The sequence below is a fragment of the Aquiflexum lacus genome, from assembly GCF_015476655.1.
In the GTDB taxonomy this organism is placed as follows: domain Bacteria; phylum Bacteroidota; class Bacteroidia; order Cytophagales; family Cyclobacteriaceae; genus Aquiflexum; species Aquiflexum lacus.
In genome coordinates, this window is the sequence record NZ_JABFHF010000020.1 from 57672 (window position 1) to 102783 (window position 45112).

The window sequence follows — 45112 nt, forward strand, 5'->3', positions numbered from 1 at the left end:
CAAAGACCGTCTGGAAAGAATTGGTCCTATCAATCCGATGGCAATGGAAGCTTATGATGAAATCAAACTTCGCCATACTTTCATCACTGAACAAAAAGAGGATTTGGTAAAAGCTAAAAACTCCTTGGTGGAAACCATCAAAGAAATCGATCAGGTAGCCAAGGAAACTTTTCTCGATGCTTTTGGGAAAATCAAGGAAAACTTTATCAAGGTATTCCGTTCCCTGTTTACCGATGAAGACCAATGTGACCTGACTTTGGTCGATCCGGATAATCCTTTGGAAAGTCCAATAGAAATTATGGCCAAACCAAAAGGCAAACGACCCTTGACCATCAATCAACTTTCAGGTGGTGAAAAAACCTTGACAGCGACCTCACTGCTTTTTGCAATTTACCTGCTGAAGCCTGCACCTTTCTGTATTTTTGATGAAGTGGATGCCCCATTGGATGATGCCAACATTGACAAGTTCAACAACATCATTCAGACTTTTTCGAAGGAGTCCCAATTTATCATCGTCACACATAATAAGCGCACCATGGCAAGCACGGACATCATTTATGGCATTACCATGATTGAAGCAGGAGTCTCCAGGGTGGTTCCTGTTGATTTGAGGGAGTTGGCTTAGGGTGATTCGTGCCATGACTTTGAGTTATGGCATGAATAGGCTTTTAACTTGAAGTTATGGTATAAACAAAAATTTTGTCCATACTTAGGTTATGATTTAGCTTTTTGAGAACGTGATTCAGCTTGGAGACGTGGGGCATCTCGGAGCGATTACCTGTCCGCCATTGCTAAAGTTAGTTCGGGGAACCATCCTTTCCGTCACCACTGACCGCCCCATGTTTTCTTAGGTGCTATTATATGCGGTTTTCCTCCTTTCGGGCAAGTAACACCTTAAATTTTTATATTTAGTTCAAGTTTTCCGCCGAAACCAAGTTCTATGATTTTTTGGAGTGTTGAAATTCGTGCTTCCTTAATGTTGTTCTCGATTTTTGAAATGTAGGATTTTGTAGTTCCAACTTTTTCTGCAAGCTGTTCTTGTGTCATTCCCATTTCAATCCGAGTATCGTGAATTAAAGCCCCGATTTTGAAGGCTTCATAACCTGCTTCCAGTTCGTCACGCTCTTTTGTCCCTCGTTTGCCGTAGTTCTTTTCTTTAAACTCTTCAAGAGTCATTAAATTTTTATTTTTCGCTTTCATATTCTACTTTTATTTTAAGTGCCTTTTCTATTTCTCTCTTGGGGGTCTTTCGTGTTTTCTTTTGAAACCCGTTTGCTAATACAACCAATTGCCCTTGGTCAAAAAAACAGAAAATTCTAAAAATGTCGCTTCCTAGTTGAACTCGAATTTCATAAAGACCATCGGTATTCTCTATGTGTTTGAGATATGTTTCCGGAATTCTTTGTAACTCCTCAATTAAATCAAAAGTCCAAACAATTTTTGCCTTTACTTTTTTAGTTTGTCTGGAAAAGAAGTCTTGAAAGTAGTTCTTGTAAAACGTTATCTTCCTATGCTTCTGATTTTTATCCACATTACAAAATTACAAAGGTTTCCCTATAGTGAAACAAAAAAGTTGATTTATTTTTTACAAAATGTCTTCTTGTTGGGGTTCTGGTAATCGCATATATCGATTTGCCTTCCGCCACATATGGCGCTAATGATTCCTATAGGTAACGTTGGCGCCATAAATGGCGGATATATTTGAATTATCTAAACTTAAAACTAATATTCTAAATATCCAATCTGCCCAAGGGGCTATTTATTTGATAAAAGCCTTTGGTTGTGATATTTGCATATGGCAGAAAGGCTTCAAATATTTTTTCAAAAAATTTTCTTTGTATTATTTCAGCTAAACGTTTAATACTTTATCTTTAGGTCTATTAGTTTAGATTACATGATTTCTTCCCATTCACCAATATTTTTAACGAACCACATAAAGCCATGAAAAAACAAACCTTGTTATCCCTCATTATCCTCATAGCCTTCTTTTCCTGTTCGGAAAAAGAAAAAGACATCAACACAACCATCACGATTGCAGGTAAACTGGAAAACCATACGGGTCCGGTAATAAAAGTATCCCTCGAAGATGAATTGTCTGTAGATTCCCTTCAAAGCGACGGTTCATTTTTGTTAAAATTTGATTACGAGGAAACTGAATTGTTTTTGGTCCAAAATGCTGACCTCAGGTTTAGTCTATATTTAAGCCCGGGCGACAGTATTTATCTGACTGGAGATGCGGAGGAATTTGGTGCCACTTTTCTGGCAAGCGGAGATAAGGCTGGTGAAAATTCATACCTCCGCAAGAAAATGAAATCCATGAATGAAAGTGGGCTGAACAACATCATGGAATTGATGGCCTTGAAACAGGATGAATATTTTATGAAGAAAGACAGCATGTTGAATGTTGTCAAAACCAATTACAACGAATTGAATAATACTGAAGGAATTGACCCTGAATTTTTGGAATTGGAAAATTCGTTTTTCACCTATCAAAGTCTATTTATGGATCAGATATACCCTATGTATCATGGGTATATCACCAAAACGAATCAGGACTCAGTAGATTTCCCACGTGAAAGAATTCAGGCAGAAATAGAAAATGTACCATTAGACCGAAAGGAATTATTGGCCGTAGCCCCTTACAAGAATATCGTTGATTCAAGAATCCAGAAATTATCTTCGGCCTTGATGAAAGAAGATTCCACTTTAACTTCCTACGAAGACGCTTCCAACTTGGCAATAGATTCATTGCTTAAGGATGCTGAGATGAGGGATTATTTTAAATATGAAAACATAAAAATGAACATGGAATACAGGGGACCTGTCCATGTGGAGGAGCAGTACAAAAAATTCCTGGCGGAAAACTCAACTCCAAAATTTGTTGAAAAACTCGAAAAAATCAAGGCAAAATGGGAACCTATCAGTCCCGGAAAAGAAGTCCCTGATTTCTCATTTGTAGATATTGATGGCAATGCTGTAAAAATGAGCGACCTGAAAGGTAAACTTGTATACATCGATATTTGGGCAACTTGGTGCGGGCCATGCATTGCAGAACATCCTCATTGGGATAAAATGAAAGAGGAATACAAAGACAAACCTGTTGCTTTCCTCACAGTTTCAATTGACGATACCAAAGAACCTTGGGAGAAAATGGTCAAAAACAAAAAAATGGATGGTCTTCAATGGTTTGCTGAAAACGCTTGGCAATCAGAACTCACTCAGTTTTTCATGGTCAATGCTATCCCAAGGTTCTTACTTTTGGATACCGAAGGCAAAATTTTAGATCCTTCAGCTGACAGGCCTTCAGGTGATATTAGGGAAACATTGGACAAACACTTGGAAGGGTTGGTTTGAAACTGATAGTGATTTTTAATTGAGGAGGATTCAGTCATAAATATCTTATACATGGGCATTAGGCAGGATTCTGACTTTAAATCACTTTGGCTGATTCATGCCATGACTTGGAGTCATGGCATGAATCAAGATTTCATCAAAGCTTGATCACATGCAAGGTATGTCTCCTATTCCCATCCATCACTCTCAGTATATATTTGCCGGGAGGATACATGGATAAGTCGATAATCTTTGTAAACTGTCGTTCTGAAGTATTGCCCTCAAACAACATTCCCACACTTGATCCTTTGACATCTATCAAGTCAATCCTGACTTTCCCGGACCATACATCAAGTTTTATCGTGGCAAAATCCTGAACAGGGTTCGGGAATAATTTCAATGTACTAGGTTCCTCTCTTTCTATCGAAGTCACTAATGCATTTTTGACAACAGGAATTTGTTCAAAACTTCCTCTAGTTGCAGATTGAATACTACTATTTCCGGCATCAAACCATTGACTCAGCAAAGAAGTATACACTTGTCTGAAATCAGTCTGAAAAGGAATATTGTCCCTATATACCTCATTTCCTGTAATGATCGGAGCTGTACCCTGCGAACCGCCATGTGACATGTTTCCAAAAATAAATAATGGTGCAGCCGAGCCGTGGTCTGTACCCATACTGGCATTAGAAACAATTTTCCTTCCAAATTCCGAAAAAGTCATTCCCATCACCCTTTCCGCACAGCCCTGAAATTCAAGGTCATTCATAAATGCCATGACAGCATCACTAAGGTTTTGAAGCAGGTTTGCATGTTTGCCTATACTATGGTCTCCCCCTTCCACTTGGTTGTCATGGGTATCAAATCCACCCATTCTTACCAAATACAATGGTGTTTTCAACCCACCTGAAATCAATCGGGATACTATTCTCAATTGATTTCCAAGTCTCGTGTCAGGGTAGATTTTCTGTTGGGTAACTTTCTCAGCTGCACGCTTGACGATCATGCCATATTTTTGGGATTGTTGGGCTATCAAGCGGATGTATTTCAATTTGTCCCCTGCAATGGTATCCGGAGTATCTTCTATGGCATTATTCAAAATCTGATAAAATGAATTGGGGTTATTGATTACCATACTGAAATTGGCCCTTTCCCCTTGAAACAACATGGAAGAACCATTTCCGATTTCCACTGCCATTGGATCGGGATGATCAGGGTTGGGATAAGCATCCGGAAATTGGGGATGATTGGATTCCAAGTAACGGCCTGTCCACCCTGAGGGGACCAACTCATCGGACCGGGAACCACTCATCCAGATATCATGGGATTTGAAGTGAGAATGGCTTTGTTGAGGATAACCAACTGAATGAACCACCTGAAGCCTTCCTTCTTCATAAAGAGACTTAAAACCTGAAAGTGAAGGGTGGAGTGCAAAATCCGTGGAATCAATGGGCAATAATTTGTTTTCAGGCAAAATGACATGTGGCCTTACTTTATTGAGTTCACTCAAATGAGATAATGGGATCACTGTATTTAACCCATCATTACCTCCTTCAAGATAGATTAAAACCAAAACCCTGTCTGTTTCATTGGCCAAATTCAGTAACCGATCAATGGTTTGCCCGAAACTTTGGTTGTTCATAGCGCCCAAAAAACTTGGAATTGCCAGGCTGTGCGCTGCATGTTTGATGAAAGACCGTCTTTTCATATAATTACATCAATTGCGATTCACCCATCTGTAACAACAGTTGAAAAGCTGGTTTAAGTCTATTTAAAACAACTGTGGCATTGGACTCATCGTTTGGATTTGCCATATATGTCAGCCAGGCTCCTGTCCAATAGTAATCCTGTTCCTGCCCATTCAGTAAAATGTTTTTTGCCATTTCAATTTGTTGTGGACTCAAAGCTGGCCCAAGATTCAAAAGAACAAATTCAGATATGAGGGAATTGGGATCCTCAGGATTTTCAAATCCTTTGACATATTCCAGCAAGTCTGCGGCAACATTTACCGAATTTGATATCCAATAGCCCCAAAATATCATGGAATCCGAGGCGAGGGCTCTTTTGGTGATAGAGTCAGTATTGATCCATATTTTATCATAATTAGGAGCCTGATAGTAGGGTGGCCAACCGGCTACATTTGGTGGATCGCCAACTTCCTGACCGATACCTCCCATGTTCCAAAGAATAGCAGCATAAAAATCTTTTTCGCCTAGTGGATTTTGGGCCGCAGGCATATCGAAATTTCTCCAAAGACCCAAAATAAAATCCATCGGACTTTTGATCATGGAACCCATGATTTCGGCATGAAAGAAATGGGCAGAACTCAATAGCGCTTTCAGGGCAGGCCGGATATTGTAATTATTTCCTTTGATGATGGCAGCCAATGGCGTAATCACATTTGTTTCCGCGAGATCGGATATCTCAGCCGCTACAAAAAAGGTGTAGAGTTTTCTGGCGATAAATTTGGATGATTCATTCGTAGCAAAGATCATTTCCAATAACTCGTCCAACTCCCCTGCTCCAGCTTCTCCTTCTTTTCCTTCAATGACTTTATTACCATAGAAAGCTGAAAACGTCTTATTCCCTGTATGATGCATTTCAGGGTTAAAATATGAAATTGGAGGTCCCTCTGAATGAATACTTTCCCAATTGACCGTCCATCCTGTCAATACTCTGGCTGCAGCACGAACATCCTCCTCCTGATATCCTGCATCTTTTCCTTTTCCGATGCAAAACAATTCCTGTATTTCCCTAGCATAATTTTCATCAGGGTTTTCTTTGTTGTTGAATGCACCACTTAAAAAAACCAACATTGCCGGATCCATGGTCAGGTCCTTGATCAGTTCCTTAAAATTGCCGAAGACATGTCGATTGAGCATTTGTATATAACCATAGCAGGATTTGGCTATAAAAACATCCCACAATTTGATGGGTAAAAAATTCCACCAAAATAACAGCATCTTTTCCTGTATACCTGAGTTAGGACTAATTATCCTACCGATTAGCCAAGTTTTCAACGCAATAATCCGATCTCCTTCAAAATCCTCATCGAATGCGGCATTAACAAATGAAGCTCCTAGGGGTACATTTAGGTCAATTTTACCTTCACTTGGCTTATTATAGTTGTTGATAGGCTCAGGGTAATCCAATGAAACCACCAGGATTTCATCCAAAATAGCTGACAAGGATTTGTTTCTGAAAGTTTTGATTTCTTTCATGGTAGTCCCAAACCTTGTCCTTTTCAAAAGGTGAGCAAGATGTTGGTCAGTCAACGTACCCGAAAAAGGTTCAATGCCCTCCCCTATTTCATGGATTCTGGCATTAACTGCGAAATTTTGGCTTTTACCGAATTCTTGGCTTTTTGCAAAGTCAGGAGGAAAAACTTCCCTGTAAAGGGGCTCTAGGTGCCTATACTGCCCAGGTCTGATTGGAAACATGTATCGATAATTTAAAAAGAAATTTTGTTAAACAGTTTCAATTCAAATTCAATAGATTAATCTACTCGAATTTGATAACGCTCTGTACTTCAATATATTCCTCTATCATTTTTTTTGATAGAAGGAACATGCAATAGGTGAATTCTGCTTTTGTTAGATTTTGGGTGATATAACAAATGTTCGGAAAAGATAAAAATTTATCCCAACAGTACAAAAATATTTTTTAAAGTAATTTTTTGTTAAAAGTTATATGTTTTTGATGTTAAAAATTTTGTTTTTCACATCAAAAAATTAACATACGAATCGATCCCACATACCAAAAGATTGGAAAAGATGTTTGATCAAGGATTTTTGTCATTCCAACACTGCTTCTTATATTTCAAGGAAAATTCATCCCAAAAAATGCAAGAAGCACTCGATACCAGTAAACTTAATTTCAATCAAGATTCACTTTTATTGCTGAATCTATCTTTGGCGATCATTATGTTTGGGGTGGCTCTAGACCTTAAATCAACGGACTTCAGGTACATTTTTCAAAACCCCAAATCCTTTGGATTAGGAATACTTTCCCAATTCTTTTTTCTCCCCTTATTGACACTGATCTTGGTCAATATTATTAATCCACCTCCATCTGTAGCTTTGGGCATGTTTTTGGTAGCTGCTTGCCCCGGGGGAAATGTATCAAATTTCATGACCCATTTGGCAAAGGGGAACACAGCTTTATCAGTGTCACTTACCGCCTTTTCAACAGCCTTCTCCATATTTTTGACACCTTTCAATTTCGCGCTATGGGCGGGGTTTTATGGTCCTTCGGCTAATTTGCTTAAAGAAATTTCCCTTTCCTATTTTGAAGTTTTCCAGACCGTTGCCTTGATTTTGGGATTACCCTTGATGATCGGGATGTATATTAACAGCAGGTATCCCATTTGGGCATCAAAAGCCACTAGCATATTGAAACCGCTCAGTATTTTAATTTTTGCAGGATTTGTAATTATAGCATTCATAGGGAATTATGACTTATTCCTGAAATTTATTGGACTCATATTCCTATGGGTCTTGGCCCACAACTTTGTAGCATTGTTCTCTGGTTTTTCATTGGCCAAAATCGGAGGTTTAAATCTAGCTGATACCAAAACCTTGACCATTGAAACAGGCATCCAAAACTCAGGGCTGGCTTTGGTTCTTATATTTACCTATTTTGAAGGATTGGGCGGAATGGCCATCATTGCTGCGTGGTGGGGCATTTGGCATATTATCTCGGGTATGACCATTTCCTCCATCTGGATGCGTTTTTCCAGTTCTGAAATACCATCTTTTAGCGAAAAATAGACACTCAATGCAAGATCTTTTCAATTATTTCCTTAGACTAAAAGTCAAAATTGCGCTTCATTTCTATTTCTTTAAAATCAATGTTACAGGGAAGGATTATATTCCAAAAGGAAAGGCAGTTCTTGTCGTTTCTAATCATCAGAATGCTTTGATTGATCCAATACTGATTGCGACCCATACGCGGCTTAATCCATACTTTTTAACAAGGGCCTCTGTTTTTAAGAAATCCATAATTGCCAAAATGCTGGATTTTATCCGTATGATTCCGATCTATCGAGTAAGAGATGGAATAAACAACATGGAGAAAAATAAGGAGACCTTTGATAAAAGCACTCATGTACTATTGAACAAAGGTGCCATGGTGATTTTTGGAGAAGGTAATCATAGTATCCATAGAAACCTCAGACCATTGAGAAAAGGCTTCGCAAGGATTGCCTATCAAGCCCTCGAAAAAGACCCTGATCTTGAATTGGTTATATTACCAGTAGGAATCAATTACAGCAATCATCAAAAATCAGGCAGTAAAGTCCATATCATTTTTGGGCCAACAATTGACCCAAAAAACCATTATCCAAATTTTGATAGCCTTATCAAGGATACTCAACAAAGTTTGAAGCCGTTGGTAAGTCACATTCCCGAAGAAGGCTATCATGAAAAGTTAGAAGAGTTGGTGGAAAATCGGATTGACCTCACTGCTCCTGAAAAAGTTGCCAACTTTTTTAACAACAGCGAGAATAAAAAGTCAAAGAAATTCAGTTCCCCGCCCTATTTTACCAATAAAGTCATGAAGTTATTCCACTTTCCGGTTTTTTTGAATTGGTTGTTTGTAGCCCCTAAAGTCAAAGATCCTGCATTTACGGCAACATTTAAATTTGTGATCGGGTTGGTAACTGTGCCTTTATGGTACATCTTCTTGTTGTTGGGGCAGCCGATACATGGACAGGCCTCATGGGCTTTATCTTTTACATTTTTAGGATTTATATTTCTTTTGGCCAACCGAAGCGGACAAGCCTAAATTTGAATTTGGGAAATAACTGCGAAAAATGGCGTTAAGGTAATTGGCACTCCGCGAACCCTGCAGAAGATCGAAAAAACCGGCACTGAGTGCAATTATTAGTATATTTGGAACTGAAAGAATTAAACCCAAAAATAATTTTACTATGGAACAGGATTTTCTTCCTATAAACGGGACGGATTATATTGAATTGTACGTTGGCAATGCCAAACAATCCGCTTTATTTTATCAATATGCCTTTGGTTATGAACTCATCGCCTATGCAGGTCCAGAAACAGGAATCCGAGATAAAGCATCTTATGTGCTAAAACAAGACAAAATCAGATTGGTGCTGACTACGCCATTATTGGAAGACCATCCGATTGCTGATCATATCAAAAAACATGGTGATGGAGTGAAAGTCTTGGCCCTTTGGGTAGATGATGCAGCACAGTCTTTTATTGAAACAGTCACCCGGGGTGCTGTCCCCTACGAGGAACCAAAAGTATCCTCCGATGAATTTGGAGAAGTGGTCACTGCATCCATCAGAACTTATGGTGAAACGGTCCATACTTTTGTAGAAAGAAAAAATTATAAAGGTATTTTCCTTCCGGGATATAAACCTAGGAAAAGCGAGTATAGACCTGTTCCTATAGGTTTGAAATATATTGACCATTGTGTGGGAAATGTAGGTTGGGGAGAAATGAATAAATGGGTGGACTTTTATGAAAATGTGATGGGATTCAAACTTTTGATCACATTTGACGACAAAGACATATCGACCGAATATTCCGCATTGATGTCCAAAGTGGTTTCAAATGGAAATGGTTATATCAAGTTTCCAATCAATGAACCTGCAGAAGGGAAAAAGAAATCACAGATAGAAGAATACCTTGATTTTTACAAGGGTCCCGGTGTTCAGCATATGGCCATTGCGACTGATGACATCGTGCATACCGTATCAGAATTAAGGAAAAGAGGTGTTGAATTTTTGGAAGTTCCTTCCTCCTACTATGATGACCTCTTGGACCGTGTGGGTAAGATAGATGAAGACTTACAGCCACTCAAAGATATGAATATCCTAGTGGACAGAGATGACGAAGGTTATCTTTTACAGATTTTCACAAAACCGGTTCAGGACCGCCCTACTCTTTTTTATGAAATCATTCAGAGAAAAGGTGCCCGTTCCTTTGGAAAAGGGAATTTTAAAGCGCTGTTTGAAGCAATCGAAAGGGAACAGGAGTTGAGAGGAAATCTATAATCAAATTTTATTAATCTTATTGGCCTCTTATTATGGCTATTTTTGTTGAATTATCTATCTTAGAAAATCATTAAAACTTTTTCCAAAATGACAACAATAGAACCATTAATTGCCGCCAAAGCTGAAAGCTGGCTGAACAGTAATATTGATGAACAGAGTAAAGCAGAGATACGTGCTCTCTTGGATTCGCCGGACAAAACTGAATTAATAGATTCCTTTTACAGGGATTTGGAATTCGGGACAGGAGGATTAAGGGGAATCATGGGTGTTGGCTCTAACAGGTTGAATGTGTATACCGTCGCAATGGCTACCCAAGGCCTTGCCAATTATCTCCTGAAGTGCTTTCCCAATGAAGAAATCAAGGTAGCCATCACACATGATTGCCGGATCAATAATACTTTATTTGCAGGTACCACTGCCAATGTCTTTACAGCAAACGGCATTAAAGTAAAATACTTCAGAGAACTTCGACCCACTCCAATGCTATCCTTTGCCATCAGGCATTTTGGATGCAAAAGTGGCGTGATGGTAACTGCCTCACACAACCCCAAAGAGTACAACGGGTATAAAGCATATTGGGATGATGGTGGTCAGGTAGTCGCACCACATGATAAAAACATCATTGAAGAAGTGCAAAAAATCAATTCCATCGACGATGTCAATTGGAACAAGAATGACAATTTGATTGAATATATAGAAGAGGATTTTGATTTGATTTATCTAAATCTTGTCAAAAAACTAAGTCTATCTCCGAATGAAATAATGCTTCAAAGGGCAATGCCAATCGTGTTTTCCCCTATCCACGGTGCTTCCGGGAAGATGGTTCCCGCTTCTTTAAAAGTATTTGGATTTGAAAATATTCATGTAGTCAAAGAACAGGCAGAGCCCGATGGAACATTCCCAACGGTCATATATCCTAACCCTGAGGAGGCTGAGGCATTGAACATGTCTATTGAACTGGGCAAAAAGATCGGAGCTGAACTTGTTTTGGCCTGTGATCCGGATGGAGATCGTTATGCAGCTTGTATCCCTGACGGAAAAGGGGATTTTGAATTACTGAACGGTAATCAAACGGGGGCATTGCTAACCTATTACCTCCTAAGTAAATGGAGGGAACATGGGAAACTGACCGGAGATCAGTTTATGGTAAATACCATCGTTACTACAGAATTGATTGATGAAATCTGTAAGGGCTTTGAAGTAACCTGCTATTCAGTACTTACAGGATTTAAAAACATCGCTGAAATAATCAGGAATCTTGAAGGAAAGAAAGAGTTTATAGGCGGTGGAGAAGAGAGTTATGGGTATTTGGTCGGGGATTTTGTGAGAGACAAAGACGGAAACTCTGCCTGTGCCATGGTTGCTGAAATTGTTGCTTACTACAAGACAAAAGGTAAATCCATTCAGGATGTACTTGCTGAAATCTATATGCAGTTTGGGTTTTACAAAGAATCTCTCATTTCTGTGACCAAAAAAGGAAAAGACGGAGCAGAACAAATCCAAAACCTCATGTCTGGTTTCAGAACCAACAAACCCACAGAAATGAACGGCATCAAAGTCGTAAAAATTGTCGATGTAAAGGAAAGTAAGATTTATGACCTGATCAATGGTACAGAATCCGAATTGAAAATGGATAAATCAAATGTGATCCAATTTTATTTAGAAGATGGCAGTAAAATTTCAGCCAGGCCATCAGGTACTGAACCAAAGATTAAGTATTATTTCTCTGTAAATGAAAAACTTCCGAACCGGGAGGCCTATCAAGCTGTGCAGGAATCTCTTGATGAGAAAATAGAAGGGTTAAAAAAATATTTTGCTTAATGAATAGATGATTCCGATAAAAAGCCCTCTCAGATATTTGAGAGGGCTTTTTATCTGAATCTTAAAATAATCTGATTTTTAACCTATTTTTGTGAGTCGGATTGTAACCCCTACAATCCATAAAACCGTTAAAAAATCAAAACCAACTCATTATAAAATGAAAATTCCTAAAATCCTTCTCCTGTGCCTTTTTGTTGTCTTCGCATTTTCTTCCTGCGATAAAGAAGACCCAAGACCCAACTATAATTATAAATTCAAAGTCAACGGTGTGGAAAAAGAATTTAGTGGCAGCAATGATGCCAACATAGTATTTATCGAAGATCCCAATTCAAGTAACCGATTTACGATTTTCACTTTTGTAACAGGAAATGACCCCAATAAAAATGCAATTATCATTTCATTGAGAACAAATGTCACTCCCGAATTTGGTGTCAATTATGAAATGCAAAATCCGATTTTGGTGAATGATCAACCTGCACCGTCGCTTACCCTCATTTATTTAGATGAAAACGGTAAAGAATATGGAGCAGTATTGTTGCAAAGCCTAAATCCAGGTGCTATGGACAATGCTTCTTTGATGCTTACCGAACTTACTACAGAAGGTTCCTATGGAACTTTCGAGGCAGTTGCTTTTGATTTAAATCAAACAGGAGAACTAAGCCAAAGAACTCCGCTCAATATCACCGATGGTGAATTTTTTATGCCGAATGTGGTCTCCTTGAGATAAACCAAAAGTTCAGATAAAAGCCGGGAATCCCCGGCTTTTTTATTTCAAATAATTCTATTTTATGCATTTGATCAGACCTGTCAATTCAAGTCTGCTGTAACTGAAATCAAATAATGTAAATTTGGGATCCTGTTTGATATTTTTTTTTAAACTCTTCCAACATGAACGATTGCATCCCCTGCGTTGACAACAGGATTGTTGTTCAATCCTACAACATGACCGTTATTGGTAGCTTTCACAGGTACTTTTACCTGACCATAAGGGTCGGTGATTTTTGCAATGATCTGTCCTTTTTTGACTTCATCTCCCAATTTTACATTTGAAGAAAAAATTCCGGAAACCTTAGCCCTTACCCAAGAGCTTTCCTTGATCATAATCGTAGGTTTTGAGAGCACTTCACCGGGCAGCATATCCAAATAATTCAACATCCTTTTGGTACCCAAAATCGCTTCCTCTACTGCATAATCGTCCAATCTCATAGATTCACCTCCTTCATAGACCAGTATATGCTTTCTTCTTTTATAAGCCTCTTTCCTAAATGATTTATCTATATGAGGTGAATTGAGAATAAAATGCGTTCCGAAAGCATTAGCCAACTCTAGTCCTCTTTTGTCTTTATAATCTACCCGGACCTGTGGAAAATTGGAAAGCATTCTCCCGCCTGTATGAAAATCTATCCCGTAATCAATTATCGGAATGATTTCATTTGAAAGAATAAAGGCAATCTGCGAAGCTAGTGAACCTTTTTTGCTTCCGGGGAAACTCCTATTGAGATCTCTTCCATCAGGAAATGTTCTCGAGCTACTCAAAAACCCATAGACATTCACCAAAGGCATAAATATAATAGTCCCTTTGGTTGGCACTATTATTTCTTCCTCAAGCATTTTTCTTACAGCCACTATTCCATTGATTTCATCTCCATGAATTCCTCCGGAAATCAAAACCACAGGTCCGTCCTCCTTGGCCCTTTTGATGAAAACAGGTAAATCAATCAATGTATGTGTGGGAAGTCTTGCGATCGCAATATCTATATTCAATGATTGACCGGGTCTGATCCGGATACCATTTATGACCATTTCTTTCATAATAATCTTACTTTGTAAATATGGGTATTAAGATGTTAAGCTTTCAATTTGGCCAAATTCTTCCTTAATTCGCAAGTACAATTTCGCAGCATGAATATACAAGAAAACATCTCTCTTCAGCCATTCAATACATTTGGAATAGATAAAAAGGCAAATTTTTTTGTAAAAGTTAAAACAGAGGATGATGTCAAAAAAGCGCTTGTTTTTGCGAAAGAATCCAAACTTCCGGTTTTCATTTTAGGTGGTGGGAGTAACATCTTACTGACAAAGGATCTCGATGCTTTGGTAATAAAAATTGAAATATCTGGCATAAAAGTTCTTGAAGAAAGTGAAGATGAGGTCATTGTAGAAGTTGGAGCAGGAGAAAATTGGCATACATTTGTGCTGCATTGTATAGAAAATGATTGGGCGGGAGCTGAAAACCTATCTCTCATTCCAGGAACCGTGGGAGCCTCACCCATGCAGAACATTGGCGCCTATGGTATAGAAATCAAAGAAATCTTCAAATCACTCCATGCTATTCACAGGGATACTTTGCATGAAAAGACTTTTGATGCTCAAGATTGTAGGTTTGGATACAGGGAGAGTGTTTTCAAAAGTGACCTGAAAGACCAATATATAATCACCAAAGTGGTTTTTATTTTAAAAAAGAAACCAACATTTCATATTGAATATGGTGCCATCAAACAGACTTTGGAGGAAATGGGGATAGAGGAACCAAGCTTAAGATCCATCAGTCAGGCTGTCATCCAAATAAGGCTGAGTAAGCTACCTGACCCAAAAGAAATCGGTAATGCAGGTAGTTTTTTTAAGAACCCAACAGTTCCCCTTGAGTTTTTTGAATCATTAAAAAAAACCTATCCGGAAATGCCTTCATTTCCAAATGAACAGGGCGTAAAAATCCCTGCGGCTTGGTTGATTGAAAAAACAGGTTGGAAAGGAAAAACCTTCGGTAGTATCGGAGTGCATAAAAATCAGCCATTGGTTCTGGTAAATTATGGCGGAGGTGATGGCAATGAAATCAAGTTGCTCAGTGAGAATATTCAGCAATCGGTTTTTCGAAAATTTGGTATCATGCTGCATCCTGAAGTGAACTTCCTTTAAATCAAAGGATCTTCAAAAGCTATTTCCTTAGAATACTTCATCACCTCTACTCCAAACTTGGACAGGAAGTCTATCCCTTCATCCGATGGCAATCCCTTATACTCGGCATAAGAATACATGTAAACCAATTTAACAATTCCCATCGAAAAAATAATTCTGGCACAGGCCAAGCAGGGCGCAAGCGTCACATACAAGGTAGAACCTTCCACTGAGGTATTATTTTTGACTGCATACAAAATGGCATTCTGCTCTGCATGAAGTGCCAAAGTACAGCTACCTTTGCTATCTCGTGCGCAGCCATGTTCGGGAAACTCCTCATCACAGTTATGGGTTCCTGAAGGTGGCCCATTGTAGCCTATCGAAATTATTCTTGTTTCTTTGGTCAGAACGGCACCCACATGTTTTTTAATACAATGGGATCTTTTGGCAAGATTCACAGCCAATTCCATAAAAATGTCATCAAAATTCGGTCTACTCATCATCTCATTTCAAAACTTAAGTGACTATTTTCTATAGGGTTCTATTGGGAAAAGATAAATAGTCAGGCCCAAAAGTAATCAAAGTCAAAAATTTATAACACCACCACAACCAAATTTCATCAATTTGTGTAAATCGTTACAAAGAGAAAGATGTTTTTTACCGATATTTGAACCAAATTCAAATACAATGGCTGAAGAAAATTTTACAGAAAACGAACTTATTGTAAGAGATTACCTGGCAAGGCAACGTACGCACCTTGCAAATGACCGCACGCTTTTATCCTATATCAGAACAGCTTTATACTTCTTGGTCAGTGGAACTGCCCTTATGGAAGTCAATGCATTGTCGCATATCAGGCAATTGGGCTACTTGGGATTTGCATTGAGTTTGGGCATGTTATTGTTGGGATTCTATAATTTTTTTAGAATAAAGAAAAAACTCCGAAAGCACTATTATCAAAAAATGTAGAAACAATATCCGGTAGCAATTTGAATTGCTAAGTAATTCGATTTCGCAACAATTTCTTACAGAAGCAAAGTCTAATTGATAAAAGCGGATTAAAGTTATTTTTGGTTCAAAAAGCCTTGAATATCACGGCTTTTTGAACCAAAATTTAAACCAGTTTCACGGTCAATACATCCTCAGATTTGACATCAAAAAATTCCTTGTGAACGTTAAATTCTTCTTCATCCACTTGGGGGATTTTTAATACGTAGGTTCCATCTTCCAGCATTCTATAGGCATTGACATTATCCTTCAGGTTAAAGGATAAGATATTCATCAATTGTTTTTCAAGCAATGGATCTTCGACCCTAAATAGAGATTCAAGCCTTTTATCAAAACTTCTAACCATCATATCTGCACTTCCAGCATATGTTCTAGTCACTCCGTTATTGTGAAAATGATAAATTCTTGAATGTTCCAGAAAATCCCCTACCAAGGATAAAACTTCAATGTTTTCACTTAGTCCAGCCCTGCCAGGTCTCAGACAGCAAATACCTCTGATGATCAGCTTTACGGTCACACCCGATTGAGAAGCTCTATATAATGCATAAATAATCTCAGAATCCTCTAAAGAATTGACTTTGATAAATATCCCGGAGGGTAATCCATTGCGAGCGTTTTCTGCTTCTTGTTCAATAAACGCTATTAATTGATTTCGCATATCCCGGGGTGCTGTGATCAAATTCTGATATGTCATGGGCATAGAATGGCCTGTGATGACATTAAAGAATTCTGATACATCATTTGCCAAGATTTCATTGGTAGTCAAAAGGCCAATATCTGTATACAACCTTGAGGTATCCTCATTGTAATTCCCTGTCCCTAAATGCACATACCGTGTTACATAATTTTCATCCTTTTTGACAATCAGCAATAACTTTGTATGTGTTTTCACATTGCTGATTCCATATATTACAAAGCAACCTGCTTTCTGAAGTTTTTTGGCTTCTCTGATATTGTTTTCTTCATCAAATCTCGCTTTTACCTCAAACAATACCGAAACGTGTTTGCCATTTTCCGCAGCCCTTAGTAATGCTTTGGTAATCCTGGAATCCTTTGCCAATCTGTAGATTGTCATTTTGATGGCCATCACATTTGAATCTTCGACAGCTTTTTCGATAAGTTCAAGGATAGGGTCAATATTGTTGTAAGGATGGTGCAATAAGATATCCCTTCCCTTCAAAACCTGAAATATATCATCTGTACCGTCTTCGGGGTATGATATCGGAGGAACCGGTAATGGAATCTGCGGTAATTTATCTTTGAAGCGTTTGTTTCCAATAAATTGCCAAAGACCGTTAAAGTCCATCATACTGGCTCTCTCAACTTTAAAGATACTGTCATCCTGAATATTCCATCTTTCCTTAAGCAAGTTGATCATCCATCTGCTATATCCCTCCTCTATTTCAATTCTGACAACCCTTCCCGTTTTCCTTTCATTCAATTTTCTTTTTACCTCTTCAAGGAAGTTGGCATCCATATCTTCACTTTCCTCAAGGGTAAAATCACCATTTCGTGTAATTCGGAATAGGTTAATGGATTCGATATTCACATTTCGGAACAATGTCACTATGTTCTCCCTTATCACTTCCTCGATAGGTATAAACAACACCATATCCTCCCGCTCTATTTCAAAAAACCTTGGAATATTGGCTGGAATTTGAACAAATGACAATTTCTTATTTTCTTTTTTATCGCCTGGAGCTAAAGTGACCACACCAAAAACCAAAAGTTTATTCATCAAAATAGGAAAGGTCCTATATCCATCAAAAACCATAGGCGTGAGCATGGGATACACAGCTTTCATAAAATATGATTTTATGTATTCCCTTTCATCAGGTTCCAGATTTTTTACATTACTAAGTATAAAGCCTGATTCTGACATATTGGGCAAGAGGTTATTCAGAAAATGTTCCTGTTGGCGCTTATGGAATTGCTGGCATTCCAGCATCAGTTTGATTTTGAAAGGCTCTTCTCTCAATCCTGAATAATCTACCCTTTCTTTATCATAATCGAGGTAATTGTACAGAGAACCCACTCTGATCATAAAAAACTCATCGAGATTGGAAGCTGTTATGGCCAAAAATTTCAACTTTTCAAAAATTGATCTTCCTTCTTTTTTGGACTGATCCAATACTCTTTCATTGAATTTTATCCAACTCAAATCCCTACTGACCAAGTCACTGCTTTCAACAATACTGTCAAATTTATCTTTTGAGGCTACTTTCATATTGGGCTAAAACAACGGTAAAACTAAGCAATTTCGAATTGCTGAAATCATTTATAATTTTAACAATTTATTAATAAATAAAAAAAAAAGGGGCAAATGCCCCTTTTAAATTTTGGATTATCAGGAGTCAATTTTGGCATATTTTGCATTCTTTTCTATGAAATCCCTCCTGGGAGCTACTTCATCACCCATCAACATAGAAAACAAATGATCCGCTTCAGCAGCTGAATCAATGGTAACTTGTTTCAAAGTACGTGTATTAGGATCCATGGTTGTGGTCCACAATTGTTCCGGGTTCATTTCTCCTAGTCCTTTATAGCGCTGAAGATTAATACTGTCTTCTTTACCTTCACCCACCATTTCGACAGCTATGATTTTTCTTTCCTCTTCATTGTAGGCATACCTTTCATCTTTACCCTTTTTGAGCAAATACAAAGGTGGTTGTGCTATATAAACATATCCGTTTTCGATTAACAATCTCATGTACCTGAAAAACAACGTCAGGATTAAAGTCCTGATATGTGAACCATCAATATCAGCATCCGTCATGATGATAATTTTGTGATATCGAAGATGAGAAAGATCCAACTCTTTGTCATCATTTACGGTTCCAAACTTTACGCCAAGAGCTGTTAGAATGTTCTTGATCTCATCATTATCATAAATTTTATGTTCATGGGCTTTTTCAACATTCAAAATTTTACCTTTCAATGGTAAAATGGCTTGAAATTCTCTATCTCTGCCTTGCTTGGCTGAACCGCCAGCAGAGTCCCCTTCGACCAAATACAATTCACAAACAGTTGGATCTGAGTTGGCACAATCAGCAAGTTTTCCAGGAAGTCCTCCACCACCCAAAATATTTTTACGCTGAACCATTTCCCTAGCTTTTCTAGCTGCATGTCTCGCCTGGGCAGCCAGAATTACCTTTCCAACAATGGTTTTTGCTTCTTTGGGATGCTCTTCCAGCCATATTTGAAGAACTTCGGAAACCGAACTATCCACAGCACCCACCACATCAGAATTACCAAGCTTGGTTTTTGTCTGCCCTTCAAATTGGGGTTCTGCCACTTTAACCGAAATGACAGCAGTCAATCCTTCTCTAAAGTCATCACCTGATACTTCAAGCTTCAGTTTATCAAGCATCCCGGATTTATCAGCGTAACTTTTCAGTGTTCTGGTAAGGGCCCTTCTGAAGCCGGAAACATGCGAACCCCCTTCATAAGTGTTGATGGTATTCACATAAGAAACCACATTTTCTGAATAGGAGGAATTATAGTTCATGGCTACCTGAACAGGGACACCGTTTTTCTCTGATTCTATATAGATTGGATATTCAATTATCTTTTCTTTGTTTTCATCAAGGTACTGAACAAACTCTACCAATCCCCCTTCAGAATAAAACTCATCAGACCTTGGCGTACCATCTTCATCTAACTCTCTCAAGTCAGTAAGAAAAATTCTTATCCCTGCATTCAAGAAAGACATTTCTCTCATTCTTGTTGCAATGGTTTCGTATTTGAATTCCGTTATGACAAAAATACTAGCATCCGGTTTGAAATGTATGGTGGTCCCACGTTTTTCAGTAGTTCCTATCTCTCTGACAGGATATTGGGGAACACCAATGTTATATTCCTGTTCAAAGACCTTACCGTTCCTATGCACAGTCGCTTTAAGCATAGTGGATAAAGCATTGACACAGGAAACACCGACGCCATGCAAGCCTCCCGAAACCTTATAAGTATCTTTGTCAAACTTACCTCCGGCGTGCAAAACTGTCATGACAACTTCTAATGCCGACTTTTTCTCTTTTTGATGCATATCAGTAGGGATTCCCCTACCGTTATCCTCCACGGTCACTGAATTGTCTTCATTGATAGTAACCCGAATAGTATCACAATGACCCGCAAGGGCTTCATCAATAGAATTATCTACAACTTCCCATATTAAATGATGTAAGCCTCTTACTCCAATATCACCGATATACATTGCCGGCCTTTTTCTTACTGCTTCTAATCCCTCTAAAACCTGAATATTGCCAGCCGAATAATCATGCTTGTTTACTTCTTTATTTTCGCTCATATAATGTTTAAAACGCCTTTTTATTTCTCAAAAAAGAGATTTTTATAACTGTTTTTCAAACCGTAATAATACGCAAAAAAATTGAGAGGACATACCCAAAAGAAATGATAAAGCCAACCTTTTACAAGTAAATGCAGCGTAGATACAATTGTTGAATTTCAATTCTTATATAATGAAGAACAATTTCTTCAAATCTCTGTGTATATAATTAATACCAGTTTTAAGTAGTTCAATTAACAAAACAGGCTGTTTGTTTACATTTGTTTACTTTTTAAGGCAAAAGATTAAACAAAATTTACTCTATCGTACTTGTAATGCTGTTAAATGCATCCAAATAAAATTTCTCTAAAACAAACACATCTAAAATCAATTAACTATGAACAGCATCCTAACAGCTGATTTGATCGGTCTTGACAAACTTATCAACAGCGACCCAGTAGCCATCACATTCTTTATAGGATATATGGCGATGTTTGCTTCAGCAGTTTTCTTTTTCGTAGAAAGAAGCTCTGTAAGTGACAAATGGAAAACTTCTTTATTGGTATCAGGTTTGATCACCGGTATAGCAGCAGTCCACTATTATTACATGAGAGATTTTTATCTCCAGACAGGCCAGAGTCCAACAGCATTTAGATATGTTGATTGGACTTTAACAGTTCCACTAATGTGTGTGGAATTTTATTTGTTAACCAAGCCGTTTGGAGCTAAAACCAGTACGCTTACAAAACTTATCCTTGCTTCTTTACTCATGCTTATCACTGGTTACATCGGTGAAACTTCGGGAATTGAAAATAACGTGATGTGGGGAATCGCCTCTACAATAGGTTATTTGTACATAGTCTATGAAGTATTCGCAGGTGACGTTGCCAAATTGGCAAGAGGTTCAGAAAGCCCTGCTCTCAACAGAGCAATGTTTCTATTGAAAATATTCATCACTCTAGGATGGTCAATTTATCCTATTGGTTACATGGTTCTTCCTGGAAACCTGCTTTCAGGTGCTTTCGAAGTAAGTAGTATAGATTTATTCTACAACTTGGCTGATGCCATCAATAAAATTGGATTCGGATTAGTAATTTACTCAGTTGCTATCTCTGAAACCAATAAAAACAAGAAAGTAATAGCTGCTTAATAATCAATTAGATAGGCTGTCCGAATAACTGGGCAGCCTTTTCTATTTAATCCTCACGAGCCCATGATAACTTATGATTTTATAGTGACGGGACTTGGATGTGCCGGAATGAGCTTGATGTATTATTTACTTGATAGTCCATTAAAGGATAAAAAAATCCTTTTGATTGATTATTCTTCAAAATCCAAAAATGACAGAACTTGGTGTTATTGGGCTGAAAAACCTCTTCCGATACATCCTAAAAACAGTCCTTTGGTTTATTGGGAAAATATTAATATCGTGAAAGCTGAGGAGAAAATCCAAAGTAAACTTGGAGATTACAAGTACTTTCACATCAAATCTTCTGATTTCTACAATGAAGTCAGTGAAAAAATCAAAAAATTTCCGAATGTTACTTTTATTAAAGATCACATTGCTTCATTAGATCAAATAGGTAATGATAAGGTAATCGTAAAAACAGAGAACAATGGTTCTTTTTACGGTTCCAAAGTCTTTAACAGTATACCACTTGATCAACCTACCACTAAAAAGTCCATCCTAAATCAAACATTTGTAGGATGGAAAATAAAATGTAAAGGTGCCTGTTTTGAGAAAAGCTCGGCTACGCTCATGCATTTCCCAGAAATAAACAGAAACGAATCTGAGTTTTTTTACATCCTTCCATACAATGAGTCTGAAGCACTTGTTGAGTATACCCTGTATACCAAAAATAAAGTTAGCACCGAATTATTGGAAAAAAAGTTGGAAGTCTATCTTAAAAACAACTTAGGAATAGATGAATTCGAAATTCTTTTTGAAGAATCAGGGACTATACCCATGACGACTCAAAAATTTGAAGCAAAAAAAGAATCCAATATCATTTCGATTGGTACTTTGGCCGGTTGCACAAAACCTTCTACAGGTTATACTTTTTACGATATCCAAAAACATAGCCAACAGATATTAAATCAATTATTGGAAGAAAATATTCAACCAAAATACAAATGGATCAGAAAAAAAAGATTTTCGTTTTATGACAATATCTTACTAAATATTGCAGTAAAGTGGCCCTCTGAATTACCTCGAATTTTTAAAGAAATGTTCGAAAAAAACCAAGGGCAGCAGGTCTTAAGATTTTTAAATGAAGAAAGCAGTTTCTGGGAGGAATTGAAATTATTGGGAAGCTTAAAATATGGGATATTTATCAAGTCACTCCTTCATTATGAAAAACATTGAAACGATAGGAAAAGTCCTCGGACTTTTAATTGGCTGTGTTTTTCTTGCATTTTTTGAGGGGAGTGAAGCCTATCAGTGGATTTGGTTTGTGGTTATCATGATTACCATCGGAATCCCTCATGGAGCCATAGATCATTTATTGGCTAATCCTCAAATTGAAAAAAAAGAACTTTATTACTTTATCGGCAAGTATCTGTTGATTATTGCAACTTATGTTTTGGTATGGTTTTTCCTTCCTAAGATTGCACTTCTTTTATTTATTTTGATGTCAGCCTACCATTTTGGTCAGAGTCATTTTATCAAAAATAAAATCTATCTATATAAAAGCATCACCTATTTTGGATTAGGAGCTTTTTATTTGTGCGTAATTTTTTGGGGTGATTTTGAAACAACTGCCTCAATCTTGGGAAGTACAATCAATCTTGAAAATTGGAAAAATATAGGTTGGTTTGTTATACCCGGATTATTTTTCCTGAATACTTTAATGCTATTATATTTTCAAAAGAAAAAGAAATTGATGATTTGGGCCGAAATGATTATTCTAGGCTTAATATTATATTCAGTTCCGTTGCTTTTAGGCTTTATTATATATTTTGGTTTTTGGCACGCTTTACCCAGTATGCTAATTGAATATAAAGTTTTGAAAAATCATTTTACTGGAAATAAAATAGCTTCGTTTGTTTCAAGCTTGCTTCCTTTCAGTTTGATTAGTCTTGTTGGAATTGGAATTATTTTGTTTGTTTTCTCCAATCAAATGAAGGAAGAAGATCTAACTATGATGTTTTTTATTTTGGTAGCCTTGATATCGGCCCCTCATATTTGGTTCATGAACATATTTTTGGAGGCAAAAAAATCTTAATACTGTCCTGTACTCAATAACACCAAATTACATGCAGCACATACTTGGATGCCTTTTTCTTTGGCCATTTTCATAAATTCATGATTTTCTGTTCCTGGATTAAAGATTATCCTTTGTGGGTTTAAAGAAATGATGTAATCGTACCATTCTACCTGATTATCAGGTCCAAGATATAGTGTAACCGTATGAACATCATGGATGTTTGGCTTGATCCTGAGGTCTAAAATTTCTTCTCCAAAGAGCTTTCCTTTTTTGATACCAACTGGCACAAAGGGAATTGCTCGTTCTGAAAACATTCTTGCAGCCACATAAGAATACCTACTAGGGTTATTTGATGCTCCGATTATAACAGTTTTTTTCATCGGTTTCCAAACACCCTATCTCGCTCAAAGGTTTCCATATGCCTATGTTTTTTGCTATCATAGATATCTTTGATGGTAATCATGATACCTGTTTCCTCTACAGCCCCAAATTCATCATTTAAAGCTGTACCAAAAGTTTTCATTGTTGGGGACAGGTTCATATAGGTATTGATCAATGGAGGGATATTTTCACCACAAGACCTGATCCGGCTATTTAGAAGCTTATATCCTTCTTTGTAATCCAATCCATCAAAAATCTCAAGAAGGTAGGTTACATCTGTCTCATACGTCAAAGTAAGATGTTCTAAAGGTTTCACCAACCCATCCTTATCAGGAAAATAATAGTGCATAAAAAACAACAATAAGTCCCTCGCTTCTCTATTGTAGTGAGGATACATGGTTACTTTGCCGAATAGATACTTGACATCTGGGTTTAACATAACGATTGCCCCTAATCCATCCCAAAGGTTGTCCAGTGAAAAAAGACCTTTCCTGTTATTGATACTTGGCTGGTATTTAGGTTGTACAAATGACCTGCCGAGTTCTATTGTATATGGAATATAATTGTCTACGAAATTTTTGGAAAACTCAAACAGATGTGCTGTTGAGAGGTTAATATTTCCAACAGAATCAATACCTGCTTCTTTACAATGAATCAATCTATACCCTGCTACTATTTCATCTTCTTCCGGGTTCCAGGTAATCAATTGCTTGTAACAGTTATCTGATGTGTCATTTTCATCAATGTCCAAAGAAAGTCCCGTACCCCCTCCTGCAGTCCTAAATGTCAATTCTCTTAACCTTCCGATTTCCTGAATGGTATTGGGCGCATTATGATAATCGACCAAATAGATATGATTGTCACCATTATTGGCATACCTAAGAAATCTCTCGGGATTGAGTTCTTTCTTTAAGAGTTCTTTGTCAACAGCGGGTATTATTGTTTGCATAAAATTAATTTTTTAGGCCATTTGGTAAACTATCGATTTCACCTCTTCCGCCCATAATTTCTCATTTTTGGATTGATCAAAATACTTGTAAGAAATAGGTTTTCCTACATGAATTACTACTTTTTTACCCCTTTGGGCAAACATTTCGTCTGCCAGATAAAACATCTCTATATTGGCCTTTATACCAATCATTTTTCGAAATTTGGCCAAATTATAAAAAAAACTCGAGTTTCTGCCTTCGATATAAACAGGAACTACATCCCGTTTATATTTCTTGGATTTACTGATAAAACTCTTTTTCCATTCCAAGTCCATAATCCCTACAGATTGTTTCCTGGAAACCAATCCAGCCGGAAAAACCAAGAGCGCATTATCACTTGCATAAGTCTCTTCGATGAGTTGGGTAACCTGACGACTGTTTGACCCATGTTTATTGACCGGAATAAACATGGGTTCAAAATTCTTTATGTTGGTTAGAATATCATTGACCAAAACCCGAATATCAGACCTATACTTTCCCAATGCATGCATGAACGCTACCCCGTCCATCCCTCCAAGAGGGTGATTGGATGCAAAAATCACTGAGCCCTCTAAAGGAATATTTTCTTCACCTTCCAGTGTTACCTCGACACCAAATTCACCAATCAGGGCATCGACAAAATCCAGCCCCTGAAGGTGACCGATTTTTGCCATGACCGCATTGACATCACTTTCATGAACTATCCTTTTGATATAGGTCAATGCAAAACCCGGAAGCCACCTATGCAGATTGGCGTTTTTATCTTTTAGGATTTTTTCAATGTCAATAAATTTGGCTTTCTCTTTCACTTATAAGTCCTGTAATTGATGACAAGCAATTGTTTGGTTTCTATTAACACCCTGACCAGTAAAGTTGTCTTGGAATTTGCTATTAGATAAAGTTTCCTGATTCCTAATGTTTTATTATTTGCAGGTGTTAAAAATACAAATTTTTACGTATCCATAGTGCGATTTATCAAATTGCAGAATTTTATTTTCAGATGGTTTTGGAAACTTTATCTATACAATTGGGTTTCAATAAGAAACAATTTAGATATGATTCTAGCGATAACCGGTCCTACTTCAGGAATAGGGAGTGAAACTTTAAAAGCCTTGGTTTCTGATTATGAAAAGACATTGATTTTAGCACGAAATCCCAAAAAAGCCAAAATTTTAATAGCGTCTCTCCCAAGTAATTTACAACCAAGAGCAATTTTCATCCCTGTTGACTTATCTGATATGGAATCCGTTTCCAAAGCAGCTGTATTAGTGAAACAGGAAGTTGCTCAAATTGATGTGCTTATTAACAATGCCGGCGGGATATTCCAGAATAAGGAAGTAACTGTAGATGGTTTCGAACTAACTTATTCGGCCAATCATTTAGGCCATTTTTTGCTTACCAATCTGCTGATGCCACTTTTGTTGAATTCAAGTTTACCAAGAGTAATCAATGTCAGTTCCGAAGCCCACCGTGTTGCAAGACCTGATTTCACTGATCTTCAATATGAAAAAAAGGAATACAGTTCATTCAATGCCTATGCAAATGTCAAACTGTTCAACATCCTTTTCACAAAATCACTTGTTGACCGGTTCGGAGATCAGGGGCTCAGCTCTTATGCCCTTCACCCCGGTGTGGTTAAATCTAATTTTGGTATGGATACTTCGGGCATATTCAAGATTTTTTGGAAACTCGCAAAGCCTTTTATGATTTCTCCAAGGGAAGGTGCAAAAACAAGTATCTTTCTAGCTAAATCAAAAATAGATAAATCCCATAACGGATATTATTTCAAAAAACGCAAACCCAACAAGCCTTCATCAGAAGCCATGTCCAAAAAATTGAGGGACAGACTTTGGGAGGCAAGTGAAAAGTCAGTGGAAAAATGGATGTGATCAAAATTGATTCCAGTCCCATTCTTCATTGATCTGACTGATGGCGTGATGTGCAGTGAGATCATATTGGCAAGGTACTATTGAAATGTAATTATTGGCAATAGCCCACTCATCATTATCCTCTCCTTTGTCAAAATTGACAAAATTTCCTGCCATCCAAAAGTACTTTCTGCCATTGGGATCAAATCTTTCAGAAAATTCTTCCTGCCATTTTGCATGGGCTTGACGGCACACTTTCACACCCCTTATCGACTCATTTCTTTTTGGAGGAAAATTTACATTTAATGCCACACCTTTTGACATCCCCTTTTCCAATACTTGCTTGGCTATTTTATAAACATATTCTTCAGTATGGCTGAAATCAGCTTTAGAACTATAATCACACAAACTGAATCCGATAGAAGGTAAGCCTTCCAAAGCGCCTTCTATCGCTGCGGACATCGTTCCTGAGTAAAGAACTGAAATTGAAGTATTGCTACCATGATTGATACCACTGACAACAAGATCAGGTTTTCTATCTTTAAGCACATAGTGCTTAGCAAGTTTAACACAATCTGCCGGAGTCCCACTTGACTTATAGGCCATAACATCAGGGAAAATCTCCTCTTCATAAAGTCTAAGTGTTTCACCAATGGTTATGGCGTGTCCCATACCTGACTGAGGACTATCGGGTGCTACGACCACTACATCCCCCAATTGTTTCATAATATTGACCAATACCCTGATGCCTTTGGAGGTGATTCCATCATCATTGGAAACCAAAATCAATGGTTTTTTTGACATAAAAATTATTTTATCTGATTATAATATGCTGTAATACGGAGTAAATCTCCTCTTTTGTCATGCGAAAGTCTATTTTTTCTCATATAAAGCTCAACTTCATCTGACCTGTCTCCAAGAATATCCAACAATTCTTTTTTCTTCTGTGCGTAGCGTTGGATTTTACCATCCTTAAGAAAATAATAGTTAAATGCCAATTTATATGCACCTGCCATGGGCGGTCCCCACAATGGATTCATGGCCATAGGTCCATACATCCCCATTGCTCTGTTGTCAGTGGTGATAAATTCTCTGCACATCAATACTATATCTGTACCTTCTGTCAGAATTTCAAAGAAAACAGGGGTTTCATAATCCCCTGCCAATGGGTATGGAAGAGAGAAAAAGTTTCTAATGCCACCGTATTGTTCATCATAAATTTCGAATTGCAAAACATTGGATGCGCCAAAGGTTTCAACTCCATTTTGCTGCAACTGCACAATGTTATTGTCAATGTCATACTTTACCAATCCCTGATAAACTTGACCGCTGACCGTCACAATCTGCCCCTTATGCCATACCTGAGAAGGAAACTGACCATTCTGGGCAATAGCAGTTATACTGACAAAAAATATGAAAATGGCAACTAAGCATATGTTTTTCATATTGATTATATTAGGTTCAATTGAATAACGAATCTAGAATGCAATTGGTTAATACATTTCAGCTTTTGTAATAGAAAGTGCTGTAATTCAACGGTGAAATCATTAACTCATTTAAGGTTTTTTAGAATTGTATGACCCATCTTATCTCTTTTTGTTGATAAATATTTTTCATTATGAGGATTTGGTACAATTTCAATAGGAATCTGTTCCACTATTTCCAGTCCATATCCCAATAGCCCTACTCTTTTTGTGGGGTTATTGGAAATCAATCTTATTTTACTGACATCCAAATCCCTGAGAATCTGTGCTCCTACACCATAATCCCTTTTATCCATTGGCAATCCCAAAGCCAAATTTGCCTGGACCGTATCCATCCCCTGTTCTTGAAGCTTATATGCCTTCAGTTTATTGAGTAGACCAATCCCCCTACCCTCTTGATTCATATAAAGCACAACTCCTTTACCTTCCTTTTCAACCATTTGCATGGCTGTATGAAGCTGAGGGCCGCAATCACACCTGCAACTCCCGAAAATATCACCTGTGATACAGGAAGAGTGGACCCTTACCATAATTGATTCATCTTTTTCCCAAGATCCTTTGATTAATGCCAAATGGATGTCCTCGGTATTTGTCTGCCGAAATGCTATCAGGTCAAAATCTCCCCAAGTTGTTGGAAGGTTAACACCAATTTCTCTTTTGATAAGGCTCTCATTTTTTAATCTATAAGCAATGAGATCCTTGATTGAGACCAATTTTAGGTCAAACCGTTTGGCCACTTCCACTAAATCCGGCAATCTGGCCATAGAACCATCTTCATTCATAATCTCTACCAGGACTCCTGCAGGTGAGAGACCTGCCAATCTCGCAAAATCTATGGCTGCTTCTGTATGTCCTGTACGTCGCAAAACTCCACCTCTTTTTGCTTTTAGGGGGAAAATATGACCTGGCTTTCCCAATTCATCCGGATGGATGGAATCATCTACCAATGCTTTGATGGTTTTAGCCCTATCAATTGCTGAAATGCCCGTGGTGCATCCATGACCAATAAGGTCAACTGAAACTGTAAATGGGGTTTCGAAAGCAGCGGTATTATTACCTACCATCAATTGAAGACCTAGCTTTTCACATCTGTCTTCAATCAAAGGTGCACAGATCAATCCCCTACCATGGGTTGCCATAAAATTGACAATTTCAGGAGTCACTTTTTCTGCAGCACAAATAAAATCACCTTCATTTTCTCTATCCTCATCATCCACAACGATAATAACCTCACCATTTTTAATGGCCTCAATCGCTTCTTCTATGGTATGGAGTACAATATCTTTTGACATATTTTTTTTCTGAATACTTATAATTCTGGGTTCAAAATTACAATCCTTTGGTTTACAAAACAGGTTTTGACCAATTTATGTTTGGTTTAATAACTCACAACTATTCCAAGTTGCCTGTCAATTTCAGTTTGGAATTTTTTTAGCTCCATGTAAATTTCCAATCTTTCAGAAATGATTGATTCTTCCAATTTCTGATTTTCAGCCTCTTTAATTTTTTGGCGTGCCTCTTCCAACAATTTTTTGATCACTTTTTTCTTCAAATGCAGTACGTTGTCATATACCGTTTTGGCCAAGTCGTCTGCTTCATGGTGGGTAAATATCTGATGTCTGCTCTCCCATAATGTGGAGAGTTCATATTTACGGGTAATCATGCCGATAATCTCCTTTTTGACTTCCTGATCCTCAGAAGAAAGAAAAAAATCCGGTTGCGGAATAATACGGTTTCCAAGTGCTGTCTGATATAAATCAAGGATTTTCCTGAAAACGGGTGTTTCAAAACTCAACTCGGATGTTTCCTGCAGTAGGTATTCACACACAGACGTTTGTTCGGAAACCATCTCAAACCCATAGTTTACCAAGAGTCGCATCATTTCTCTTTCTTGAATATAAATCAAGGAAGCATGCGACAATGCTGTTTCAATAGTTGAAAAAGTATCTTCTAATTTAGTTTCAACTGTATTTTCTCTTTGATCTTTATAGTATTTATCCTTGTCACCTTTGATGAAGATTTTGTTCAGTTCTGTTTGGATAATCTCCTCTTCAATATCCAACAAAGATGCTGATTGGCGAACATAAACCGTACGGATGATGGGATCAGGGATTTTAGCCAAGCTACTAACCACCTGTCTAATCAGATCAGCCTGTTTGATGGGGTCTTTAGCAGCTTCCTCAGCGTAAAGTCCGATTTTGAAGGCAATAAAATCCTGTGCTTTTTGGGTCAGGTAATCTGCAAAAGCCTGTGAACCAACTTTTCTGGCATAACTGTCAGGATCCTCTCCTTGAGGAAAAACTACTGCTTTAACATTAAGTCCCCCCTCCAATATCATATCAATCCCACGCAGAGAGGCTTTGATACCAGCTGAATCTCCATCGTATAGAACGGTAACATTATCGGTAAACCTCTTGATCAATTTGATCTGATTTTCTGTAAGAGATGTACCGGAAGAAGCCACCACATTTTCTATTCCAGCCAAATGCATGGAAATGACATCAGTATATCCTTCTACCAAATAACAATTATCCTTTTCCCTGATAGATTTTTTAGCTTGAAATACACCATAAAGCGTATCACTTTTGTGGTAAACCTCTGTTTCAGGGGTATTGATGTATTTGGGCTGTTTTTTGTCCTGGGTCAAAATCCTTGCCCCAAAACCTATCGGCTTACCGCCTAAATTATGGATAGTAAAAGTCACCCTACCCCTAAACCTGTCATATCGCCTTTCAGGATCTCCTTCTTTTTGAAGAATAAGCCCTGCCTTTAACATTAAGTCTTCGGAATGGCCTGCCTCTTTTCCGGCCTTTAAAAAATGATCCCAACCATCAAGCGCATAGCCTAAATCAAATTTGTCAATAATACTTTGATTGAACCCTCTTTCCTTGAAATAACTTAGCCCAATCGAACGTCCTTCTTCTGTTTTGAGATTATTTTGAAAGAATTCTTTGGCAAAATTCAGTACAATGTAAAGGCTTTCACGCTCATTATATGCCTGTATAGCTTCGGGTGTTTCTTGCTTTTCTTCTTCAATTTCAATTCCATATTTCTTAGCCAGATGTCTAATAGCTTCATTAAAGCCAATACCCTCAATGTCCATGACAAATTGGATGGGATCCCCAGCCTTTCCACATCCGAAGCACTTGTATATCTGTTTTGGAGGAGAAACTGAGAACGAAGGTGTACTTTCATTATGAAAGGGGCAACAGGCCCAAAGGTTCTGTCCTTTCTTTTTCAAAGGCACATAATCATTGACCACATCTTCTATATCTGCTCTTTCTTTTACTTTCTCGGTGGTAGTTCTGCTGATCACTGTTTTTGGAATTAGAAACTCAAAGATAAAAAGTATTACTGCAAAACATATCCAAAGTCAAACCTGAAACTATTCGGATAATATGAAGGTTAAAATAAAGTCGATAAATTGACGAAAACAATCAAAGTTTTTCCATTTAGAATAATTATAAACTAATTTGCAGAGAAATTGACAACATAATAAATGACACTAAACCACGAAAATATATTGAAATCCCTTTCCAGAGTTGAGGATCCTGATTTGAAAAAGGATTTAGTGACTTTGGGAATGATTCAAAATCTTGAAATCGAAAATAATAAAGTCAGTTTTAAGGTAATATTGACCACTCCCGCATGTCCACTCAAAGAGGTGATTAAGAATAATTGTCTAGAAGCACTGAAAGAGGATTTTGGAAAAAATATTGATTTGGATATTATCATGACCTCCAATGTGACCACTAGTAGGTCAAATACCCCGCTTCTTCCAAACGTGAAAAATATCATTGCAATTGCATCAGGAAAAGGGGGTGTAGGTAAGTCTACCACTGCTTCCAATTTAGCAGTAGCATTGGCCAATGCGGGAGCGAAAGTAGGATTGATAGATGCAGATATTTCAGGGCCATCTATTCCTATCATGTTCAACGTAGAAGGAGAACAGCCCAGTGTCAAACAAGTAGATGGGAAAAATATCATTATGCCTATTGTACAGTACGGGGTTAAATTGATGTCAATTGGATTTCTGACTCCTGCAGATGCAGCTGTTGTTTGGAGAGGACCAATGGCAAGTTCAGCACTCAAACAATTTATTGGAGATGTAGAATGGGGTGAATTGGATTATCTGCTCATTGACCTTCCCCCAGGTACTTCGGACATCCACCTTACTATGGTGCAAACTGTCCCGGTAACAGGTGTAGTGATTGTTACTACTCCACAAAAAGTGGCATTAGGTGATGCAACGAAGGGTTTGACTATGTTTAGGCAACCCCAGATAAATGTTCCCGTTTTAGGTGTTGTCGAAAATATGGCCTATTTTACACCAGAAGAATTGCCCGATAACAAATATTATTTATTCGGAAAAGAAGGCGGAAAAAAATTGGCAGCGAAATTTGAGGTGCCTTTATTGGGTGAAATACCCATTGTACAAAGTATTCGTGAAAGTGGAGATACAGGTTATCCTGCTGTTTTTAAATCCGGAATAACAGAAATTGCGTATTCATCATTGGCGGAAGCAGTGGCCAGGCAAGTCGCCATCAGAAATGCTGAAAAAAATAAAACAGAAATAGTACAAATTAATTGAAAAAATGGGCGCTACATTGATAGATAGAGTTGAATTGGCTTTGGATGGTATTAGACCATATTTGGAAGCTGATGGCGGAAATGTGAAGATCGTTGAAATCACCGAAGATTTGGTTTTAAAATTGGAATTGACCGGAACATGTAGCTCCTGCCCAATGTCCACTATGACCCTCAAGGCCGGGGTAGAAGAAGCTGTAAAACGAGCTGTTCCTGAAATCATAAAGGTTGAGGCTATTAACGTAGTCATCGCTTAATATAAATTGAATGAAAATTAAATCTTTTGGTACAGGAATCAGGTTTACACTACTCCTGATTTTTATTTTTAATTGCGCAGATACTTTTTCCCAGAATTTTTTCGGAAAACCATTACAGCATCAACATGATGAAAAGTGTGGTGCTGTTTACATGGAAAAACTTCAAGAAGAAAAATTGGGTATTCATGGATCCAAAGAATATTTTGAATCATGGATGAAAGAAAATATCGAGGATAGAAAAAACAGACCTCAAGCAATCCAACGCCAACAAAATGATGTCCGGGTTATTCCTGTTGTCGTACACGTAATTCACAATGGAACAAATATAGGTCAGGGTGCCAATATCCCTTTGTCTCAAATTGAAGCTCAAATCAGGATTTTGAATGAGGATTTCAGGAGACTTAATCCAGACGCCAATCAGACCGCCGCGGAATTCCTTCCTGTGGCAGCAGATTCTAATATTGAATTTGTTTTGGCCAAACAGGATGTTCGTGGTTTCCCGACAGATGGTATCAACAGAATCTTAGGACCTAAAACTACTTATGGAACAAGTGACCTTTTATCTATAGGTCAGATAGCACTTTGGCCGCCAGAAGAATATTTGAATATCTGGGTATTACCGTTTACGTCCCCGATTATTGGGGTAGCCTCTCCCCCCATTACAAATCTGCCGGGCTGGAATGTAAACCCCTGGCCTCGGGAAATCGACGGGATTTGGGTTGATTACAGGTATTTTGGTGAGGGAGGTAGTGCCGTTTCTGGTTCTACCGGGAGAACCGCTACACATGAAATAGGGCATTTTTTTGGTTTAAGGCATATTTGGGGAGATGGAGGTTGTGAAGTGGATGATTTTGTAGAAGATACACCATTACAAGCGGGGTCAAATAGCGTATGTAGAATAAATAACCCAAGATTTACATGTGAATCGAGAGATATGAATGAAAATTACATGGATTATACTGTTGATGCATGTATGAACATTTTTACATTAGGACAGGTGGAGAGAATGAACGTTGTCTTGGAAGAAAGCCCCCGCAGGGCCTCATTGGTCAATAATAGGGCGACAATTGTTCCCATATTTCAACCGAATGATCTTGCATTTGAAAGGGCTATCGACCCGCAGAATTTCATCTGTAGTCTTACCTTTTCGCCCCAGTTTGAGTTGCTTAACGCAGGCAATAATCGGATCACTTCGGCAAGGATTGAAATTAAAAATAACGAATCTGTACTTCAAAGTAGAACTTTCAATTTCGATATAGGTTCTGGAGAGACCACCATGGTAACTTTTGACCCTATCACACTTAATCCCAACGGCAACAATTTCGAGGCTACAATCATATTGGTAAATGGTACTACAGATCCAAATCCAAGTAACAATACTTTTACTTCTACCCCTGTCATTCAGCCTTCTTTAACTTTACCTTATTCTCTGGACTTTGACACGTTCACACAGACTTGGGAAATTCAAAATCCAGATGAAGAATTCACATGGGAGGAAACAGAAGTTTTAATTGATGGGATTCCGGAAAAAACCATATTTATCAGAAACTATGAATATGAGGGATTAGGCGAACAGGATTTCTTAGTTTCACCCCAATTTGATCTAAGCCAGGTCTCCAATGCACAGCTAACTTTTAATATGGCCCATGGTCCTTACGATGCCCAAGGATTTGGGGATTTTCTGGTGATTGCCGTTTCAACTGATTGTGGTAACACCTTTGAAATTTCTGAAGCTAGCTACGACAAAAATGTTGATTTTCTGCAAACCACTGCTTCAACGTTAGATGAATTCATACCTTCTTCATCAAACCAATTCAGAAGAGAAATAGTCAATTTGAGCAAATATGCAGGATTATCAAATGTCAGATTAGCATTTATTGCCATCAATGGATATGGTAATAATATCTACCTTAAAGACATCGAAATACTGACACAGGAAGAATATAGATATGATGCGATAATGACTGAACTTGTCACACCAGGCCCTATCGCCAATAATAAGCATGAAAATGAGAACATTTCGCTGACAAATACCGGGAATTTACCAATCACTGGTTTTGCCTTTAATCGGATTATCAATGGAATCTCACAGAGTTTCTTAGCAAGAGGCACGGCACTCCAACCTGGAGAAACCACAAATATTTCATTACCAAAATCCACCAATCCAGGACTAAACCGACTCGAGTTCAACCTTTTGTATCCAAGTTTTGACCAAAATGAAAGAGCACCGATCAGTCTGAGAAGGTTTGTAGTAATTGATTCCGAAATTATATTGGCACCTTGGAGACAGAATTTCAATAACATGACTTCTCTGAGTCCTTGGATTTCACTGAATCCTGAAAACAATCTTAATTCTTGGGTTCTTTCTGCAACACAGACGGGAGATACGGGTTCCAGTGTAGCTAAAATTGAACCCATTGTGATCAATAACAGCTTCTGGCTTGGTTCTCCAATTTTCGACTTGACAGGTAGCAGTCAGGCTAGCGTTTTCTTTGATCGAGCCGCCGGAACGATGAGTGAAAATGCAGTATTCAAAGTAATGGCCAGCAGTGATGGCGGAAGTTCCTATCAAGAAGTATACCGAGCAACAGGAACTGAAATCACTACCGTCCAATCACCTGTAGCAAATCCCAATAACAACGATGAATTTGTCAGAGATTATATCAATTTGACAGCATATGCTGGGGCCAATAAAAGTATGATTCGTTTGGCTTTTGTCTTTGAAAATGACGATTTAGGCAATGGACCGGTTTTCCTTGATAACTTAGAACTTTTCCTATCAGCCAACGATCAGCCAGTAGATCCGGGATTAGGCAACACGACTATCTTCCCTAATCCGACTGATGACCTTTTCAATATCGTATTCAATTTCGACGAATTTGAGACTGTCAATATTCAAATATTTTCTCCGACGGGTGCCTTGGTCCAAAATGTGGATTACCCTAATACCTTGAACCAAACATATACCTTTACTTCAAGACAGTTTTCCAAAGGATTGTTCATCATCAAAATAACAAGTAGAAGTATCACTGAGACAAGAAAACTATTCATAAGATAATACTCAGTAAATTTGAAAAAATCAGAATCAGCTTTTCAGATGATTAAAAAAAATTGAAAGGCGATTGCTTATGGACTGAAATTTGAGGTCAGGTGATTTTCTCCACATTGACAAATACCTCAAAATTAACACAATGGACGTCTAAATCAGATTTAAAAATGGTAAAATAAAGATCAAAAAAGTATGTTTATTTTTTTTATAAAAATCATATTGGCAAATTGAGCTAAATACCCCTGATAAACATTATTTGGGCAAAATAGAATCCTATTGCAGATATTTGTTGCTCTCAAAACAAATATAATTTTACCTTTATACGTTACTTTACATAATACAATTAATACATGGGTCATTTTAAGGAATCATTGAAAAAAATCACCGTCCATATTGCATTGGTTCTTGGCATTTTAATACTGATTACCGTTCTATTTTTAAAAGTTTATCTTCCTTCATATACCAATCATGGACAAACGGTCACGGTTCCCGACATTGAAGGTTTTGAATTTCATGAACTTGAGTCCTATTTACAGGCCAGAGATCTTACTTTTGAGGTTACATTAGACAGTGGATTCAATGCAGAATTAAAACCATTGAGTGTATTAAAACAAAACCCCAAACCTACAAGTAAGGTGAAGAGTGGAAGAAAAATATACGTCACGCTCAATTCCAAGAATGCTCCTTTACTCAAAATGCCTAACTTGGTGAACAGCCAATTGAAAAATGCCCAAGAGATCTTGGGAAATATTGGATTGATTAGGGGTGAAATCATCTATGTTCCGGATATTGGGATCAATGTGGTTTTAGAACAGAAATATCGTGGAAGAAATATTCCAGAAGGTTTTGAAATACCAAAAGGTTCTCAGATAGACTTAGTCGTGGGTGATGGTTTGGGTAATCAGATCTTGGATGTGCCTAATCTTATTGGGATGGATGATATTGATGCAGAATTTTTAATCATCGGTTCAGGACTCCGAATGGGTAGGATTAATTATGTTGAGACTGATAGTGTGCCTTCAGGGATTATAATCAGACAAATGCCCCCTTCAGGTGCAACTGTGAAAACAGGTGAACCCATTGACTTATGGATTTCTGAATCCAATGACAATAGAAATAATTTTTAATGGGCAGGTTCAAATCCATATTGAACAAATTCTTACTAGTGCTTTTAATGCCACCAATGTTGGTCTATGGGCAATTTCAACAGTTACCAACACCAATTTGGGAAAATACCATGATCAAAAGTGGGGCCTCCCATAGGATTATGGAGGGGCCTTTAAAGCTTCCTTTTTGGGATGATTTTTCCAGTTCAGGTGTAGACAGTACAAAATGGATTAGCGAAGGGGCTACCCAATCATTTACAGTTGGTAATTCGGCACCGACTTTGGGAGTGGTTCTCTTAGATGGTGTGGATCAAAGTGGTAGGCCTTATTCCAATGTTCAGTTCGAGCAGGGATTTACGGACCGGATTACTTCCCAACCCATAGATTTATCAGCTCTTCCCCCCACTGAATCAAACACAGTATATTTAAGCTTTTTTTGGCAGGCCGGTGGTAAAGGAGAACTTCCTGACCCAAATGATGAAATCAGCCTACAGTTTCTTAATCCCGAGGGCTTTTGGCTACCGGTGTGGGAAAAGTCAGGAGGTTTGACTGCAGAGCAGTTTTTTTTTACTCAGGAAATCATTCAAGTCGACCCTGAGTTTCATCATGATGCATTTCAGTTTCGGTTTCAAATAAGGGGTAGAAGTTCAGGGCCTTTTGACAGTTGGTTATTGGATTATGTTTTTCTAAACAAAAACAGAACACCGACTGACATTAATTTTCAGGATCGTGCACTGACAGAATTGAATGCGAGACCTTTTGAAAAATATACCGCCGTCCCCCTTTTTGTATTGCAAAAAAATCCTAATGGATTTTGGAACAGGACTGCTAATGAGTTCAAAAATTTGGACAATACATTCAGAGCTATGGAATATTCCATCGAAATCAGGGAATCTTCCGACCAAAACCTGATCAAATCCATCAATAGTAATACGCCATTTAATCCAGTTCCTACGGCACAGGAGCGGCGTTCGTTCAATAGTAATCCATTTTCGGAAATACCGGTACCCGAAAACGAAACAGATTATGAATTGGTCACTTACTTGGTAACAGGTGACGATGCCCTCACCGTACTGGAAAACGGACAAAGTGTAAGCTATCCAGATATTGATTTTAGGATTAATGATACAGTCAGGACGATTATTTCCATTAGAGACTACTTTGCTTACGATGATGGAAGTGTAGATTATTCCGCAGGCATCAACCAAAGATCCGGAATGCTGGCGACTAAATATGAGGTGGATGATCCTTTTTACCTTAAAGGAATCAGTATAAATTTCACAAACTTTACACAAATTGGAAGGGTAATAGATCTCACCGTTTGGACGGACCTTGATGAGGAGCCGGTGTATGTAAAAGAAGTATTTATACCCGATAAAAATGAACTGAACGAATTTGCTTATTTTGAAATTGACCAAAACTTATTGCTGGATAGTACCTTTTATATCGGCTTTTCACAGTTTACAAATGATTTTGTCTATGTAGGGCTGGACAAGACTTTTGACAATGGACAGGAGATATTTTTTAACGTAGCGGGTGCTTGGGTTCAAAACCAAACCGTAGAAGGATCTTTGATGATGCGACCACATCTCTCGGTATTAGCTCCCGTAGAATTAGATGCTGATGGCGTTATACGTGGTAAAGTCTATCCTAACCCAGTTACAGAAAGACTTTATGTTGAAGGCGATTTTGAGAATTTTGAAATATTTGACCCAATGGGAAGATTATTAAGTCTTCCCATGGAAGAATACGAAAAGGGAAAAATCATTAATTTTGTGGGACAGCAAAAAGGTATTTACCTTTTAAAGACCTGGAACGGTCAAAAGCAACAGAAATCAATTAGAATTTTAGTCAAATAAACAACATGGAAGACATTACAGTATCGGAACTTCAGGATAAACTGAAAAAAAATGAAGAATTTGTTTTTATTGATGTCAGGGAGGAATGGGAATATGAAGAGGACAACCTTGGAGCCCTCAACATTCCTTTAGGCCAATTGCCTCATCAACTCAAAGATTTCATGGAATTTAGGAACAAAGAAATTGTTGTTCAATGCAGATCAGGAGCAAGAAGCGGAAATGCGAAGAAATTTATGGAAACTCAGGGTTTTTCCAAAGTTAGAAATCTCCTTGGTGGGATTCTAGCTTACAGGGCCATGGAAGAAGAGGAAGATTGAGATAAACTATTAAAAAATTTAGGCAGCATTTGAATAACCTAAATGCTGCATTTTTTTTACAATGACAAAGAGTTTGTTTTGTAATGTATATGATTATATTTTCAAAAGCTATGAAGAATAAAAAATCAATATTTTGCCTATTGGCAACAATAATTTCACTTTCTGTTTCAGCTCAAAATGCTAAGAAAACAATTGAATCAAATTTCAATGAAAGGGAGTCCATTTCCCATTTTAGGTATTTGGCTTCCGATGAAATGATGGGAAGAGATCCTATCCGTCCCGAGATAGAATTAGCTTCAAGATATATTGCTGAGCAATTTTGGAAATATGGGGCAAAAGAAATTCCCGGTGCAAATGGGTATTACCAAGAAATTCCATTTAGAATCTCCGGTCCTCCCACAGTGGGAAGAGTTTCGTTGGGCAGCAACACATTCAGTCAGGGTGACAACCTGCTGGTTTTGGATGGTCCTTCTTTTTCGGGCAATTTTGAATTAATAGTCGTTGGTTACGGATTAGAAGAGGATTATTCCGGAAAGGATGTCGAGGGTAAAGTAGTAATTACCAACGTTGGAGCACCAAATAAATTAAGCCCTGCAGACCTATTCAGTTCGGGAAGAGAAAAGATTAAGTTAGCCCAATCAAAAGGCGCGATCGGATTGATCGAAATGTACAATGTGCCAACTGTTCCATGGAACCTAGTCGCAAATTTCCTTAACAGGACTCAATTGACAGTTGACAATACCAATGGTGAAGAAAGTCTTCCTTATTTTTGGTTAAGAGACCTAAATAATGAATACATAAATGCCATTGGTAATGGTGAAATCAAAAACACCGAAATACTTGTTGAGGGAAAAATTAACCGCAGCATCGTAGGAAAAAACGTGGTAGCAGTAATTGAAGGAACAGACCCCAAACTTAAAAATGAATATGTGATGCTATCTGCACACTATGATCATGTAGGGGTTGGTACACCAAATGCTGAAGGAGACTCCATATATAATGGCGCCAGAGACAATGCTGTAGGAACTGTTGCTGTTATCAATGCAGCGAGGCATTTTTCCAAAAACCCTCCTAAACGCTCCATCTTACTCTGTGCTTGGACAGCAGAGGAAAAAGGGTTGATTGGTTCTGCTTATTTTGCTGACAACCCTTTAATACCACTTAAGCAAATAATTTACAACCTGAATATTGATAATGCAGGATATAATGACACCTCATTAGTAACTGTGATTGGATTGGGAAGAACTTCTGCCGACCCACTTTTAGAAAAAGCTGCAGCTGAATTTGGATTGAAAGCTATTGCAGACCCTGCACCTGAGCAAAATCTTTATGACAGGTCTGACAATGTGAGTTTTGCAAAAAAAGGAATTCCTGCTCCTACATATAGTACGGGCTTTACTGCATTTGATGATGAAATCACCAAATACTATCACCAAGCCTCAGATCAAGTAGATAATTTTGATTTGGATTATGCATTACTCTATTGGAAATCCTATATCCTTGCGGCTGAAAATATCGCCAATTGGAATGAAAGACCTGTTTGGAAAAGCGGTGACAAATATGAGGCCATTGGCAAAGAACTTTATGGAATCAAATAGACTGAGCCAACCGCCAAGTTGAAACCATTCTTTTTCTCATTTAGTCCATATAAATCTTAATTAATTATTAAAGTTATTTTCTTTTTTGAATTAACTTAAAAAATAAAACCATTCATGAATTGATTCCAATTCTAATAAGGTAGAAATATTTTCAAAATTTTTTAAAAGTGCTATCATTTTATGGTTAGCACTTTTTTTTGTCATAATCTTCAAAGAAACCCTCTCTATATCCTCATAAAGGCTTTTTTTTGTTTTTTTATTGAATAAATACTAGTAAGTATATTTGAATTAATATGCAAAATTTTACTTTTTAAATTAAAAAAAACGTATTTCAAAAAATTATTTTAGACTTTTATTTGGATATGAAATACATTTTGCTCTATATTTACAGCATAATAATGTATTTGTCTACTCATAACAGCAATACATTTTTAAAAACTCTAAACAATATCGAATCTGCAAACCAGATTCATCACCCTAAAACAAAAATGTTATGAAAACGACTTTAAGAATTTTCGGACTTTCTTTTGCTTTTACTTTATTAACAGCATCAATTTCTTTTGGCCAACAATTGCCACAATTCAGCCAGTACATCTTTAACGGCCTACACATCAATCCAGCATATGCAGGATACAAAAATGAAGGCTATGTACAAAGTACCTACAGAAGTCAATGGGTAGGTTTTGAAGGTGCCCCTAAAACTTTCACCGTAACTGCAGACCTTAGTGCTAATGAAGGCTTGATGGGATTTGGAGCATCTGTAATGTCAGATAAAATTGGTCCTACCAGCACAACGACTGGTTTACTTACCTATGCATACAGAATCCAAACAGGTAGAGAATCATTCTTTTCATTGGGTGCCAGCGCAGGAGTTTCTCAATATATGATTGATGGGGACATGTTGAATCCTTTACACCAGAATGACCCCAATCTTCCTTCAGGTGTACAAAATATGATGACACCAAACATGAACTTGGGACTTTTCTATCATACCAATAAATTCTATGCAGGTATAAGTGCCTACAACCTTATCGGTAAATCTGCTCTGGAAAGAGAAGATGTCGCCTTAGCTTACCATGATGTTCATTTTTATCTGACAGCAGGTGTGTTGATACCTGTTACTGAAAATGTTCAGTTCAAGCCATCCTTCTTGGTAAAAGAAGTAAAAGGAGCTCCTACAAACTATGATTTGAATGGAATGGTATTGTTTATGGATAGACTTTGGTTAGGTGCTTCTTACCGGTCAAATGTTAAAATCTGGAATGAGAACCTAGAAGCTAGCAGTCCTACTTTGAGCAATAGAAATGCAGTTGCATTCATTACTGAATTCTTTGCAACGCCAAATCTTAGAATAGGATATGCTTATGATCAAAACCTGAATGTTCTTCAGGATATGAGAACAAACTCACACGAAATATCTCTTGGCTACTACCTTTCTTCAAGAAAAGTGAATATGAAAAACCCAAGGTATTTCTAAAAGACACAAAGCGAGAAAAAGAAACAACTCTTCAATTATCGATTGGATAAAAGAAATTATCCAATCCCCCATCAAAGTCCGGGGAATCCCGGACCACATGAGAAACGCTCACTAAAGCGGTTATCATACAAAGAGATTTTTTAAGTTTAGAGTCTATAAATTCAAAAGGCTGCCTGGGGTGATTCACCTTACTAGGCAGCTTTTTTTTATGTCTATTGATAAATCATACTTAGAATCCCATTAGAAAAATACTAAACAATAATCATAATAAATTGAAATAAAACAGATTAACGGGGGAATCTTAATGAATACCTACATAATTAGTATTAACAAAATCAATATAAAAAAGCACCTAACTATCAGAATTCTGCTTTGTACATCAAAAGTTTTTTTAATTGAAATAAAAATAAAAATTTTGAGAAACCCTAGTAAGTGTTTATCACCCATTTTAGGTAGGTTATTATCTATCTATTGATTTTCTCAAATTCCTGATCACCCAAGATACTGGATTTTGTAAAATAAATGTTTGTAAAATATTTTATTGTACATCCTGAATTATCAGTTGTGCAATAACAATGTTTTAAGACTTTTCTGTATTCCCAAGTAGGAATCTGAATTTTTGAAAATCAATACTTAGGCTATAATCGCCATACTCTTCAATTATTAATAAAAAGGCAATGAAAAAAACAATTACCTACTTCGCCAATCTGGCTTTACTTTTGGTATGGAATTTTTTGGCAATACCAAATGAGGTTTACGCGCAAAATCAGCCAAATTTATTGGATTTAAGGACATGTGACAACTCATGCTCCTCCAATAACTTCACAATAAAAGAAGTGTATTTGAGTGATGCGAATGGAGTTCCATTATCAAGCTCCTTTGCGACCTGTACTCCAGGAGTTCAACAGACATCTTTTATATCCTTTGTATACAGTTCAAATGCGGGATCGAATACCAGCAATACCAGACTTTTTGCGGATTTGAGCATAGGGAATAACACTGAATATATAAATATCTGGATCGGGAATCTCCCCTCAGCCAAAAATGCAGACAGGGTAGTCACACTCAACCACTCTTTTACCTGGACATGTGGGGCTGAAGTAAGTCTGGACTCTCCAACATTGGCATGGACTACTTCCGGATCGGCCAATTTATTTTCCAGTTATCAGTGTAATAGTTATCCCAGTGCACAATGCCAATTTGGGGCAGATATAGTAGTAAACGCACCATTGGCTGTTCAATTTGATTTTACCGCATGTACAGTTGATGGAAACACTACTGTTAATTTCACTTCAACCACCAATGGCGGTAGCCAACCATACCAATACAATTGGAATTTTGGCAATAATGCCAATCCTACCACTTCCAATTTACCAAATCCAACAGTCACATACTCTTCGGCAGGTTCTGCTACGTTGACTGTTACAGATTCAAAAGGTGTTACCAATACCTTTACAAAAAATATTACAATACCAACTGAATTATCCGTCAGTTCCACAACCACACAACCTACCCCAGGAAATAATGATGGATCCATCTTAATAAGCACCACAGGCGGAACAGGGAATATTTCGGTTTCTTGGAATGATGGCAGCACAGACCTGGAAAGAACTGGATTGGCAGCAGGAACATATATCGCCACTGTTACAGATGAATTCAATTGTCAAAAGACAATTACCATAAACCTGACTAGTCCAGAACCAAACATTAGCCTGATTAAATCGGGGGTCTATGAAGATACCAATGGCGATGGTTCACAAAATGTAGGAGACAAAATTAATTATACTTTTTTAGTTACAAATACAGGTAATTTCCCATTGAGCAACGTAACGGTCACTGACCCCTTGATCAATTTAACAGGTTCCTCTTTTTCACTTCCTGTCGGAGAATCAAATAATATTGCTTTTTCCGGTTCTTATACTTTAACCCAACAAGATATTGAGAATGGGTTTTTTACAAATTCCGCAACTGTCACGGCAGATGCTGGAAGTATTCAAGTCACTGACAACGACAGCCATACTGAAAACTTTGCTCAATTACCAAGTCTGAAAGTTGAAAAGAACCAAATCGACGGACCCAATCCCGTCACAGTTTCTGGTCAGCAATTAACTTATGAAATTACAGTAGAGAATACAGGAAATATCAATATTTCGAATGTTGTGGCTACTGATTTTTTACCAGGAAGTTCTTCAGGAGTTGTTCTAAATGTTATCAATGGAGATAACCAAAACCCAGGCATTTTAGATGTCGGAGAAATCTGGGTTTATTCTATTGTTTATACAGTTGAACAAAACATTTTTGATACAGGGGACAATTTGGTCAATGTTGTAAATGTAAGTTCAACACAAGTCCCTGGTCCTATTGTAGCTTCCGCAGTTACCCCGACTATTCTTTCACCTTCTCTTGAAATCAGCAAGGCAATAACTGAAACAACCTTTGCAGCTCCGGGGGATGAACTCAATTATACCATTACAGTATCCAATACAGGAAATACTACTTTGGAGAACATCTCGGTTGTCGATCCTTTGACAGGTCTGAACAACACCATCACCGTACTTGCTCCGGGTGCTTCACAGGACATCAACACGA

General features: G+C 37.7%; 37 protein-coding genes (1 of these 37 running past the window's edge). 22 read left to right on the forward strand and 15 right to left on the reverse strand.

Annotation, left to right across the window (positions count from 1 at the left end; all coding sequences use genetic code 11):
* Positions 1-625: the 3' end of a chromosome segregation protein SMC gene (smc, locus tag HMJ38_RS17065; protein ID WP_194975638.1), read on the forward strand. Its footprint begins 2915 nt before the window's first position; the window shows 625 of its 3540 coding nt (coding positions 2916-3540); the start codon falls outside the window, past its left edge; its stop codon occupies positions 623-625.
* A gap of 269 nt (positions 626-894) precedes the next feature.
* Here smc and HMJ38_RS17070 read toward each other — a convergent pair whose 3' ends face one another.
* A complete protein-coding gene (locus tag HMJ38_RS17070; protein WP_194975639.1) occupies positions 895-1200 on the reverse strand; it encodes a helix-turn-helix domain-containing protein in 306 nt (101 codons plus the stop codon).
* On the reverse strand, positions 1184-1531 hold the full coding sequence (locus tag HMJ38_RS17075; RefSeq protein ID WP_194975640.1) for a type II toxin-antitoxin system RelE/ParE family toxin: 348 nt from the start codon (positions 1529-1531) through the stop codon (positions 1184-1186). The genes HMJ38_RS17070 and HMJ38_RS17075 overlap by 17 nt, the downstream gene beginning before the upstream one ends.
* A gap of 410 nt (positions 1532-1941) precedes the next feature.
* Between HMJ38_RS17075 and HMJ38_RS17080 the strand changes: the two genes are divergently transcribed.
* Positions 1942-3354: a TlpA family protein disulfide reductase gene (locus HMJ38_RS17080; protein ID WP_194975641.1), complete on the forward strand. Its 1413-nt coding sequence runs from the start codon at positions 1942-1944 to the stop codon at positions 3352-3354.
* A 136-nt stretch (positions 3355-3490) separates the two neighbouring features.
* Here HMJ38_RS17080 and HMJ38_RS17085 read toward each other — a convergent pair whose 3' ends face one another.
* Both HMJ38_RS17085 and HMJ38_RS17090 read right to left on the reverse strand, forming a co-directional pair.
* Complete coding sequence (locus HMJ38_RS17085) at positions 3491-5041, reverse strand: DUF1501 domain-containing protein (RefSeq protein WP_194975642.1); 1551 nt, start codon at positions 5039-5041, stop codon at positions 3491-3493.
* Positions 5042-5045: 4 nt separating this feature from the next.
* On the reverse strand, positions 5046-6773 hold the full coding sequence (locus tag HMJ38_RS17090) for a DUF1800 domain-containing protein (RefSeq protein WP_194975643.1): 1728 nt from the start codon (positions 6771-6773) through the stop codon (positions 5046-5048).
* 402 nt (positions 6774-7175) lie between these two features.
* Between HMJ38_RS17090 and HMJ38_RS17095 the strand changes: the two genes are divergently transcribed.
* From HMJ38_RS17095 to HMJ38_RS17115, 5 genes are all read left to right on the forward strand, one after another.
* Complete coding sequence (locus HMJ38_RS17095; protein ID WP_194975644.1) at positions 7176-8102, forward strand: bile acid:sodium symporter family protein; 927 nt, start codon at positions 7176-7178, stop codon at positions 8100-8102.
* A 7-nt stretch (positions 8103-8109) separates the two neighbouring features.
* Positions 8110-9117: a 1-acyl-sn-glycerol-3-phosphate acyltransferase gene (locus HMJ38_RS17100; RefSeq protein WP_194975645.1), complete on the forward strand. Its 1008-nt coding sequence runs from the start codon at positions 8110-8112 to the stop codon at positions 9115-9117.
* A gap of 145 nt (positions 9118-9262) precedes the next feature.
* A complete protein-coding gene (hppD, locus tag HMJ38_RS17105; RefSeq protein WP_194975646.1) occupies positions 9263-10357 on the forward strand; it encodes a 4-hydroxyphenylpyruvate dioxygenase in 1095 nt (364 codons plus the stop codon).
* Positions 10358-10444: 87 nt separating this feature from the next.
* Positions 10445-12178, forward strand: a complete 1734-nt coding sequence (locus HMJ38_RS17110; RefSeq protein ID WP_194975647.1) for a phospho-sugar mutase — start codon at positions 10445-10447, stop codon at positions 12176-12178.
* Between the two features lie 157 nt (positions 12179-12335).
* Entirely contained in the window at positions 12336-12905 is a 570-nt protein-coding gene (locus tag HMJ38_RS17115; RefSeq protein WP_194975648.1) for a hypothetical protein, read from the forward strand.
* 146 nt (positions 12906-13051) lie between these two features.
* Here the strand turns inward: HMJ38_RS17115 and HMJ38_RS17120 are convergent, their stop codons facing one another.
* Complete coding sequence (locus HMJ38_RS17120; protein ID WP_194975649.1) at positions 13052-13990, reverse strand: succinylglutamate desuccinylase/aspartoacylase family protein; 939 nt, start codon at positions 13988-13990, stop codon at positions 13052-13054.
* 90 nt (positions 13991-14080) lie between these two features.
* Here HMJ38_RS17120 and murB point away from each other — a divergent pair, with 90 nt between their 5' ends.
* A complete protein-coding gene (gene murB, locus HMJ38_RS17125) occupies positions 14081-15094 on the forward strand; it encodes a UDP-N-acetylmuramate dehydrogenase (protein ID WP_194975650.1) in 1014 nt (337 codons plus the stop codon).
* Here murB and HMJ38_RS17130 read toward each other — a convergent pair.
* Positions 15091-15573, reverse strand: coding sequence for a deoxycytidylate deaminase (locus HMJ38_RS17130; protein WP_194975676.1), 483 nt, complete (start codon positions 15571-15573; stop codon positions 15091-15093). The genes murB and HMJ38_RS17130 overlap by 4 nt on opposite strands.
* 187 nt (positions 15574-15760) lie before the next feature.
* On the opposite strand from HMJ38_RS17130, the gene HMJ38_RS17135 reads away from it, so the two are divergent.
* Complete coding sequence (locus HMJ38_RS17135; protein ID WP_194975651.1) at positions 15761-16042, forward strand: YidH family protein; 282 nt, start codon at positions 15761-15763, stop codon at positions 16040-16042.
* Positions 16043-16187: 145 nt separating this feature from the next.
* On the opposite strand, the gene ppk1 is transcribed toward HMJ38_RS17135, so the two are convergent.
* The gene (gene ppk1 / locus HMJ38_RS17140) at positions 16188-18308 is read right to left on the reverse strand and encodes a polyphosphate kinase 1 (RefSeq protein ID WP_194975652.1); all 2121 of its coding nucleotides are present in this window, start codon (positions 18306-18308) and stop codon (positions 16188-16190) included.
* 120 nt (positions 18309-18428) lie between these two features.
* Positions 18429-20387 (reverse strand): DNA topoisomerase (ATP-hydrolyzing) subunit B, encoded by a 1959-nt coding sequence (gene gyrB, locus HMJ38_RS17145; protein WP_194975653.1) that lies wholly within the window; start codon positions 20385-20387, stop codon positions 18429-18431.
* A 376-nt stretch (positions 20388-20763) separates the two neighbouring features.
* Here gyrB and HMJ38_RS17150 point away from each other — a divergent pair, with 376 nt between their 5' ends.
* The 3 genes from HMJ38_RS17150 (at position 20764) to HMJ38_RS17160 (ending at position 23590) form a co-directional block, all read left to right on the forward strand.
* Positions 20764-21516, forward strand: a complete 753-nt coding sequence (locus HMJ38_RS17150; RefSeq protein ID WP_194975654.1) for a bacteriorhodopsin-like — start codon at positions 20764-20766, stop codon at positions 21514-21516.
* A gap of 63 nt (positions 21517-21579) precedes the next feature.
* On the forward strand, positions 21580-22731 hold the full coding sequence (locus HMJ38_RS17155) for a lycopene cyclase family protein (RefSeq protein ID WP_194975655.1): 1152 nt from the start codon (positions 21580-21582) through the stop codon (positions 22729-22731).
* Positions 22718-23590, forward strand: coding sequence for a Brp/Blh family beta-carotene 15,15'-dioxygenase (locus HMJ38_RS17160; RefSeq protein ID WP_194975656.1), 873 nt, complete (start codon positions 22718-22720; stop codon positions 23588-23590). The genes HMJ38_RS17155 and HMJ38_RS17160 overlap by 14 nt, the downstream gene beginning before the upstream one ends.
* On the opposite strand, the gene HMJ38_RS17165 is transcribed toward HMJ38_RS17160, so the two are convergent.
* Genes HMJ38_RS17165 through HMJ38_RS17175 form a run of 3 tightly spaced genes read right to left on the reverse strand, consistent with a single transcriptional unit; the run spans position 23587 to position 25730 of the window.
* Positions 23587-23952 (reverse strand): CoA-binding protein, encoded by a 366-nt coding sequence (locus tag HMJ38_RS17165; RefSeq protein ID WP_194975657.1) that lies wholly within the window; start codon positions 23950-23952, stop codon positions 23587-23589. The genes HMJ38_RS17160 and HMJ38_RS17165 overlap by 4 nt on opposite strands.
* On the reverse strand, positions 23949-24902 hold the full coding sequence (locus HMJ38_RS17170) for a GNAT family N-acetyltransferase (protein ID WP_194975658.1): 954 nt from the start codon (positions 24900-24902) through the stop codon (positions 23949-23951). The genes HMJ38_RS17165 and HMJ38_RS17170 overlap by 4 nt, the downstream gene beginning before the upstream one ends.
* Before the next feature lie 12 nt (positions 24903-24914).
* Positions 24915-25730 carry a 1-acyl-sn-glycerol-3-phosphate acyltransferase gene (locus tag HMJ38_RS17175; RefSeq protein ID WP_194975659.1) on the reverse strand — a complete coding sequence of 272 codons (816 nt, stop codon included), beginning with the start codon at positions 25728-25730 and terminating at the stop codon, positions 24915-24917.
* Positions 25731-25976: 246 nt separating this feature from the next.
* On the opposite strand from HMJ38_RS17175, the gene HMJ38_RS17180 reads away from it, so the two are divergent.
* The gene (locus HMJ38_RS17180; RefSeq protein ID WP_194975660.1) at positions 25977-26810 is read left to right on the forward strand and encodes an SDR family NAD(P)-dependent oxidoreductase; all 834 of its coding nucleotides are present in this window, start codon (positions 25977-25979) and stop codon (positions 26808-26810) included.
* On the opposite strand, the gene surE is transcribed toward HMJ38_RS17180, so the two are convergent.
* The 4 genes from surE to dnaG form a co-directional block, all read right to left on the reverse strand.
* Positions 26811-27593: a 5'/3'-nucleotidase SurE gene (gene surE, locus HMJ38_RS17185; protein WP_194975661.1), complete on the reverse strand. Its 783-nt coding sequence runs from the start codon at positions 27591-27593 to the stop codon at positions 26811-26813.
* A 5-nt stretch (positions 27594-27598) separates the two neighbouring features.
* The gene (locus HMJ38_RS17190; RefSeq protein ID WP_194975662.1) at positions 27599-28234 is read right to left on the reverse strand and encodes a hypothetical protein; all 636 of its coding nucleotides are present in this window, start codon (positions 28232-28234) and stop codon (positions 27599-27601) included.
* A gap of 107 nt (positions 28235-28341) precedes the next feature.
* Positions 28342-29565: a bifunctional 3,4-dihydroxy-2-butanone-4-phosphate synthase/GTP cyclohydrolase II gene (locus HMJ38_RS17195; RefSeq protein ID WP_194975663.1), complete on the reverse strand. Its 1224-nt coding sequence runs from the start codon at positions 29563-29565 to the stop codon at positions 28342-28344.
* An 86-nt stretch (positions 29566-29651) separates the two neighbouring features.
* Positions 29652-31589 carry a DNA primase gene (dnaG, locus tag HMJ38_RS17200; RefSeq protein WP_194975664.1) on the reverse strand — a complete coding sequence of 646 codons (1938 nt, stop codon included), beginning with the start codon at positions 31587-31589 and terminating at the stop codon, positions 29652-29654.
* Between the two features lie 183 nt (positions 31590-31772).
* Between dnaG and HMJ38_RS17205 the strand changes: the two genes are divergently transcribed.
* The 9 genes from HMJ38_RS17205 to HMJ38_RS17245 form a co-directional block, all read left to right on the forward strand.
* On the forward strand, positions 31773-32864 hold the full coding sequence (locus HMJ38_RS17205; protein ID WP_194975665.1) for an Mrp/NBP35 family ATP-binding protein: 1092 nt from the start codon (positions 31773-31775) through the stop codon (positions 32862-32864).
* Positions 32865-32868: 4 nt separating this feature from the next.
* Entirely contained in the window at positions 32869-33117 is a 249-nt protein-coding gene (locus HMJ38_RS17210) for a NifU family protein (RefSeq protein ID WP_194975666.1), read from the forward strand.
* Positions 33118-33127: 10 nt separating this feature from the next.
* A complete protein-coding gene (locus tag HMJ38_RS17215; RefSeq protein ID WP_194975667.1) occupies positions 33128-36175 on the forward strand; it encodes a zinc-dependent metalloprotease in 3048 nt (1015 codons plus the stop codon).
* A 341-nt stretch (positions 36176-36516) separates the two neighbouring features.
* Positions 36517-37293: a PASTA domain-containing protein gene (locus HMJ38_RS17220; protein WP_194975668.1), complete on the forward strand. Its 777-nt coding sequence runs from the start codon at positions 36517-36519 to the stop codon at positions 37291-37293.
* Between the two features lie 20 nt (positions 37294-37313).
* A complete protein-coding gene (locus HMJ38_RS17225; RefSeq protein WP_228780110.1) occupies positions 37314-39131 on the forward strand; it encodes a T9SS type A sorting domain-containing protein in 1818 nt (605 codons plus the stop codon).
* 5 nt (positions 39132-39136) lie between these two features.
* Positions 39137-39448 carry a rhodanese-like domain-containing protein gene (locus HMJ38_RS17230; RefSeq protein ID WP_194975670.1) on the forward strand — a complete coding sequence of 104 codons (312 nt, stop codon included), beginning with the start codon at positions 39137-39139 and terminating at the stop codon, positions 39446-39448.
* A 110-nt stretch (positions 39449-39558) separates the two neighbouring features.
* Positions 39559-41046 carry a M28 family peptidase gene (locus HMJ38_RS17235; RefSeq protein ID WP_194975671.1) on the forward strand — a complete coding sequence of 496 codons (1488 nt, stop codon included), beginning with the start codon at positions 39559-39561 and terminating at the stop codon, positions 41044-41046.
* Between the two features lie 493 nt (positions 41047-41539).
* A complete protein-coding gene (locus HMJ38_RS17240) occupies positions 41540-42523 on the forward strand; it encodes a PorP/SprF family type IX secretion system membrane protein (protein WP_194975672.1) in 984 nt (327 codons plus the stop codon).
* A 677-nt stretch (positions 42524-43200) separates the two neighbouring features.
* Positions 43201-45112: PKD domain-containing protein (locus HMJ38_RS17245; protein WP_194975673.1), on the forward strand; the 1912-nt coding region annotated here is incomplete at its 3' end.

Bases quoted from the DNA above. Each gene is read 5' to 3' on its own strand.
- HMJ38_RS17070 (WP_194975639.1), bottom strand. From the start codon at position 1,200: ATGAAAGCGAAAAATAAAAATTTAATGACTCTTGAAGAGTTTAAAGAA.
- HMJ38_RS17080 (WP_194975641.1), top strand. From the start codon at position 1,942: ATGAAAAAACAAACCTTGTTATCCCTCATTATCCTCATAGCCTTCTTT.
- HMJ38_RS17085 (WP_194975642.1), bottom strand. From the start codon at position 5,041: ATGAAAAGACGGTCTTTCATCAAACATGCAGCGCACAGCCTGGCAATT.
- HMJ38_RS17090 (WP_194975643.1), bottom strand. From the start codon at position 6,773: ATGTTTCCAATCAGACCTGGGCAGTATAGGCACCTAGAGCCCCTTTAC.
- HMJ38_RS17095 (WP_194975644.1), top strand. From the start codon at position 7,176: ATGCAAGAAGCACTCGATACCAGTAAACTTAATTTCAATCAAGATTCA.
- HMJ38_RS17100 (WP_194975645.1), top strand. From the start codon at position 8,110: ATGCAAGATCTTTTCAATTATTTCCTTAGACTAAAAGTCAAAATTGCG.
- hppD (WP_194975646.1), top strand. From the start codon at position 9,263: ATGGAACAGGATTTTCTTCCTATAAACGGGACGGATTATATTGAATTG.
- HMJ38_RS17110 (WP_194975647.1), top strand. From the start codon at position 10,445: ATGACAACAATAGAACCATTAATTGCCGCCAAAGCTGAAAGCTGGCTG.
- HMJ38_RS17115 (WP_194975648.1), top strand. From the start codon at position 12,336: ATGAAAATTCCTAAAATCCTTCTCCTGTGCCTTTTTGTTGTCTTCGCA.
- HMJ38_RS17120 (WP_194975649.1), bottom strand. From the start codon at position 13,990: ATGAAAGAAATGGTCATAAATGGTATCCGGATCAGACCCGGTCAATCA.
- murB (WP_194975650.1), top strand. From the start codon at position 14,081: ATGAATATACAAGAAAACATCTCTCTTCAGCCATTCAATACATTTGGA.
- HMJ38_RS17130 (WP_194975676.1), bottom strand. From the start codon at position 15,573: ATGAGTAGACCGAATTTTGATGACATTTTTATGGAATTGGCTGTGAAT.
- HMJ38_RS17135 (WP_194975651.1), top strand. From the start codon at position 15,761: ATGGCTGAAGAAAATTTTACAGAAAACGAACTTATTGTAAGAGATTAC.
- ppk1 (WP_194975652.1), bottom strand. From the start codon at position 18,308: ATGAAAGTAGCCTCAAAAGATAAATTTGACAGTATTGTTGAAAGCAGT.
- gyrB (WP_194975653.1), bottom strand. From the start codon at position 20,387: ATGAGCGAAAATAAAGAAGTAAACAAGCATGATTATTCGGCTGGCAAT.
- HMJ38_RS17150 (WP_194975654.1), top strand. From the start codon at position 20,764: ATGAACAGCATCCTAACAGCTGATTTGATCGGTCTTGACAAACTTATC.
- HMJ38_RS17155 (WP_194975655.1), top strand. From the start codon at position 21,580: ATGATAACTTATGATTTTATAGTGACGGGACTTGGATGTGCCGGAATG.
- HMJ38_RS17160 (WP_194975656.1), top strand. From the start codon at position 22,718: ATGAAAAACATTGAAACGATAGGAAAAGTCCTCGGACTTTTAATTGGC.
- HMJ38_RS17165 (WP_194975657.1), bottom strand. From the start codon at position 23,952: ATGAAAAAAACTGTTATAATCGGAGCATCAAATAACCCTAGTAGGTAT.
- HMJ38_RS17170 (WP_194975658.1), bottom strand. From the start codon at position 24,902: ATGCAAACAATAATACCCGCTGTTGACAAAGAACTCTTAAAGAAAGAA.
- HMJ38_RS17180 (WP_194975660.1), top strand. From the start codon at position 25,977: ATGATTCTAGCGATAACCGGTCCTACTTCAGGAATAGGGAGTGAAACT.
- surE (WP_194975661.1), bottom strand. From the start codon at position 27,593: ATGTCAAAAAAACCATTGATTTTGGTTTCCAATGATGATGGAATCACC.
- HMJ38_RS17190 (WP_194975662.1), bottom strand. From the start codon at position 28,234: ATGAAAAACATATGCTTAGTTGCCATTTTCATATTTTTTGTCAGTATA.
- HMJ38_RS17195 (WP_194975663.1), bottom strand. From the start codon at position 29,565: ATGTCAAAAGATATTGTACTCCATACCATAGAAGAAGCGATTGAGGCC.
- HMJ38_RS17205 (WP_194975665.1), top strand. From the start codon at position 31,773: ATGACACTAAACCACGAAAATATATTGAAATCCCTTTCCAGAGTTGAG.
- HMJ38_RS17210 (WP_194975666.1), top strand. From the start codon at position 32,869: ATGGGCGCTACATTGATAGATAGAGTTGAATTGGCTTTGGATGGTATT.
- HMJ38_RS17215 (WP_194975667.1), top strand. From the start codon at position 33,128: ATGAAAATTAAATCTTTTGGTACAGGAATCAGGTTTACACTACTCCTG.
- HMJ38_RS17220 (WP_194975668.1), top strand. From the start codon at position 36,517: ATGGGTCATTTTAAGGAATCATTGAAAAAAATCACCGTCCATATTGCA.
- HMJ38_RS17230 (WP_194975670.1), top strand. From the start codon at position 39,137: ATGGAAGACATTACAGTATCGGAACTTCAGGATAAACTGAAAAAAAAT.
- HMJ38_RS17235 (WP_194975671.1), top strand. From the start codon at position 39,559: ATGAAGAATAAAAAATCAATATTTTGCCTATTGGCAACAATAATTTCA.
- HMJ38_RS17240 (WP_194975672.1), top strand. From the start codon at position 41,540: ATGAAAACGACTTTAAGAATTTTCGGACTTTCTTTTGCTTTTACTTTA.